Annotated in this window: 54 protein-coding genes (1 of these 54 cut by a window edge); 31 read left to right on the top strand and 23 right to left on the bottom strand. The window is 71.9% G+C overall.

Annotated features, from left to right (window positions below; translation table 11 throughout):
* Positions 1-562 carry the 5' portion of a TetR/AcrR family transcriptional regulator gene (locus EDF64_RS02080; protein ID WP_133518417.1) on the bottom strand. It extends 14 nt beyond the left edge of the window, so only the first 562 of its 576 coding nucleotides appear in the window; its start codon is at positions 560-562; its stop codon lies beyond the left edge, outside the window.
* A gap of 96 nt (positions 563-658) precedes the next feature.
* Between EDF64_RS02080 and EDF64_RS02075 the strand changes: the two genes are divergently transcribed.
* Positions 659-1,540, top strand: a complete 882-nt coding sequence (locus tag EDF64_RS02075) for an NAD-dependent epimerase/dehydratase family protein (protein ID WP_133518416.1) — start codon at positions 659-661, stop codon at positions 1,538-1,540.
* A 470-nt stretch (positions 1,541-2,010) separates the two neighbouring features.
* Positions 2,011-3,012, top strand: a complete 1,002-nt coding sequence (locus EDF64_RS02070) for a glycoside hydrolase family 16 protein (protein WP_133518415.1) — start codon at positions 2,011-2,013, stop codon at positions 3,010-3,012.
* A gap of 78 nt (positions 3,013-3,090) precedes the next feature.
* Here the strand turns inward: EDF64_RS02070 and EDF64_RS02065 are convergent, their stop codons facing one another.
* Together EDF64_RS02065 and EDF64_RS02060 are read right to left on the bottom strand one after the other, a co-directional pair.
* A complete protein-coding gene (locus EDF64_RS02065) occupies positions 3,091-3,969 on the bottom strand; it encodes a DUF808 domain-containing protein (protein WP_133518414.1) in 879 nt (292 codons plus the stop codon).
* 139 nt (positions 3,970-4,108) lie between these two features.
* The gene (locus EDF64_RS02060; protein ID WP_133518413.1) at positions 4,109-4,693 is read right to left on the bottom strand and encodes a GNAT family N-acetyltransferase; all 585 of its coding nucleotides are present in this window, start codon (positions 4,691-4,693) and stop codon (positions 4,109-4,111) included.
* A 128-nt stretch (positions 4,694-4,821) separates the two neighbouring features.
* Between EDF64_RS02060 and EDF64_RS02055 the strand changes: the two genes are divergently transcribed.
* Positions 4,822-5,775 (top strand): manganese catalase family protein, encoded by a 954-nt coding sequence (locus tag EDF64_RS02055; RefSeq protein WP_133518412.1) that lies wholly within the window; start codon positions 4,822-4,824, stop codon positions 5,773-5,775.
* Positions 5,776-5,781: 6 nt separating this feature from the next.
* On the opposite strand, the gene EDF64_RS02050 is transcribed toward EDF64_RS02055, so the two are convergent.
* A complete protein-coding gene (locus tag EDF64_RS02050) occupies positions 5,782-6,228 on the bottom strand; it encodes a VOC family protein (RefSeq protein ID WP_133518411.1) in 447 nt (148 codons plus the stop codon).
* Between the two features lie 51 nt (positions 6,229-6,279).
* Here EDF64_RS02050 and EDF64_RS02045 point away from each other — a divergent pair, with 51 nt between their 5' ends.
* The gene (locus tag EDF64_RS02045; protein ID WP_071294042.1) at positions 6,280-6,549 is read left to right on the top strand and encodes a hypothetical protein; all 270 of its coding nucleotides are present in this window, start codon (positions 6,280-6,282) and stop codon (positions 6,547-6,549) included.
* A gap of 69 nt (positions 6,550-6,618) precedes the next feature.
* Here the strand turns inward: EDF64_RS02045 and EDF64_RS02040 are convergent, their stop codons facing one another.
* Positions 6,619-7,032, bottom strand: coding sequence for a VOC family protein (locus EDF64_RS02040; RefSeq protein ID WP_133518410.1), 414 nt, complete (start codon positions 7,030-7,032; stop codon positions 6,619-6,621).
* 43 nt (positions 7,033-7,075) lie between these two features.
* Positions 7,076-7,654, bottom strand: coding sequence for a TetR family transcriptional regulator (locus EDF64_RS02035; protein ID WP_133518409.1), 579 nt, complete (start codon positions 7,652-7,654; stop codon positions 7,076-7,078).
* Between the two features lie 68 nt (positions 7,655-7,722).
* Here EDF64_RS02035 and EDF64_RS02030 point away from each other — a divergent pair, with 68 nt between their 5' ends.
* Entirely contained in the window at positions 7,723-8,487 is a 765-nt protein-coding gene (locus EDF64_RS02030) for an SDR family NAD(P)-dependent oxidoreductase (RefSeq protein WP_133518408.1), read from the top strand.
* A 76-nt stretch (positions 8,488-8,563) separates the two neighbouring features.
* On the opposite strand, the gene EDF64_RS02025 is transcribed toward EDF64_RS02030, so the two are convergent.
* A complete protein-coding gene (locus tag EDF64_RS02025) occupies positions 8,564-9,238 on the bottom strand; it encodes a TetR family transcriptional regulator (RefSeq protein ID WP_133518573.1) in 675 nt (224 codons plus the stop codon).
* 94 nt (positions 9,239-9,332) lie between these two features.
* Between EDF64_RS02025 and EDF64_RS02020 the strand changes: the two genes are divergently transcribed.
* Positions 9,333-10,193, top strand: coding sequence for an SDR family NAD(P)-dependent oxidoreductase (locus EDF64_RS02020; protein ID WP_133518407.1), 861 nt, complete (start codon positions 9,333-9,335; stop codon positions 10,191-10,193).
* Between the two features lie 210 nt (positions 10,194-10,403).
* On the opposite strand, the gene EDF64_RS18385 is transcribed toward EDF64_RS02020, so the two are convergent.
* From EDF64_RS18385 to EDF64_RS02005, 3 genes are all read right to left on the bottom strand, one after another.
* Positions 10,404-11,855: a hypothetical protein gene (locus EDF64_RS18385; protein ID WP_208108805.1), complete on the bottom strand. Its 1,452-nt coding sequence runs from the start codon at positions 11,853-11,855 to the stop codon at positions 10,404-10,406.
* Positions 11,856-12,281: 426 nt separating this feature from the next.
* Positions 12,282-12,872, bottom strand: coding sequence for a TetR/AcrR family transcriptional regulator (locus EDF64_RS02010; RefSeq protein ID WP_133518406.1), 591 nt, complete (start codon positions 12,870-12,872; stop codon positions 12,282-12,284).
* A gap of 79 nt (positions 12,873-12,951) precedes the next feature.
* Entirely contained in the window at positions 12,952-15,129 is a 2,178-nt protein-coding gene (locus EDF64_RS02005) for an MDR family MFS transporter (protein WP_133518405.1), read from the bottom strand.
* 96 nt (positions 15,130-15,225) lie between these two features.
* On the opposite strand from EDF64_RS02005, the gene EDF64_RS18060 reads away from it, so the two are divergent.
* The 3 genes from EDF64_RS18060 to EDF64_RS01990 all read left to right on the top strand — a co-directional run bounded on the left by EDF64_RS18060 (position 15,226) and on the right by EDF64_RS01990 (position 19,104).
* The gene (locus tag EDF64_RS18060; RefSeq protein ID WP_166645561.1) at positions 15,226-15,702 is read left to right on the top strand and encodes a MarR family winged helix-turn-helix transcriptional regulator; all 477 of its coding nucleotides are present in this window, start codon (positions 15,226-15,228) and stop codon (positions 15,700-15,702) included.
* Between the two features lie 47 nt (positions 15,703-15,749).
* Complete coding sequence (locus tag EDF64_RS01995) at positions 15,750-17,555, top strand: DEAD/DEAH box helicase (RefSeq protein ID WP_071294033.1); 1,806 nt, start codon at positions 15,750-15,752, stop codon at positions 17,553-17,555.
* 226 nt (positions 17,556-17,781) lie between these two features.
* Positions 17,782-19,104, top strand: a complete 1,323-nt coding sequence (locus EDF64_RS01990; protein WP_166645560.1) for a fibronectin type III domain-containing protein — start codon at positions 17,782-17,784, stop codon at positions 19,102-19,104.
* A gap of 56 nt (positions 19,105-19,160) precedes the next feature.
* On the opposite strand, the gene EDF64_RS01985 is transcribed toward EDF64_RS01990, so the two are convergent.
* Complete coding sequence (locus tag EDF64_RS01985) at positions 19,161-20,090, bottom strand: NAD-dependent epimerase/dehydratase family protein (RefSeq protein ID WP_133518402.1); 930 nt, start codon at positions 20,088-20,090, stop codon at positions 19,161-19,163.
* Positions 20,091-20,248: 158 nt separating this feature from the next.
* Between EDF64_RS01985 and EDF64_RS01980 the strand changes: the two genes are divergently transcribed.
* The 4 genes from EDF64_RS01980 to opgC all read left to right on the top strand — a co-directional run bounded on the left by EDF64_RS01980 (position 20,249) and on the right by opgC (position 26,331).
* Positions 20,249-21,058: a TetR/AcrR family transcriptional regulator gene (locus EDF64_RS01980; protein WP_133518401.1), complete on the top strand. Its 810-nt coding sequence runs from the start codon at positions 20,249-20,251 to the stop codon at positions 21,056-21,058.
* A gap of 280 nt (positions 21,059-21,338) precedes the next feature.
* A complete protein-coding gene (locus EDF64_RS01975) occupies positions 21,339-23,366 on the top strand; it encodes a glycosyltransferase (protein WP_432207007.1) in 2,028 nt (675 codons plus the stop codon).
* Positions 23,363-23,776, top strand: coding sequence for an ATP-binding protein (locus EDF64_RS01970; RefSeq protein ID WP_166645559.1), 414 nt, complete (start codon positions 23,363-23,365; stop codon positions 23,774-23,776). Before EDF64_RS01975 ends, EDF64_RS01970 begins: the two co-directional genes overlap by 4 nt.
* Positions 23,773-26,331, top strand: a complete 2,559-nt coding sequence (gene opgC, locus EDF64_RS01965; protein WP_133518399.1) for an OpgC domain-containing protein — start codon at positions 23,773-23,775, stop codon at positions 26,329-26,331. The genes EDF64_RS01970 and opgC overlap by 4 nt, the downstream gene beginning before the upstream one ends.
* 202 nt (positions 26,332-26,533) lie before the next feature.
* On the opposite strand, the gene EDF64_RS01960 is transcribed toward opgC, so the two are convergent.
* From EDF64_RS01960 to EDF64_RS01940, 5 genes are all read right to left on the bottom strand, one after another.
* Positions 26,534-27,640: a Gfo/Idh/MocA family protein gene (locus EDF64_RS01960; RefSeq protein WP_133518571.1), complete on the bottom strand. Its 1,107-nt coding sequence runs from the start codon at positions 27,638-27,640 to the stop codon at positions 26,534-26,536.
* Positions 27,641-27,645: 5 nt separating this feature from the next.
* Positions 27,646-28,440 carry a ThuA domain-containing protein gene (locus EDF64_RS01955; protein ID WP_133518398.1) on the bottom strand — a complete coding sequence of 265 codons (795 nt, stop codon included), beginning with the start codon at positions 28,438-28,440 and terminating at the stop codon, positions 27,646-27,648.
* A 47-nt stretch (positions 28,441-28,487) separates the two neighbouring features.
* The gene (locus EDF64_RS01950; protein WP_133518397.1) at positions 28,488-29,378 is read right to left on the bottom strand and encodes a carbohydrate ABC transporter permease; all 891 of its coding nucleotides are present in this window, start codon (positions 29,376-29,378) and stop codon (positions 28,488-28,490) included.
* The gene (locus tag EDF64_RS01945; RefSeq protein WP_133518396.1) at positions 29,375-30,235 is read right to left on the bottom strand and encodes a carbohydrate ABC transporter permease; all 861 of its coding nucleotides are present in this window, start codon (positions 30,233-30,235) and stop codon (positions 29,375-29,377) included. Before EDF64_RS01945 ends, EDF64_RS01950 begins: the two co-directional genes overlap by 4 nt.
* 159 nt (positions 30,236-30,394) lie before the next feature.
* Entirely contained in the window at positions 30,395-31,624 is a 1,230-nt protein-coding gene (locus EDF64_RS01940; RefSeq protein ID WP_133518395.1) for a sugar ABC transporter substrate-binding protein, read from the bottom strand.
* A gap of 164 nt (positions 31,625-31,788) precedes the next feature.
* Here EDF64_RS01940 and EDF64_RS01935 point away from each other — a divergent pair, with 164 nt between their 5' ends.
* The 8 genes from EDF64_RS01935 (at position 31,789) to EDF64_RS01900 (ending at position 40,679) form a co-directional block, all read left to right on the top strand.
* Positions 31,789-32,826 (top strand): LacI family DNA-binding transcriptional regulator, encoded by a 1,038-nt coding sequence (locus EDF64_RS01935; RefSeq protein ID WP_208108804.1) that lies wholly within the window; start codon positions 31,789-31,791, stop codon positions 32,824-32,826.
* Between the two features lie 708 nt (positions 32,827-33,534).
* Complete coding sequence (locus EDF64_RS01930; RefSeq protein ID WP_133518394.1) at positions 33,535-34,854, top strand: ABC transporter substrate-binding protein; 1,320 nt, start codon at positions 33,535-33,537, stop codon at positions 34,852-34,854.
* Positions 34,851-35,822 (top strand): carbohydrate ABC transporter permease, encoded by a 972-nt coding sequence (locus EDF64_RS01925; protein WP_208108803.1) that lies wholly within the window; start codon positions 34,851-34,853, stop codon positions 35,820-35,822. Before EDF64_RS01930 ends, EDF64_RS01925 begins: the two co-directional genes overlap by 4 nt.
* The gene (locus EDF64_RS01920; RefSeq protein WP_243736203.1) at positions 35,822-36,670 is read left to right on the top strand and encodes a carbohydrate ABC transporter permease; all 849 of its coding nucleotides are present in this window, start codon (positions 35,822-35,824) and stop codon (positions 36,668-36,670) included. Before EDF64_RS01925 ends, EDF64_RS01920 begins: the two co-directional genes overlap by 1 nt.
* Positions 36,671-36,795: 125 nt before the next feature.
* Positions 36,796-37,488 (top strand): acyl-CoA dehydrogenase, encoded by a 693-nt coding sequence (locus tag EDF64_RS01915; RefSeq protein WP_133518393.1) that lies wholly within the window; start codon positions 36,796-36,798, stop codon positions 37,486-37,488.
* Positions 37,489-37,495: 7 nt separating this feature from the next.
* Positions 37,496-38,053 (top strand): signal peptidase I, encoded by a 558-nt coding sequence (locus EDF64_RS01910; protein WP_133518392.1) that lies wholly within the window; start codon positions 37,496-37,498, stop codon positions 38,051-38,053.
* Positions 38,050-38,805 (top strand): hypothetical protein, encoded by a 756-nt coding sequence (locus EDF64_RS01905; protein ID WP_133518391.1) that lies wholly within the window; start codon positions 38,050-38,052, stop codon positions 38,803-38,805. Before EDF64_RS01910 ends, EDF64_RS01905 begins: the two co-directional genes overlap by 4 nt.
* A 53-nt stretch (positions 38,806-38,858) precedes the next feature.
* A complete protein-coding gene (locus tag EDF64_RS01900) occupies positions 38,859-40,679 on the top strand; it encodes a choice-of-anchor G family protein (protein ID WP_166645558.1) in 1,821 nt (606 codons plus the stop codon).
* Between the two features lie 31 nt (positions 40,680-40,710).
* On the opposite strand, the gene EDF64_RS18055 is transcribed toward EDF64_RS01900, so the two are convergent.
* A complete protein-coding gene (locus EDF64_RS18055) occupies positions 40,711-40,866 on the bottom strand; it encodes a hypothetical protein (protein ID WP_166645557.1) in 156 nt (51 codons plus the stop codon).
* 159 nt (positions 40,867-41,025) lie between these two features.
* On the bottom strand, positions 41,026-41,472 hold the full coding sequence (locus tag EDF64_RS01895; RefSeq protein WP_133518389.1) for a MarR family winged helix-turn-helix transcriptional regulator: 447 nt from the start codon (positions 41,470-41,472) through the stop codon (positions 41,026-41,028).
* A 152-nt stretch (positions 41,473-41,624) separates the two neighbouring features.
* On the opposite strand from EDF64_RS01895, the gene EDF64_RS01890 reads away from it, so the two are divergent.
* The gene (locus EDF64_RS01890; RefSeq protein WP_133518388.1) at positions 41,625-42,578 is read left to right on the top strand and encodes a helix-turn-helix transcriptional regulator; all 954 of its coding nucleotides are present in this window, start codon (positions 41,625-41,627) and stop codon (positions 42,576-42,578) included.
* 8 nt (positions 42,579-42,586) lie between these two features.
* On the opposite strand, the gene EDF64_RS01885 is transcribed toward EDF64_RS01890, so the two are convergent.
* Positions 42,587-43,624, bottom strand: coding sequence for a LacI family DNA-binding transcriptional regulator (locus tag EDF64_RS01885; protein WP_133518387.1), 1,038 nt, complete (start codon positions 43,622-43,624; stop codon positions 42,587-42,589).
* A gap of 147 nt (positions 43,625-43,771) precedes the next feature.
* Here EDF64_RS01885 and EDF64_RS01880 point away from each other — a divergent pair, with 147 nt between their 5' ends.
* The 7 genes from EDF64_RS01880 (at position 43,772) to EDF64_RS01850 (ending at position 51,942) form a co-directional block, all read left to right on the top strand.
* The gene (locus EDF64_RS01880) at positions 43,772-45,073 is read left to right on the top strand and encodes an ABC transporter substrate-binding protein (RefSeq protein WP_133518386.1); all 1,302 of its coding nucleotides are present in this window, start codon (positions 43,772-43,774) and stop codon (positions 45,071-45,073) included.
* Positions 45,074-45,080: 7 nt separating this feature from the next.
* Positions 45,081-46,109 carry a carbohydrate ABC transporter permease gene (locus EDF64_RS01875; RefSeq protein WP_071292593.1) on the top strand — a complete coding sequence of 343 codons (1,029 nt, stop codon included), beginning with the start codon at positions 45,081-45,083 and terminating at the stop codon, positions 46,107-46,109.
* Positions 46,106-46,990 (top strand): carbohydrate ABC transporter permease, encoded by an 885-nt coding sequence (locus tag EDF64_RS01870; RefSeq protein ID WP_133518385.1) that lies wholly within the window; start codon positions 46,106-46,108, stop codon positions 46,988-46,990. The genes EDF64_RS01875 and EDF64_RS01870 overlap by 4 nt, the downstream gene beginning before the upstream one ends.
* Positions 46,987-49,599 (top strand): glycoside hydrolase family 3 N-terminal domain-containing protein, encoded by a 2,613-nt coding sequence (locus tag EDF64_RS01865; RefSeq protein ID WP_208108802.1) that lies wholly within the window; start codon positions 46,987-46,989, stop codon positions 49,597-49,599. Before EDF64_RS01870 ends, EDF64_RS01865 begins: the two co-directional genes overlap by 4 nt.
* A gap of 63 nt (positions 49,600-49,662) precedes the next feature.
* Entirely contained in the window at positions 49,663-50,124 is a 462-nt protein-coding gene (locus EDF64_RS01860; protein WP_133518384.1) for a MarR family winged helix-turn-helix transcriptional regulator, read from the top strand.
* Positions 50,121-51,116 carry an NADPH:quinone reductase gene (locus EDF64_RS01855; RefSeq protein ID WP_133518383.1) on the top strand — a complete coding sequence of 332 codons (996 nt, stop codon included), beginning with the start codon at positions 50,121-50,123 and terminating at the stop codon, positions 51,114-51,116. The genes EDF64_RS01860 and EDF64_RS01855 overlap by 4 nt, the downstream gene beginning before the upstream one ends.
* Positions 51,117-51,213: 97 nt before the next feature.
* Entirely contained in the window at positions 51,214-51,942 is a 729-nt protein-coding gene (locus EDF64_RS01850) for a GAF and ANTAR domain-containing protein (RefSeq protein ID WP_133518382.1), read from the top strand.
* Here EDF64_RS01850 and EDF64_RS01845 read toward each other — a convergent pair.
* Complete coding sequence (locus EDF64_RS01845; protein WP_243736202.1) at positions 51,939-52,712, bottom strand: SDR family NAD(P)-dependent oxidoreductase; 774 nt, start codon at positions 52,710-52,712, stop codon at positions 51,939-51,941. The two genes, EDF64_RS01850 and EDF64_RS01845, sit on opposite strands and share 4 nt — an antisense overlap.
* Positions 52,713-52,830: 118 nt before the next feature.
* Between EDF64_RS01845 and EDF64_RS01840 the strand changes: the two genes are divergently transcribed.
* Positions 52,831-53,316 carry a MarR family winged helix-turn-helix transcriptional regulator gene (locus EDF64_RS01840; RefSeq protein WP_133518381.1) on the top strand — a complete coding sequence of 162 codons (486 nt, stop codon included), beginning with the start codon at positions 52,831-52,833 and terminating at the stop codon, positions 53,314-53,316.
* A 19-nt stretch (positions 53,317-53,335) separates the two neighbouring features.
* On the top strand, positions 53,336-53,614 hold the full coding sequence (locus EDF64_RS01835) for a hypothetical protein (protein WP_133518380.1): 279 nt from the start codon (positions 53,336-53,338) through the stop codon (positions 53,612-53,614).
* On the opposite strand, the gene EDF64_RS01830 is transcribed toward EDF64_RS01835, so the two are convergent.
* The 3 genes from EDF64_RS01830 to EDF64_RS01825 form a co-directional block, all read right to left on the bottom strand.
* On the bottom strand, positions 53,604-54,722 hold the full coding sequence (locus EDF64_RS01830; protein WP_133518379.1) for a VanZ family protein: 1,119 nt from the start codon (positions 54,720-54,722) through the stop codon (positions 53,604-53,606). The two genes, EDF64_RS01835 and EDF64_RS01830, sit on opposite strands and share 11 nt — an antisense overlap.
* Before the next feature lie 38 nt (positions 54,723-54,760).
* The gene (locus EDF64_RS18050) at positions 54,761-54,910 is read right to left on the bottom strand and encodes a hypothetical protein (protein WP_166645556.1); all 150 of its coding nucleotides are present in this window, start codon (positions 54,908-54,910) and stop codon (positions 54,761-54,763) included.
* A gap of 111 nt (positions 54,911-55,021) precedes the next feature.
* On the bottom strand, positions 55,022-56,008 hold the full coding sequence (locus tag EDF64_RS01825; protein WP_133518378.1) for an acetylxylan esterase: 987 nt from the start codon (positions 56,006-56,008) through the stop codon (positions 55,022-55,024).
* Between the last annotated feature and the right edge of the window lie 34 nt (positions 56,009-56,042).

The raw sequence follows: 56,042 nt of genomic DNA, 5'->3' as shown, positions 1-56,042 counted from the left end.
CCGCCGCGCGGAGTTCGTCGAGCGCGGCCAGGGCGTGTCCCGCGAGCGGGTCGTCGTCGGTCCGCCCAGAGCCGGACCACCGGTCGAAGCCCTGCTTGAACGCGAGCACGCCCATCTCGCTCGCGAGCCGTGCTGGTGCGACGGCGACGCCGCGCGCGAGGAGCGCCTCGGCCATCGCGGCCGCCATCCCCACGCTCTTCAGGGCGTCGCGCTCCTGCAGTTCGGCGCTCGCGGCGACCGCTGCCCGGAGTCGTGGGCCGAGTTCGCGGTTCACCGGACCCATCTCCTCCGACGCCCGGGCGAGCCCGGCGGCGACGGCGTCGAGCGGACCGCTGTCGGCCGGGGCCTCGGCGATCCCCTCGGCGAGGAGTCGGCTCAGCGTCTCCTGACCCGCCACGAGGAGTTCGCGCTTGTCGGGGAAGTGCCGGAAGAAGGTGCTCTTGGTCACGCCGGCGCGCTCCGCGATCTGCGTCACGGTGGTCACGTCGTAGCCCTGCTCGGAGAACAGGTCGACGGCCGCCAGGACGAGCCGTTCCCGGGCTCCGGGTTCCCATCGCGCCATGCCGCCATCCTATCGACGGGACAATTGTCCCATCGGGGGTGTACCGTGATGAGACAACAGTCCCATCACTCGTGATCGCACTCCTGAGGAGCACCCATGCACGTCTTCGTCACCGGTGGCACCGGCACGATCGGCACTGCCGTCGTCACCGAACTCGTCTCGTCCGGCCACACCGTCGCTGCATTGGCCCGGTCGGACCGTTCCGCAGCAGCCCTCACCGCCGCCGGGGCGACTCCCGTGCCCGGCTCGATCGCCGACCTCGACGTCCTCCGGGCCGGGGCGGCAGCAGCCGACGGCGTGGTCAGCCTCGCCTTCTCGAACGACTTCAGCTCGGCCGAGGCACTCGCCCGGGGCATCGCCGAGGAGTCCGCCGCCATGGCCGCCCTCGGCGAGGAGCTCGTGGGCTCCGACCGCCCCTTCGTCGTCGTCTCCGGGACGCCGTGGGTCCCCGGGCGGGCATCGGTCGAGACGGACCCGCTCCCGCTCGAGGGGCCGGTCGCCGGTCGCGCACGGTCCGTCCTCGCCGCCCTCGCCCTCGCCGACCGCGGCGTGCGCGTGTCCGCCGTCCGCCTGCCCCGCACGGTGCACGCGGACGGAGCCGGGGGCTTCGCCGGCATCCTCACCGAGACGGCGCGGGGCTCCGGGGTCGCCGGGTACCCGGGCACGGGTGAGCAGCGCTGGCCGGCCGTGCACGCGCGGGACGCCGCAGTGCTGTTCCGCCTGGCGCTCGAGGGCGCGCCCGCCGGCACGGCCTGGCACGCGGTGGCGGACGAGGGTGACCGGGTCCGTGACCTGGTGGCGGTCATCGGCCGCCGACTCGGCGTGCCGGTCGAGCGGGTCGCGGACGAGGTGTTCGGCGAGTTTGCGCCCATCTTCGCGATGGACCAGCCTGCCTCCGGTGCGCACACGCAGCGCTCGCTGGGGTGGCAGCCCCGGCACCCGAGCCTGCTCGCCGACCTCGAGAACGTCACCCCGTGACGGACTGGAGGCGCGGTGCCAGCCCGCACCGCGCCTCCCGTCTGCACGTGCGTACCGGGCGCGGGGCGCCCCTCGGACCGTGCGTAGGCTCCCTGGCAGCTCCGAGGCGAGCAGTGCACCTGCGAGTTCTCACAGGTTGTCTCCACAACATGTCCCCCGCGCACAGCGCTCCGCCATCTCGGCCCGGCGAGTCGCGGGCAGATCGTTGCCCGATCGTGGCCGATCCGCGGGGATTACCCGCAAACGAGGGGTAGACGACTCATTCCCGTGTCCATGCGGATCGCCGGGGGATAGGTCGCGGACCGACCCGGTTGAGCACGGCAGAAGACAGACACCTGTCGTCGATCTGTTGAGCAACAGTCGTTGTCAAGTGCGGAGGGGGTCGGGCTGGGCAGAACCTGGACAGGGTCGGCGATGTCGAGAAGGTACGGTTCCGCGTCCGTTCATGCTCGATCAGGAGGCAGTAACGCATGTGGAACCGAACAGCCGCCAGGGACTGGCGGCGGATCACCTCGATCGTGGTGGCCGCCGGCACCGTCGCGGCGAGCGCGCTCGGCATCAGCTCGGCGCACGACCACCATCACCACCACGCCGGCGGCTCGGGTTCGTCCCCGACGCAACCGGCCACCCCCACCCCGCCCACCCCCACCTCGGCCCCCACCGAGCCGACCCCGGAGCCGACCGCGTCGGCCCCCATCACCCCGGCCCCGGCACCCACCACGTCGGCACCGACCCCGTCGTCCCCGTCGAACCCGGCGGGCAGCACGACCACGATGCCGACCGGCAACGTGACCTCGAACGGCCGCACCTGGGTGCAGAGCTACGCGGAGGACTTCGACACCGCGGCTGCCAAGGGCTCCGTGCTGCAGAAGTACCCGAAGATGGCCGCGTACGACGGGTACAACGACACGAGCGGTCAGGGGCTCTACGCCCCGGACAAGGTCCTCAGCGTCGCGAACGGCAACCTGGACTTCGACCTGCACTCCGAGAACGGGCAGCCGCTCGTCGCGACGATCCTGCCGGACGGGTACTCCGCGCAGACCACCGGTCGCGTCTCGGTCCGCTACAAGACGACGAAGACCCCGGGCTACAAGTTCGTCGGCATGATGTGGCCGTCGAGTGACGACTGGAACCAGGGTGAGATCGACTGGCCCGAGGCCGACCTCGGCGGGGTGCCCCGTCCGGCGTCCGCGGTGCCGGGCACGTACTCGAACGGTGCGATGCACTTCGAGCCCGAGTCCGAGCAGTTCGCACCGACGGACACGACCGGGTACCACGTCGCCACGACCGAGTGGGACAAGACCGCGGTCCGGTTCTACTGGGACGGCACGCTCGTCGCCACCACGACGAAGGCCGTACCGACCACGCCGATGCGCGTGACCCTGCAGGCCGAGACGGCGATCGGCGAGGGCACCACGCCCGCGTCGAGCAAGGGCAGCGTGGACATCGACTGGATCTCCATCTGGAAGTGACCCCGCACCGCGGCGCCCGGACCACCACCGGTCCGGGCGCCGCGGCGTCCGGCAGGTCAGGGGCGTCCGGCTGCCGCGTCAGTGGTGCGTGCGACCGCGCAGCCGCCCGATGCCGAGCACGATCCCGACGATGAGCATCCCGAGCACGACGCCGAACACCGCCGAGACCGCGGTGTCGACGATCCACGTCACGACCGGTCCGGCCGCCTCGATCGCGTGCACGATCGCGTGGAGCAGGTCGTACGGTCCGTGCCAGAACGTCTCGGCCAGGTTCGCGATGACGAGGTGCCCACCGACCCACAGCATCGCGACGGTGCCGACGATGCTGATCACCCGGAAGACGGCCGGCATCGCCCGCACGATCCGGGCGCCGGTGCGCCGGGTCCGACGGACCGGGTGCTTCATCATCTGCAGGCCGATGTCGTCGACCTTCACGAGCAGCCCGACCGCGCCGTAGACCAGTGCGGTCATGCCGAGCCCGATCACCGCGAGGGCCCCGACCGTCGGCCAGAACCCGAGGTCCGTGTCGAGGCTCGCGAGCGCGATGAGCATGATCTCGGTGCTGAGGATGAGGTCGGTGCGGATCGCGCCGAACACGAGCTTCGGCTCGGTGGTGGGCTCCGCCGACTCGGCCTCGTGGTGCGTGCCGAACCACTCCAGGACCTTCTCGGCGCCCTCGAAGCACAGGTAGGCGCCACCGAGGACGAGGAGGTACGGCAGCACCCACGGCGCGAACGCGGTCAGCAGCAGCGCGAGCGGGATGATGATGACGAACTTGTTGAACAGGCTGCCGAGCGCGATCCGCCCGACCACCGGCAGCTCGCGCGCCGGCTCGAGCCCCTGCACGTACTGCGGCGTCACGGCGGCGTCGTCGATGACGACCCCCGCGGTCTTCGCGCTGGCCTTGAGGGCGGCGGCGAGGATGTCGTCCACGACCGCGAGCAACCCGACTGACATCCGTCCTCCACTCGTCGCCTGTCCGTCCGTTCAGACCAGCGGCTCACAGACTAGGGCCTGGAGGCGCGGTGCCAGGCCGCACCGCGCCTCCAGGCCCGCAGGTGGGCGCGACCCGACCGGAACGCGCCGACCGGCCGGGTCAGAGCTCGAGTCGGTTCCAGACCTGCTCGCCGCGGCCGTCGTCCGGTTCCGGGTGCGCCGCGGTCGCGGCGGGGTCGCGGACGAAGCCGAGCCGTCCGGCGACGGCGAACGACGGCGCGTTCCACGCGCGGATGGTCGCCCAGAGGCGGGTGTACCCGGCGGAGCGGGCGGCGGCGACCACGGCTCGGGCGGCCTCGGTGGCGTAGCCGTGGCCGTGTGCGGCCTCGAGGAACTCGTAGGCGAGTTCCGGCTCGGCGGCGGTGGACCGTCCGACGACCAGGCCGCAGTACCCGAGCGCCGTGCCCGTACCCGATCCCGTTTCCGCACCCGTTCCCGGCAGTCGCACCGGGTGGAGGGGCAGCGGCGTCCCCACCGTCGCGGCGAGCGAGCGGACCGAGGCTGTCGCGGCGTCGTGGCCCGGCCTGCCGGCCGTGCGCGGTGTCGGCGGCTCACCCCGCCGCGCTGCCGAGGCGCTCCGCTCGGCGACGAGGTCGGCGTACCAGCCGGCGTCCTCGTCGGTCCAGCCGCCGAGGACGAGTCGGGGCGTCCGGATCGTCGAGGGCAGGCGGGCCGGAGCGGACATGCACCGACCGTACCCGCGGGGGCGACACGGCCGCTCGTGCGCTTGGTGGCTGAACCGTGCGGGCTGCCAGTCGCTCGCGAGGACGGTGAGGTCAGCGGCGACCCCGTCGCTGGACAGCAGGAGGCTCCATGTACTTCCACGCACAGACCTGGATCAACGACATCGCTCCCGGCGACCCGGACCCCGCGGCCGCCAACGCGCTGCAGGAGGGGCTCGGCGGCCAGTTCGGCGAGATGCGCACGATGATGCAGTACCTGTTCCAGGCGATGAACTTCCGCGGCCCGGCTGCGAAGCCCTACCGCGACCTCATCCAGGGTGTCGGCACCGAGGAGATCAGCCACGTCGAGCTCATCGGCACCACGATCTCGCGGCTGCTCGACGGCGCCCCCGGGTACTCGGGCAAGGTCACCGACCCGGTCGACCAGCCCGGCGCGAAGGGTGCGACGCCCCTGTCGATCGCCCTCGACACCGGCAACATCCACCACTACCTCGTCGGTGCGCAGGGCGCGCTGCCGGTCGACTCGGCGGGCAACCCGTGGAGCGGCAGCTACGTCTACAACTCCGGCAACCTGCCGCTCGACCTGCTCTACAACCTCATGCTCGAGTCCACGGGGCGCCTGCAGAAGTGCCGCATCTACGAGATGACGGACAACCCGACCGCGCGTGCCACGGTGGCGTACCTGATCGTCCGCGACCAGGCGCACGAGAACGCCTACGCCAAGGCGCTCGAGACGCTCGGTGTGGAGTGGAAGTCGCTGCTGCCGATCCCGAAGACGAACGCCGAGCGGTTCCCCGAGGTCAAGGAGCTCGTCGACCTCGGCCTGCAGAGCAAGCAGTACAGCTTCGACCTCGACGGTGCGTCCGAGGCGGCCAAGATCTTCCGCGGCGCGTCACCGTCCGGCGACGGCACCGACCTCGACGCGTCCGAGCAGGCACCGACCGGCACGCCGTCGTTCATCGCGGAGGAGCGCCTCGAGGAGTTCGCACCGGGACTCGACGCCGACCTGCTGGAGCTCATCCAGCAGACCGCGGAGCTCGAGCTGGACCAGGCGGAGACGCCGCAGTACGGCCCGGTCGCCTGATCGGACTCAGTCGAGGCAGAACTCGTTGCCCTCGACGTCCTGCATGACGATGCACGACTCGTTCACCTCGTCGGCCGTCATCCGGCGGAACTGCGTGGCGCCGAGGGCGATCAGCCGGTCGCTCTCGGCGTCGAGCGCTGCGAGCCGTTCGGCGCCGACGAGGCCGGTGCCCACCCGAACGTCGAGGTGCACGCGGTTCTTCACGACCTTGCCCTCGGGGACACGCTGGAAGAACAGGCGCGGGCCGACGCCGTTCGGGTCCTGACACGCGAACGCCGAACCCCGGTGCTCCGGCGGGAGGGCCTGGTCGAACGCGTCCCACGAGTCGAAGCCGGGCGGTGGCGCGGGCACCACGTACCCGAGCACCTCGCACCAGAACCGTGCCACCCGCTCCGGGTCCGCACAGTCGAACGTCACCTGGACCTGCCGTACCTGCCGCTCCGTCGCCGCCATGGCGCCACCCTAGGCTGAACGTCGCCGTGGTGTCGTCCGTAGGCTCGTGGCATGGCTGACTTCACCGCCGCACAGGCCGCCGTCGTCCGGATCGAACGCGCCGAGGAAGGTCGTTGGGACCTCTCGGTGATCAGCGACTCCGGGGTCGCGATGGGGCACGGCGTGTACCTGTTCGACGCTGCGCACGACGACGCCGAGGACGAGCAGGCCGCTGCTGCCGACTTCGTGCAGCAGTACGGGTTCCGGTTCGAGCGCGAGGCCGTCGTCGCCGACGGGCCGGACGCCTACTGGGCGCCGCTGCTGCCGTCCGACGCGCAGTAGTATTCACAGCCGGCGCGTCGCTCGGCGCGTGCGCGCCGCAGTACTCGCAGCCGGCGCTTCGCCCGCGGGTCACTGCTGGGCTGATGCCTCGAAGCCGATCAGCCAGGTGACCCCGAAGGCATCGCGGACGATCCCGTCCCAGTCGCCCCACGGCCGCTGCTGCAGGGGATCGACGACGGTGCCGTCCGAGGCGAGGTCGTCGAACCACCGCCGCAGGACGTCGGGTTCGGCGGCGCCGAGCAGCGAGAACAGCAGGCCCGACGCCTGAAACGGGGTCTCGCCGGTGGCCGCATCGGCCGCGAAGAGCTGCAGCTCGCCGGTGAGCTGCCCGTGCGCGACCGCGTCGGCGGGGCCGTCGGTGCGGGAGAACTCGGCGAAGGTCGCCACACGGACCTCGCCCCCGAAGACGCCCTGCCAGCGCTCGAGCGCCTGGCGGGCCGTGCCGTCGAACTGGAAGTAGGGCGAGGGCCCGTTCACGTTCATGCCGGGACGATACCGCCGTGGCGGTGGTCGCACCAGGAGGTCGTCAGCCCAGCAGGTCGATCGCCCGGTCGACCGCGTCCGCCGGGCGACCCTCGCCGTGCGTCGCCCACCAGGTGAGCGCGGCGTTCGTCGCCGCCGCGAGCGTGCTCGCCCGGACGATCACGGCGAGGTCGTCGACCGAGCCGCCGTCCCGCTCCGCCACGAACCGCACGATCGCGTCGGTGAGCGACGTGATCGTCGCGTCCCCGCCCCGCTGCAGGGACGGGTTCGTGCGGATGACGCGGAGCCGGTGCCGGGTGACCTCGACGGTCTCGTCCGGGAACGACGCTCCCACGCGGTAGGCGGCGCGGAGGGCGGTCGCTGAGGGCTCGTCGGTGGGCCGTGCCCGGAGCGCGTCGGTGAAGCGGGTCGCGAACTCGTCGAGCCCGCCCCAGACGAGGGCGGCCTTGCTCGGGAACAGCCGGAACAGCGAGCGACGGCTGATCCCGGCGGCCGCGGCGACGTCGTCCATCGACACGGTGTCGAAGCCCTGCTCGTCGAAGAGCCGCAGTGCGACGAGGGACACCGCGTCGGGGTCGATCGTCCGCGGACGTCCGGTCGGCCGATCGCTCGTCGAGCTCATGCGTTCCTTTCGGCACTGAGTGCTATAACCAGGGTGGCGCAGCGAGCGCCTCTCAGTGAGGAGACGACATGACCGACACCACCGCCGGACGGTTCACCGGCAGGACCATCATCGTCACCGGAGCGGGTTCCGGCATCGGACGCGCCACGGCGACGCGCATCGCGAACGAGGGTGGCCGGGTCATCGCGACCGACGTGGTCGCCGAACGGCTGGAGGCCCTGCGCGGCGAACTCGCCGCACACGACGGGCGTCTCGAGACCGTCGTCGGCGACGTCGCCGCCACGGAGACCATCGACGCGCTGATCGCCGCCGCGGGGGAGCGGATCGACGGGCTCGCCAACGTCGCCGGCATCATGGACGCCTTCCTGCCGCCGAGCGAGGTGGACGACGCCACCTGGGACCGGGTGTTCAGCGTGAACGTGACCGGCCCGATGCGGCTCACCCGCGCCGTCCTGCCCGTGATGATCGCGGCGGGTCGCGGCGCGGTCGTCAACGTCGCGTCCGAGGCCGCGCTCCGGGCCTCGGCGGCCGGCGCCGCGTACACGGCGTCGAAGCACGCGATCGCCGGGTTCACGAAGAGCGTGGCGTTCTTCCACGGGCCGCAGGGCATCCGCGCGAACGCCGTCGCGCCGGGAGCGGTCGCGACGAACATCGAGGCGCCGATGCGGAGCGAGTACGCCGCCGGTCGTGTCGGCCCGATCATGCAGGTCGCGATCCCGCCGGTCGCGCAGCCCGAGCAACTCGCCGCCGCGATCACCTGGTTGCTCAGCGACGACTCCACCAACGTCAACGGCGCGGTGCTGCCGAGCGACGGTGGGTGGTCCGTCGTCTGACGCGGTGGCGGTTCCTTCCCATCGCACTCGGAGTGGCAAGCGGAATCGGGCGTCGGAGGTCGAAACTCTCGACCTCCTACGCCCGATTCCGCCGAGTATGCGCGGAACGACCTCCCACGCCATCTCCCACGTCACCTCCCACGCCATCTCCCACGTCACCTCCCACGCCGACTCCCCGCGCGGCCTCCGCGCGCACGACGGCGTCCACCGCGGCCACCACGACGGCACGGCGCCGAGCCGCTCCGACCTCGTCGGTGAGTCGGGCGTACTCCGGGGTCGCCCCGCTCCAGAGTGCGGCGGTGTGGATCACGATGCCGAGGAGCTCCGCCGCGGTGAAGGTCGCGGGCAGCCGTCCGGCATCCTGGGCATCCTCGATCGCCCGGAGCTTCGCCGCGTTGCTCCGCACGACCGCGTCGATCGGCTGCTCGGCGTCCCCGCGCTCGAGCCGGTACCAGGTGGCAAGACGCTGCACCCAGGGCCGCCGGGCGTACGAGTCGTGCAGGCGTCCGGCGTACTCGGGCAGGTCGTCGGCGTCGATCGTGACCTCGTCGAGGGTCTCCGCAACCATCGCGTCGAACACCGCGTCGAACAGGCCGTCCTTGCTGCCGAAGTAGTGGTAGATCTGCGCCTTGTTGCTGGCGGCGGCCGCGGCGATCCGGTCGACCCGGGCGCCGGCGATCCCGACCGCGGCGAACTCGTCGCGGGCGGCGGTGAGGAGTCGGGCGCGGGTGGCATCGGCGTCGCGGGGCATGGGCACCTCCCGATGCTATCAACTGGATGGTTGACAACCGTGGACGCCGGGTGTTCCATGACTGGTGTCAACCAACCGTTCAGTTAGGATCACCATGTCCGTCTTCCTCGTCACCGGTGCCTCCCGTGGCCTCGGCCGCTCGATCGTCACCACCGCCCTCGCCGCCGGCCACCAGGTCGTCGCCGGCGTCCGCGACCTCCACGCACTCGACGACGTCACGGTGCCCGAGGGAGCCGCGCTCGTGCCGGTCGCCCTCGACGTGACCGACCCCGAGGCCGCACGCGCCGCGGTCCGCACCGCCGTCGAGCGCTTCGGCCGGCTCGACGTGCTCGTCAACAACGCCGGGTACGCGAACCTCGCGGCCATCGAGGACGCCGACCCCGACGACTTCCGCGCGCAGGTCGAGACCAACCTGTTCGGCGTCGTCACGCTCAGCCGCGAAGCCGTGCACGTCATGCGGGAGCAGGGCTCGGGGCACATCGTGCAGGTGTCGTCGGTCGGCGGCCGCATGGCGACGCCGGGCCTCGGCGCCTACCAGACCGCGAAGTGGGCCGTCGGTGGGTTCTCCTCGGTCCTCGCCAGGGAGGTCGCCCCCTTCGGCGTCCACGTCACCGTCCTCGAACCGGGTGGCATGCGGACCGACTGGGCCGGGTCGTCGATGCGCGTCGCCCTGGTGCGGCCGGAGTACGCGTCCACCGTCGGGGTCTCCGCGCAGATGCACGGCGGGACGGCGATCGGGGCGAGCGACCCCGACCTCGTCGCCGGTCTCGTCCTGCGCATCGTCGCGATGGAGGAGCCGCCGCTCCGCCTGCTCGTCGGCCCGGACGCGTTCGAACACGGCACCGCTGCGGGTCGTGCGCTCCTGGCCGAGGACGAGCGGAACGAGGCGCTCAGCCGTTCGACACAGGCCGCGGACGCGACCCCGGAGCAGTTGGACCCGCTCGCCCACGTCTGAGCACGTCCGGTGCGCGGTGCCGTTCCTTCCCATCACGCCCGGAGTGGAAAGCGGAATCGGGCGTAGGAGGTCGAAACTTCCGACCTCCTACGCCCGATTCCACCGGGTACGCGCGAAACGACCGAGTACGCGCGGAACGACTGGGTACGCGCGGAACGACCGGGTACGTGCGTGTCGCGGTGCGCGCCGTTGCGCACCGCGACACGGGTCTCAGCCGCGGTGGCGGCGTCGGACGGTCCGGATCCCGCGGAACCCGAGGAGCGCCGCGCCGGCCGCGAGGAGCCCGACGGCCCAACCGATCGGCGTGGAGGTCTCCGCGCCGGTGTAGGCCAGGTGGTCAGCCGTCGCGACGGGGGTCGCGGTGGCCACCGGGTCGACCACGCCGGAGGCGATCGGCGTGGCCTGGACGACCACCGGGATCGCCACCACGTCGGTGACCGGCTCGGCCGGGTCGTCGACCGGCGTCGTCGGGGGCTCCGGCGTGGTCGGAGTGGTCGGCGTGGTGGGCGTCGTCGGCGTGGTCGGCGTGGTCGGCGTGGTCGGCGTCGTCGACGCGGGGATCACCTCGACCGTGAACTCGGTGCAGACGCCGTCGACCGTCACGGAGATGACGTGCGACGAGGCGTGCGGGAACGTGATCGTGAAGCCGGAGTCGCCGTGCACGACGACGTCCGAGTCGATGCTCGACCAGACCTCGGCGGTCGCCGACGCGTTGGTGGCGTTGCCGTACTCGTCGCTGGTCCACGGCACGAGGGTGATCGAGCCGCCCTCGTTCACGCGGATCGGTCCGGGCGAGGTCGAGCCGTCGGGTGCGACCCAGGTGTACGAGCCGTCGGAGGCCGCGGGGACGTCGTGGACGACGACTCCGAGCTGCAGCGACGCCGCCGGGGTGACGGTCATCCGCACCCACTGGCTCGCGGTCCCGCAGTCGTTCGTGGCCGTCACGAGCGCCGTGAAGGTGCCCGCGTAGGTCGGGGTGCCACCGAGGACGCCGTCGTGGAACCACAGCCCCTCGGGGAGCGAGACGGAACCACCCTCGACGGTGGTCAGGGTGTAGGTCGCCCCGTACGCGTGGTCGGCGCGGAGGTCGGCGCTGAACTCCTCGCCGGCCCGCACGGACGGCAGGGTGACGGGCGAGGACTGCGACGACTGCGAGGAGTACGTCGGCATCTGGTGCTCGTCGTGGCCGTGGCCGTGGCCGTGTGCGCCGGGCTTGCTCGGCTTCGCGGCCGTGCCGGTCGACGGTGCGGTGGGCTGCCGGCCCGACGTGGCCGCCGGGGTCGTCTCGGCGGGTGCCGGGGCGGAGGCAGCGGGGGCGGGGTCGACGGCGGGAGCGGGTTCGGCCGACGGGGTCGCTGCCGGCGTCACTGCCGGGGCGGGGGCCGTCGACGCGGCGGGGGCCGGAGCCTCCGGTGCTGCCGCAGCCGGCGCCGGTGCCGGTGCAGCCGCGGCCGGCGACGGTGCCGGAGCTGCCGGTGCGGCCACCTGCGGAGCGGCCGCGGCGGTGCTCGAGGCGGTGTCGGCAGCGGCCACGGAGGTGGACGTCGCCGGTGCCGCGGTGGTGGCCATCGCGGGGACGATGCCGAACGCGCTCGACACCAGGACGGTGCCGGTGGCGGCGGTGATGAGTGCTGCGGTACGACAGCTCGGACGGTGCTTCATCGGGTGGGGCTCCTCGGCGTGCGTACCGGTCGTCATGACCGGAAACCAGCCGTCGGGTACGGCCGATGTCCGGAGCGTAGGCATGCTTCGACGTCCGCGAGAGGAGTCCTGCGGGATGCCGAACGCGACCTGTGGGTCCGCGCAGCCCCGGGGTTTCCCGCAATCCCGCACCGCTGTCCGCAGGCGGCGTTGCGGGGCCGTGACGTGCCTCCAGGCCGGGGTGGGGGTGCGCCGGACCCGCGCCGGCTCCGTCGACCCGGAACGACACCGTCGTCGTCGCACGACAGCGACCTCGTCGTTCCCGCGCGCGGACAACGGGCCGCGTCCGCGCCGGACGACATGGTCGACGTCGTACGACGTCGACCATGTCGTTCCGAGTCAGCGACGCGCCGGCCCCGCACCCGGGGCCGGGACGGCGCTGGGGCGTCAGGCGGAGGCGAGCGCGCCCATCTCCCGCACCACGGCGCGGAGCCGCGTGGCGAGCTCCTCGGCGCCCCGGACGGTCTCGCGGTGCGCGACCTCGCTGAGTGCCGACATCACCAGGGCGACCGCGGTGCGTGCGGTCTGCTCGTCCGTGCGGGTGCCGACCGTGCTGAGCAGCGACTGCCGTGACTCGGCCATCCACTGCATGACCATCGGGGTCATCTCCGGCCGGAGCACGAGGAGCTCCTTCATCCGGCGGCGGTCCTGCGACAGCGGGACGGTGCGCGCGACGAGGCCGCACAGGTCGTCGACGAGCCGGCCGTCGGCGACGGCGAACCACTCCGCCGCGGCCTCGGGGACCTCGACGGTGTCCAGGCCGATCGCGGCGTGCGCCTTCGAGGTGAAGTAGTTGAAGAAGGTCCGCGGCGAGACGTCGGCGTCCGCGCAGATCTGCTCCACGGTGACCCCGTCGAGGCCGTGCGCCGAGACGAGTGTCAGGGCGGCGTCGTGCAGCGCCTGCCGGGTCTGCTGCTTCTTCCGTTCGCGCAGCGTGCACGGCTCCGTCGCCGCGGTCGCTGCCGGTGTGGTGGTCACGAGGACTCCCTGTCTGCGGATGGTGCTGGTGGGTGGGGCGCCCGCCCGGAAAGGGGGCACGGACGGACGCCCCGGTCGGTCACCGACGCTGGGTCGGCGTGGAGCCGGTCATCGGACCGGTGAAGGAACCCGCCTCGGCGGCCGCCATGCCGGCGGACGCCTCGAGCTGCGCCTCGGCGTCGGGTCCGGCGGAATCGGCGGCGTCGGCGCGCTCCTGCAGGGCGGAGCGCTGGCGGAGCGGCGGCACCCGGAAGAACCAGGTGAGGACGAACGCCAGCAGGATGACGCCGAGACCGACCCAGTAGATCGTCACGGACGAGGCGTTGAAGCCCGCCATGAACGGCCGGGTCAGGCGGCTGTCGGCACCGGTCAGGAACGAGGTGTCGTTCGTGCTGGTGGCGCTGTCGTTCTGCGTGCTGCCGTCGTCGACCTTCTTCGCGAGCTCCGGGGTCAGCTGCTCCACCCAGTACGAGCGCTGCGTGGCGTCGGACCAGTCGACGGACACGGTGTCGCCCTGCACGGAGGCGTGCGCCTTCGAGGCGACGGCGTCACGTGCGGCGGCCTCGGCCGCCGGGGTGGCGGCGGCGACCTGCTGGTCGATCACGGACTGCGCGGTGGCTGCCGGCACGGCGCCCGCGGCGACCTGCTGCTGCACGGCCGCGGTGACCTGCTCGGTGACCTGTGCGACGGCGGTCTGGTCGGCGGTCGCCACGGCGGCGTCGAGCTGCGACTGCACGGTCTTCGTCAGCGGCGTGACGATCGGCGTCCAGATCTTGTCCATCGCGCCACGGTTCGCCTTCGCGCTCGCGACGGTCGGGTTCAGCGCGGCGTCGAGCGCCGGACCGAGGTCCTTCTGGTTCGCGGTGGCGTGCAGGATGTTCGCCGGCATCACCGAGAACAGGATGGACAGGAGCACGGCGGTGCCGAGCGTTCCACCGATCTGGCGGAAGAACGTGGCCGACGACGTGGCGACGCCCATGTCCCGGGCCTCGACGGAGCCCTGCGAGGCGAGGGTCAGCGACTGCATGACCGAGCCGAGGCCGAGGCCGATGAGGAACATGCCGATCATGAGGAACCAGAGCGGCTTGTCGATCGTCATGAACGTCAGGACGACGTAGCCGCACGAGACCAGCGCCGTGCCGATCACCGGGAAGATCCGGTAGCGGCCGACCCGGGCGACGATCTGGCCCGAGGTGATCGAGGCGATCATCAGGCCGCCAACGAGGGGGAGCGTCGCGAAGCCGGACTCCGTCGGGGTGAGGCCGACGACGATCTGCAGGTAGAGCGGGATGGTCAGCATGGCGCCGAACATCGCGAAGCCCACGAGGAAGCCGATGACGGTCGCCATCGAGAACGTGCCCGAGCGGAAGAGCTTGAGCGGGATGATCGCCGCGTCGCCCATCTTCGACTCGACGAGGAGCAGCCCGATCAGGCCGGCGACGCCGATGACGTAGCAGGCGATGGCGGCCGGGGAACCCCAGCCCCAGGTCCGGCCCTGCTCGGCGACGAGCAGCAGCGGCACGAGGGTGACGATGACGGCGGTCGCGCCCCACCAGTCGACCTTCGGCTTCGCGGCGTCCGCACCGTGCACCTTCGGCAGGTGCAGGAAGACGATGACCATGATGAGCGCGGCGACGCCGATCGGGACGTTGATGAGGAGCACCCAGCGCCACCCGGTGATCCACAGGATCTCGGAGGTTCCGGCGAGGAGACCGCCGATGAGCGGGCCGATGACACTCGAGATGCCGAACACGGCGAGGAAGTAGCCCTGGTACTTGGCACGCTCGCGCGGAGCGAGGATGTCGCCCATGATCGCGAGCGGCAGCGACATCAGCGCACCGGCGCCGATGCCCTGCACGGCGCGGAAGCCGGCGAGCATGAGCATGGACGTGGACATCGAGGACAGCACGGCGCCGAGGATGAACACGACGATGCCGAAGATGTACAGCGGGCGACGGCCGAAGATGTCCGAGAGCTTGCCGTAGATCGGTGTCGCGATGGTCGAGGTGATGAGGTACGCCGTGGTGACCCAGGCCTGCTGGTCGAGGCCGTGCAGGTCGTCACCGATCGTCCGGATCGCCGTGCCGAACACCGTCTGCCCGAGGGACGACAGGAACATCCCCGCCATCAGCCCGTAGATCACGAGCAGGATCTGGCGGTGGGTCATCAGCGGCTGCTGGCCGGGGGCGCCGGAGGCAACGGGGGCCTCGGACGAGTGCCGGCCGTGCTGCACCGGAACGGGTGCGGTGGCGGTCATCGAACTCCTTTTTCGTGCTGTGTAACTTTGCAGACCGCGCAACGCTACATCTATTGCTTCCAGCAAGCAACTAAATCTGCCCAGTACGCTGACGGCGTGACCGACGACCGGGACGACGCCGAACGGCTCCTCCGCGCCCAGCTCGACCGCCTGTGGGTGCGGCAGACCCTTCGGTCGTCGCTCATCGAGTCCCGCGGTGGCCTCGACCCCACGGCACGGGTGATCCTTCGCGCGGTCGACCACTTCGGCGCGGTGCGCTCGATGGCCATCGCCGACGCCACGGGGCTCTCCCGTCCGGTGATCAGCCGCCGGGTGGCGTCGCTCGTAGAGTCCGGGTACCTCGGCACCGAGCCGGACCCTGCCGACGGCCGCGCCAGCCTGGTGTCGATCGCACCCGCGGGCCGGAAGCTGCTCGACACGCTCGACGTCGCCGGTGCCGAGGTGTTCGACGACCTCACCCAGGCCTTCGCGACGGCGGAACTGCACACCCTCGCCGGTCTCCTCGCCCGCCTCAACGACCGCGCCGACACCGTGCTCGGCATCGGTGCCGCGGCCCGGGGCGAGTCGGCCTGAGGACCCGACCGTCACTGCTGACGGCGTATTCGAGATACCGTTTGCGCATGAGCACGGACACCGTTACCACCACCGAGACCGCCGACGAGGGGCCCGTGGTGACCTTCGCCGACCTCGGCCTGAGCGACGCGGTGCTCAAGGCCGTCAAGGACATCGGCTACGAGACGCCCTCCGCCATCCAGGAGGCGACCATCCCGACGCTGCTCGAGGGGCGCGACGTCGTCGGCCTCGCGCAGACCGGAACGGGCAAGACCGCGGCCTTCGCGCTGCCCATCCTGTCCCGCATGGAGGCCGGCGCCAAGGTGCCGCAGGCCCTCGTGCTGTCCCCGACCCGCGAGCTCGCGCTGCAGGTCTGCGAGGCGTTCGAGCAGTTCGCCTCCCACATGAAGCACGTGCACGTGCTGCCCGTCTACGGCGGCCAGGCCTACGGCGTGCAGCTGTCCGCCCTCCGCCGTGGCGTCGACGTCGTGGTCGGTACCCCCGGTCGCATCATGGACCACATCGCCAAGGGCACCCTCGACCTGTCGCAGCTGAAGTACCTCGTGCTCGACGAGGCCGACGAGATGCTCAAGATGGGCTTCGCCGAGGACGTCGAGACGATCCTCGCCGAGACGCCGGACGACAAGCAGGTCGCGCTGTTCTCGGCGACGATGCCCGCGCAGATCCGCCGCATCTCGCAGCAGTACCTCAACGACCCGGCCGAGATCACCGTCAAGACCAAGACGAAGACCGCCGCGAACATCACGCAGCGCTACCTCATGGTGTCGTACCCGCAGAAGGTCGACGCGCTCACCCGCATCCTCGAGGTCGAGGACTTCGAGGGCATGATCATCTTCGTCCGCACGAAGAGCGAGACCGAGACCCTCGCCGAGAAGCTCCGCGCCCGCGGGTACGCCGCCGCCGCGATCTCCGGTGACGTCGCCCAGGCCCAGCGCGAGCGCACCGTGAACCAGCTGAAGTCCGGCAAGCTCGACATCCTCGTCGCCACCGATGTCGCGGCCCGCGGTCTCGACGTCGACCGGATCACGCACGTCGTGAACTACGACATCCCCGTCGACATCGAGTCCTACGTGCACCGCATCGGCCGCACCGGCCGCGCCGGCCGCTCGGGCGACTCGATCAGCTTCGTCACCCCGCGTGAGCGCCGCCTGCTGTCCGCGATCGAGCGGCACACCAAGCAGCCGCTCACGCAGATGCAGCTGCCGACGATCGAGGACGTCAACGAGACCCGCCTGACGCGCTTCGACGACGCCATCACCGCGGCGCTCGAGCAGCAGGACCGGATCACCGCGTTCCGCGACATCATCGCGCACTACGTCGACCACCACGACGTGCCGGCCGACGACGTCGCCGCCGCGCTGGCGGTCGTTGCGCAGGGCGCAGACCCGCTGCTGCTCGACCCGAAGGCCGACGAGCTGCGGAACCGCGTCGACCGCGACGGACGCAGCAGCGACCGCCGTGACCGCGACGACGACCGTGGCGGACGCTCCGACCGCGGCGACCGACCGGACCGTGGCCCGCGCCGCTCGCAGCCGATGACCGCGTACCGCATCGAGGTCGGCCGTCGGCACCGCGTGGAGCCGCGCCAGATCGTCGGCGCGCTCGCGAACGAGGGCGGCCTGCGCCGCGACGACTTCGGCGCGATCCGCATCCAGCCGGACTTCTCGATCGTGGAGCTGCCGGCCGACATGGACGGCGGCGTGCTCGACCGCCTGACGGACACCCGGATCAGCGGCAAGCTCATCGAGATCAAGCCGGACCGCCGGGGCGGTGGCGGCGGTGGGCGTCGCTTCGACCGCGACGACCGTGACCGTGACCGAGACGACCGTCCGGAGCGCAAGCCCCGCCGCTGACGCGAACTCACGCGAGCAAGCTCACGCGAACTCACCCGAGCAAGCTGACGCGAACGACGACCGACGGGAGGCACGGTGCCAGCTGGCACCGTGCCTCCCGTCCGTCGTTGCGGGATGGCGCACGGTGGACCGCACGATCGGTGTCGGGGCCCCTGCGGGGACACCATCGGTGGTGGGATACCCGGAGCCGCGACGCCCGAGCCGCGGGAACGAACAGGGGACGCACGTGTACAGAGCCTTGGTCACCGCCGCAGCCGCGGTGGCGCTCGTCATCGGGGGAGTGTCGCCGGCCGTGGCGGCTCCCTCTTCGTCGGTGCCCGGCGCACCGACCTCCGTCACGGTCACCGGAGCCGCCGACAGCGCGACCGTGACCTGGGCCGCACCGAAGTCGGGTGCGAAGGTCACCGGGTGGCGTGTCACCGTCACACCGGCCGAGCGACAGCCGGACCAGGGTGTCGACCGCCTGCCCGCGCCGGCCCGCTCCGACCGGTTCGGCGCGCTGACGCCGAGCACGCGCTACACGTTCAGCGTCCGTGCCGTCGGCGCACGGGGCAACGGCCCCGCCGTCGCGGTGCGGTACACCGCCCCGACCTCGGTGCGGACGGTCCAGTCCCTGTTCGCCCTCGACGGCAGCGGCGCCGTCGTGCGGTACCCGACGACCGGCACCGGGACCCCGAAGACGGTCGCCCCGAACGGCGCCGGCTACACGGCGGACGACGTGGGCGACGTGTTCGTGCCCTCGGCCGACCGCACCTCGATCGTGATGTACCCGGCAGACGGCAGCGCCTCCCGGACGATCGCGACCGGCCTGCACCTCTCCGTTGATCTGCGCTCCGACGTCGCCGGCAACCTGTACTGGGTCGACTCGGTGTCCGGTGCGGTCACGAAGCTCCCGGTCGCTGGTGGCGCCCCCGTGGCGATCATCCCCTCAGCGGGCACGGCGTGGGCGGTCGGCCGTGACGGCACCGTCTCGGCCTTCACCGCTGCGGCCCCGATGCAGACGGCCGCCACGGTCGTGAGCGTGGCGCCGAACGGTACGAAGACGACCCGCACCGTCCAGCAGCCCGCGTACGCGACGTTCGCTGCGCTGCTGGCCGACGGTTCCGGCACCCTGTACTTCGACTACTGGTCCACGGGCGCGTCCGGTGCGTCGTACTGGCAGGCGCTGCCGGCCGGCACGTCGACCCTGGTCGACGGGGTCACGCGTCTCGCGTTCGAGTACGCGGCGACGAACGACCAGTCGTTCCTGCTCGCCCAGTCCGAGGGGTGGTGCGCGGCACCCGCCGACGCCAGCCCGACGGGCTGCCAGGCCGACAAGACGGTCCGGCACCTGTTCTCGCGGGCGCTCGACGGCACGATCGTGGACCGGACGACGAGCGGCGTCACCAGTGAGGGCCGCGGCACGCACGTCGGCGCCGCCGACGCCGCCGGCGACGTGTTCATCGACGTCGCCTCCGGCGCGACCCCCGGGCTCTGGCGCCTGCCGGCCGCCGGTGGCGTCGCGCAGCAGCTCAGCACCGGACAGTTCACGCGCCTGCTGGTGATCTGACCGGACCACGGGCGGACGGGAGGCACGGTGCGGGCCCGCACCGTGCCTCCCGTCCGTCACACGGCCAGTCCGGCGACCGTGCGTCGGCAGACCTCGTCCCACGGCGTCGGCTCGATGCCGAACCGCGCTCGGCTCTCGCGGTCGTCGACGACGTACGGCGCCGTCCACTGGTAGCCCATCTCGGCGAGTTCGCGCGGCATCGGTGCGACCAGGCCGAGCGCCCGGAGCGCGCCGACGGGCAGGCGCCGGACGGTGACCGGCGGCCGGCCGGCGGTGGCGAGCATCTCCGTCACCGCCTGCCGCTGCGACCGCGGCTCGTTGCTCGGCACGATCCAGGTGCGCCCGTGCGACCCCTGGTCGTCGGCGGCCGCGACGAGCGTGCGGGCGACGTCGAGCACGTCCGTGAAGCTGTGCGGGAGGTCGGTCCGGCCGATCATCGTCACCGCCTTGCCCCGCAGCGCGGCGGGGAGCACGCGGGTGACGTGGCCGTTGTCGCCGATGCCGGGTCCGACGTAGTCGGCCGCGCGGACCTCGACGGCGCGGAGGCGGCCGGCCTCGTGGGCGGCGCGGGCGTCGGCCCAGAGGCGTGCTCGGAGGACTCCCTTGTGGTCGGTCGCGGCGTCCGGCAGCCCTGGGTGCATCGGACCGTCGACGGGGCCGTACGGGTAGAGGTTGCCGGTGATGGCGTAGGTGGCGCCGGTGCGCTCGGCGGTGGTGAGGAGCGCGTCCGCCAGCGGTGGCCAGACCCGCTCCCACTGCGTGTAGTCGCCGGGGTTCGCGCAGTTGTGCAGGACCGCGGCGCTCTCCGTGACCCGGGTGAGCGCCGTCGCGTCGGAGGCGTCCAGTGCGACGTGCTGCACGCCGGGCAGGCCGGTGTCACGGCCGGACCGGGTGACGACGGTGACGCGGTCGCCGCGCTCGGTGAGGAGGGCGGCGACGTGCCGGCCCACCGGACCGGCGCCGACGATGACGTGGTGCTGGGACATGGGTTCCTGCTTCCTCGGACTGGTCGCGTCCTGGTCGTGGTCGTGTTTTCCTCTCAGAGAGCAGTGCTCTCTGCAGTGAGCATGCACCGGTTGTGTCGCATCCGCAAGAGCACTGCTCGCATTTGTGTGCAGTGCTCTCTCGTGGCAGGGTGGACGTCATGGCACCGACGGCTCGCGAGCTCGCACGACGCACCGTGCAGGACGGCATCCTCGCCGCCGCACGCGCACGGCTGACGGCCGAGGGGCCCTCCCAGCTCAGCCTGCGCGCGGTCGCCCGCGACGTCGGGCTGGTGTCCTCGGCCGTGTACCGGTACTTCCCGAGCCGCGACGACCTGCTCACCGCGCTCCTCGTCGCCGACTACGACGAGCTGGGGGCGGCGGTCGAGGCCGCCGACGCCGCCGCCGGACCGGAACCCGGTCGACGCTGGGTCGCGGTGTGCCGCGCGATCCGGACGTGGTCGATCACACACCCGGGCGACTTCGCGCTGCTGTTCGGCTCGCCCGTGCCGGGGTACGTCGCGCCGCGCGAGACGGTCGAGCCGGCGACGCGCACCACGCTGGCGATCGTCCGGGTCGTCGCGGACGCGGTCGCGGCGGCGCGGACGGACGTGGAGGCGCGCTCGGACGTGGAGGCACGCGCGGACGTGGACGCGCGCTCGGTCGCGGACGCACGCTCGGTCGCGCATCCGTTTGCCGGGAGGCACGGATCACCGTCCGCGCCGACGGCGGCACCCGGGGCGGTCGGCTCGGCCGTCGCCGACGGGGTCGCCACCCTGCGCGCGCTCGGCCTCGACCTGCCGGAGGAGGTCCTCGTCCGGACCCTGATGGCGTGGACGACGGTGTTCGGGACGATCTCGTTCGAGCTGTTCGGACACTTCGTCGGGTCGGTCTCGGACGGCGCGGCCTACTTCGACGAGGTCGTCGCCCGGCTCGCGTCCGACGCCGGCTTCACCGCGACGTTCGACTGAGCGGGAGCGCGCCGGGTCGGGCCGGGCCGGGCCGGGCCGCGCCGTACGCCTGACTCGCCGCAGAGCGCGCTGCCTGACGAGCGGGGCCGACGTGCGGTAGACAGGTCGGGACGCCCTGGCCGACCCGACGACCCGAGCGCACGACCGACGCGTCCGCACCCCGGAGCCGACGCCCGGACGGAACCAACCCCTCGGGCGCGCGCGGTGGCCGGGGGCCCGGTGATCAGGAGGCACGCTTGCGACGCAGCACGTTCGGCGACCCCGCGGCCGGAGCCGCCCGGTGACCGCCGTCGACCTCAGCCGCCGCGACCAGCGCCGTCTCACCACCGGGACGTCCCGGCGGCGGCTCGTGACGGTGCGGACCGTCGCGCTGCTCGCCTCGCTCGCCGGCGTGAACTACGTCGTGTGGCGGTGGGCCGCCTCGGTGAACTGGCACTCGTGGTGGATCGCGGTGCCGCTCATCCTCGCCGAGACGTACAGCGTCATCGACTCCCTGCTCTTCGCGTTCGGCGCGTGGCGGCTCCGGGAGCGCGGTGAGCCGCCGACGAAGCCGTCGCCGGACGTCACGGTCGACGTCTTCATCACGACCTACAACGAGCCCGTCGAGCTGGTCGTCCGGACCGCGCGCGCGGCGAAGGCGATCTCGCACCCGCACGAGACGTGGATCCTCGACGACGGCGACCGTCCCGAGATGCGGGCCGCGGCGGAGTCGCTCGGCATCGGGGTCATCACCCGCGGCGCGGACTGGGTCGATCGGCCCCGGCACGCGAAGGCTGGCAACCTCAACAACGCGCTGCTCGCGACCCAGGGGGAGTTCCTGCTCATCCTCGACGCCGACCAGGTGCCGGACCGGTCGATCCTCGACCGGACGCTCGGGTACTTCAAGGACCCCCGGATGGCGCTCGTGCAGACACCGCAGTGGTTCGAGAACGTGCCGGACGCCGACCTCCTCGGCAGCCAGGCGCCGCTCTTCTACGGGCCGATCCAGCAGTCGAAGGACGGCTGGAACGCCGCGTTCTTCTGCGGGTCGAACGCCGTCCTCCGGCGCGAGGCGCTCATGCAGCTCGGCGTCACCCGCTACGTGCGCGAGGTCGAGGCCTCGGTGGCCCGGACCATCAAGACCTCGCGGAAGCTCCTCGCCCGGGCCCGCGAGACCGAGACCGACCCGCGGGTGCTCGGTGCCCTGGACGAGGCCGAGGCGGTCGTCGACCGGGCACGCGACCAGGTGCAGCGCGGCGAACCGCTCGGTGACGTCACGTACGGGTTCCAGCGCGGCATCGACGCGATCGCGTTCCGGTTCGCCGCGTCCGACCTCGAGTCGGTGCGGAACGACCTGCAGGAGCTCGCGGCCATGTCGACCGAGGCGGACACGTTCGCCGGGCTCGACGACGCGGCGCTCGACGTGCTCGGTCGCCGCGAGGCCTCACCGGTCGCCGCGATCGAGTCCATCGCGGTCCTCGCCCGGGCCCTCGACGTCAACCGCGACGACGAGGCCCAGCCGATCATGCCGCTGGCGACGATCTCGGTCACCGAGGACATGGCGACCGCCATGCGCCTGCACGGCCTCGGGTGGCGGTCCGCGTACCACGACGAGATCCTCGCGAAGGGCCTGGCACCGGAGGACCTGCCGACCATGCTCGTGCAGCGGCTCCGCTGGGCGCAGGGGACCATGCAGGTGTTCTTCCGCGAGAACCCGCTCGTGCAGAAGGGCCTGTCGTGGGGGCAGCGGCTCATGTACTTCTCGACGATGTGGAGCTACCTGTCCGGGTTCGCCGCGATCGTCTACATCGCGGCCCCGGTCCTCTGCCTGTCGTTCGGCGTCGTCCCGGTGCAGGCCTACAGTGTCGACTTCTTCGCCCGACTCATCCCGTTCCTCGTCCTCAACCAGCTGCTGTTCTGGGTCGTCGCCGCCGGTCGGCCGACGTGGCGCGGGCAGCAGTACTCGCTCGCGCTCTTCCCGGTCTGGATCGAGTCGGTGACGAGCGCGTTCGAGAACGTGTTCCGCGGCAAGCCCCTCGGCTTCCGGGTCACGCCGAAGGTCCGTGACGAGTCCGAGCAGCGGCCGCGGTGGGACCTCGTCAAGCCGCAGCTGTACGCGATGGGTGCTCTCGTCGCCGCGCTCGTCCTCATCGGCATCCGGTACCTCACGGGGCAGGCGTCGGGCATCGCCCCGCTGGTGAACACCGCGTGGGTGGTGTTCGACCTGTTCATCTTCAGCATCGTCGTCCGCGCGGTCCTGTACCGCGGCCCCGGACCGGGCACCGTGCAGTCCGAGCACGAGTCGAGCACGGTCGGGGGTCCGCTGTGAGCCAGGCACGCACCACGTTCGACGTGCCGGCGACCGTGGAGTCCCTCGACCTCGTGCAGGACCGGTTCGGCGCGTGGTGGGACACCCTGGGGATCGAGGACGTCCGGCTCCGGTTCGGCCTCGAGACGGCGGTCACCGAGATCGCCGGGAACATCGTCGAGCACACCCGACGCACCGACCAGGAAGCAGGCAGGCGCTACACCGTGGAACTCGACGCGACCGACCGCGAGCTCGTCGCCGTGCTCACCGACAACGGGCTGCCCGCCGACGTGGACCTCGCCGCGGTCACGATGGCCGACCCCGACCAGGAGGGCGGCCGTGGCCTCGCCCTCGCGATCGCGGCGCTCGACCGACTCGAGCACCGGCACGAGGGCGGACGGAACATCTGGACGCTGGCGTGCTCGCGGTGAGGCGACAGGCGGCCCGGGTCGTCGCGTTCCTCGTCGTGGTCGGCACGCTGCTGCTCGGCGGAGCCCTGCCCGCATCGGCCGTCCAGGCCGCCGCCGCGTCCGCCGCGACCGGCTCCGCCACCGCCGGAACGACCGCCTCGACCGGCCCCGCTGCGTCCGTCACGCCGCCCGCGGGGAAGACCTGGTTCGGCCCCGACATCGACTGGGGCGACGACGCCCCGGACGGGTACGCCGGACGACTCGGCGCGACCCCCTCGATGTACGGCGTCGAGATCGAGTACCCCCTCGACCGCAGCGCCCGGAAGGAGTTCCTCCGCGCGACCCGGGCGGCGGCGACGCAGGGCGCGGTCCTCGTCGTGAGCCTCGAGCCCGACCGGTCGCTCCGCTCCCTCAGTGCGGCCGACGCCCGCGCGGCGAACACCCTGTTCGAGCAGGTCCACGACCAGTACGACACCCAGGTGCTCGTCCGGTTCGCCCCGCAGATGAACGGCACGTGGGTGCGCTGGGGACAGCAGCCGACGCAGTTCGTCTCGGCCTTCCGGACCCTGGCGACCGCGGTGCACGACGGCGACTCGGACGCCCTGATGGTGTGGTCGCCCTCGTACGGTGCCGGCTACCCGTTCGGCGAGTCCGCCGGGAGGCTGCGGGACCTGTCGGCGACCGACGTCGCGAAGCTCGACACGAACGGCGACGGACAGCTCACCGCCGCCGACGACCCGTACGAGCCGTACTGGCCGGGCGACTCGTCCGTCGACTGGGTCGGGCTGTCGATGTACTCGTTCGGCAAGGGGAAGGCGACCGAGGCCGCCGGGCGGGACGTCCCGCTCACCCGGAACGACGTGCCCGATGCCGGCGAGGTCGCCGGGCGCATCGACGAGACCTGGGGCTACGAGCAACCGCAGCCCGGCACCTTCTACGACCGCTTCGCCGCGGCCGACGACCGGCCGATGCTGCTCGACACCGGCGCCCTGTACGACCACTCGCTCCGTGGTGCCGACGAGCTCGCGGTGAAGCAGGGCTGGTGGCGGCAGGTGATCGCCGCCGTGCAGGACCGTCCGCTCGTCCGGGGCGTGACGTTCCTCGAGACGAACCGCCGTGAACCCGAGGCCGCGGGCCGCGTCGCCGACTGGCGGGACACGGCCGCGCCGGGGATCGCCGGGTCGTTCCGGACCGACCTCGAACGCGCCGACCACTTCGTGTTCGGACCGGTCACCGAGCGCGTGACGCCGCAGGACGGAGCCGCCGCGACCGACCAGCAGTACGACACCGGCGGCGACCAGATGGCGTGGATCGTCTGGTGCGCGGTCGGGCTCGCCGTCGTGTTCCTGCTGAGCGGGCTGTTCGGCCGGCTGCTGCCGAGCTGGCGGTACCCGGACGACGGCAAGCCGGGGCGCGACCTCCGGCTCGACCTGTTCCGCGGGTTCATCATCCTCGCGGTGGTGATCACCCACATCGAGATCGGTGGCCCGTACTCGTACATCACGTTGCACGCCGTGGGGGCGATCACCGGCGCGGAGATGTTCGTGTTCCTGTCCGGCATGGTCCTCGGCATGACGTACCCGTTCGCCATCAAGAAGTTCGGCGAGTGGGTCGCCGCGGTCGGTGCCTGGAAGCGTGCGCGGAAGCAGTACCTCGTCACGCTCGCGGTGATCCTGGTCGTCTTCGCGCTGAGCTTCGTGCCGTTCCTGAACACCGACGCGATCACCACCTTCACGGACCGGGGGACCGGCACCGGTGGCGTCGGGGCCGAGGGGCGCGTCTACGACCTGTACCCGAACGCGATGCAGCTCCTCGCCTACCCGCCGCCCTGGTACGCGATCCGGCAGTTCCTGCTGCTCGAGATGGGTCCCTGGCCGTTCAACATCATGGGCCTCTTCGTGGTGCTCAGCCTGTTCATCCCGGCGTTCCTCTGGGTGATCCGCCGCGGATTCTGGTGGGCGCTGCTCATCGTGAGCTGGGCGCTGTACGTGTTCCAGGCGCTCAACCCGGACTTCCGGCCGCTGAACTCGCAGTTCGAGTCGGTGTTCCCGCTGCTCACCTGGCAGGTCGTCTTCACACACGGGCTCGTGCTCGGGTACTACCGACGGCAGATCATCGGCGCACTGACCGGCCGGCTCGGGAAGGTCCTCGTCGGGGTCGGCATCGGCGGGTACGCGCTCTTCCTGGCGTACGTCTGGGCCGCGAACCAGTACGGCTTCACGCCCGTGCCGTTCCCGGCGTCGATGTACGACCAGCTGTACAACACGGCGTACCAGCGGGTGGACCTGCAGTGGGGCCGCCTGGTCGACATCGCGTTCTTCGCGATCGTGTCGTACGCGATCCTCACGGTGTTCTGGAAGCCGATCGCGGCCGTCATCGGCTGGCTGTGGATCCCGATCGGGCAGGCGAGCCTCTACGTCTTCGTCTGGCAGGTGTTCTTCGCCCTGGCGATCGCGTCCATCCCGGGCGTCGACTGGTACAACGCCTGGATCGGCTTCGCCGTGCACTCGGCGCTCATCCTGCTGGTCTGGTACATGATCCGGCGGCGGTTCCTGTTCTCGGTCATCCCGCGCTGATCGCGCGACCCGCGCCGTGACGGACGGGAGGCGCGGTGCCAGCTGGCACCGCGCCTCCCGTCCGTCAGCCGGTCGCGTCGTGACGTTCCTGCCCATCGCACGCGTCCTGGAAAGCCGAATCGCGCGTAGTGGGCAAGAACTTCCTGCTCCCTACGCGCGAAACGTCTTCCCATGCGCGGAACGACCTTCGCCGCGCGGAACGTCAGCTGACCGTGGCCGCGTCCGGTGACCCCGTCGCGAGCGCGCCGCGGACCGACGCCCACGACGTGAGCCGCTCGCGGATCGCCGGGTCCTGCTCGTCCGCGATCGCGGTGGCGTGCGCCTGCTCCAGCACCTCGTCGATCACGATGCGCCGCCCCGACCGGGCCGAGGCGATCGCCGCGTCCACCATCGTCAGGCTCATCACGTTGCCGTGCACCTCGCCGTCCGGGGTGTCGCCGGAGCGGACCGCCCGCACGAACGAGGCGAGCGACCCGGCGATCTCGCTCCCCACGCTCGGGGCTGCCGCAGGGGTGCCCGGCACGCCGTCGAGGTCGCTCCACGGGTCGTGGTCACCGTCCCACAGCGCGGTGCCGGACGCGCCGGACGCGCGCCAGTCGCCGTTCCACGACGTCTCCGCGCCGGGCGCGCACCACGAGCCGTCGTAGACGTACCGGACGTCGTCCTCGAACGCGAAGACCGCCGCGGCCGCCGCGTCGCCGCGGTACCAGGACCACGACGGGTTCCACGACTCGCAGTACACCGAGACCGGGTCGCGTTCGAGCACGTACCGCGCGGAGTCGAACGCGTGGATCGCCATGTCGAGCAGGAGGACGTCGTCCATCTCCTCGCGGAAGCCACCGAAGTGCGGGGCCTTCGCGAAGCGCGTGCTCAGGCCGCCGATGTCCCCGAGGTCGCGGACGTGCTGCCGGAACGCGACGAGCTGGTCGTTGTAGCGGCGCGACTGCGACACCATGAACAGCTTGCCGGTGGCCTCGGCCGCGGCCGCCAGCGAGAGTGCCTCGGCGACCGTCTGCGCGGCGGGCTTCTCGCCGAGGACGGGCAGCCCGGCGCGGAGGGCCTCGAGCGTCACCGGGTGGTGCGCGACCGGCACCGTGATGTCGAGGACGGCCTCGGCACCGGTGTCGGCGATGAGTGCCGACAGGTCCGTACTGACCGGGATCGACGGGTCGCCCGCGACGACGGCGCCTGCTCGGGCTGCGTCGAGGTCGAGGTCGACGATGCCGACGAGCTCGACGTCCGGGTCGGCGGCGACGGTGCCGAGCCAGGCCCGGCCCATCCCGCCGGCACCGACCTGGACGACGCGCAACGCCGTCACGCCTGCGCCCCCTCGGCCACCGGAGCGTCGTCGAACGGGCCGCGGTAGTGCTGGCCGTCGAAGTACTCGCCGAGGTCGTAGCGGCGGAGCGTCGGGATCTCCCGCTCGCGCTCCGGTCGTGCCCACTCGGTGGCGTTCGCGATCACCCGGCGGACGTCCTTGTGGTGGTACACGGGGAAGTCCTGGTCGCCGGGGGAGAAGTAGAAGATCTTCCCGAGGCCGCGGCGGTACGTCATGCCGCTCCGGAACACCTCGCCGCCGGTGAAGCCAGAGATGAACACGAGCTCGTCGGGGGTGGGGACGTCGAAGTACTCGCCGTACATCTCCTGCTCGGGGATGACGATCGGGTTCGGGACGCCGCGGGTGATCGGGTGCTGCGGGTTCACGGTCCAGACGAGTTCCTGGTCGTGCTCGCTGCGCCAGCGGAGCGTGCAGGTGGTGCCCATCAGCTTGCCGAAGATCTTCGACCAGTGGCCGGAGTGCAGCACGACGAGCCCCATGCCGGACAGCACGTGCTTGTGCACGCGGTCCACGACGGCGTCGTCGACGTCCTGGTGGGCGGCGTGCCCCCACCAGGTCAGGACGTCCGTCTCGGCGAGGACCGCGTCGGTCAGGCCGTGCTCGGGCTCCTGCATGGTGGCGGTGCGGACGACGGCGTCCGGCAGGTTCTCGCGGATGCCGTCCGCGATCGCGCCGTGCATGCCGTCGGGGTAGCGCTCCGCGACGTGCTGCTCGACCTGCTCGTGGACGTTCTCGCCCCAGACGGTGATGCGCAGCGGGGTGGTGGTCATGATGTGCCTTTCAGACGGTGGTGCTTGGTGAAGTCGGTCCGGGGCCGTCACTTGACGGCACCGCCGAGGGCACCAGCGGAGATGTACTTCTGCGCGAAGACCAGCAGGACGGCAGCCGGCAGGGACGCCAGCACCGAGGTCGCCATGACGGGCCCCCAGTCGGTGACGTTCGTGCCGATGTAGTTGTAGATGCCGAGCGTGATCGGTCGGACGGCCGGGGTCGACGTCAGGGTGAGCGCGATGAGGAAGTCGCCCCACGCGCCGAGGAACGTGAACAGTGCCGCGGTGACGATCGCGTTCCGGCTGATCGGGACGACGATCGACACGAACGCCCGGAAGTCGCTGGCGCCGTCGACGAGGGCCGCCTCGACCAGGCTCGGGGGGATCGACTCCATGAACGCGCGCATGAGCAGGATCGCGAAGGGCACCTGCACCGCGCTGTCCGCCAGGATCAGCCCGATGTAGCTGTTGAGCAGCCCGACGTTGTTGAACAGGGTGTACAGCGCGTTCGCGATCACGATCGCCGGGATCATCTGGGTGATGAGCAGCACGAGCAGGAACACCCGCGTGCCGCGCATCCGGAACCGGGCGAGCCCGTAGGCGGCCGGTGTCGCCACGGCGAGCGTGAGCACCACCGTCCCGAGCCCGATGATCATGCTCGAGACGAAGTTCTGCCCCTGCTGCTGGAACGCCGCCTGGTACCCGGCGAACGTCGGGCTCCACGGGAACCAGGTCGCGGTCGCGGCACCGGACGTGGCCTGCAGGCTCGTGTTCACCATCCAGTACACGGGGAACACCATGATCGCCAGGAACACGATGCCGAGGATCGTGAGGGGGATGCCCTTCACGGTGCCGCGTGGTCGCCGTGGCCGTGCGGTCCGGTCGGTCGTGATCGCGCGGGTGGCGGTCACGGTCTGGTTCGCGATTCCGACGCTCATTCGTCGACCGCCTTCCGGGAGATCGCGATGTAGACCATCGCGAAGACGAACGAGACGACGATGAGCACGTTGCTCACCGCGGCTCCGATGCCGAACTGGAAGTTGACGAACGACTGGTGGTACGCGTTCGTGGCGAGGGTCTGGGTCGAGTTCGCCGGGCCGCCGCCGGTCAGGCCGAGGATGATGTCCACGACCTTCAACGTGTAGACGACCCCGAGCACGATCACGACGCTGACCACCGACCGGATGCTCGGCCAGGTGATGTACCAGAACGCCTTGAACCCGGTGGCGCCGTCGAGCGAACCGGCTTCGTAGAGCTCCGGCGGCACGGACTGCAGCCCGCTGTACAGGATCGTGGTGTTGAACGGGATGCCGAGCCACACGTTGACGCCGATCACCGCGATGAGCGCGAGGCTCGGGCTGACGAGCCACGGCACCGGGGCGATGCCGACGAGCCCGAGCAGCTGGTTCAGGGCGCCGCTGTCCTGGTCGAGCAGCCACTTCCACACCGCGCTCGAGGCGATGAGGGGCAGCAGCCACGGCAGGAGCAGCAGCCCGCGCAGGAAGCCCGACAGCGGGAAGTGCCGCCGGAAGAACAGCGCGAGGCTCAGCCCGATGACGAACTGCAGGACGATCGAGCCCAGGGTGAACAGGGCGGTGTTCACGAGGCTCGTCGTGAAGACCGAGCTCTGGAACACCGAGATGTAGTTGCCGAGACCCACCCAGGGGGCCTCGCCCGTGAAGAACGTCGCCGTCGTGTAGTCCTGGAAGGACATGATGACGTTCTTCACGACGGGGTAGCCGAAGAAGACGGCGACGAAGATCGCGGCCGGCACCACGAAGAGCCATCGGGTCATGCCGGATCGGAACCGGGCGCGTCGCTGCCCGGGTCGGGGTGTCGTCACGGGCAGGGTCGTCCGTGGTCGTGTCTGTGTCGAGGCGCTCACGCCGGGGTCCTTTCCTCCACGCGGGTGGGAGCCGACCGGACGGCCGGCTCCCCACTGCTCGTGCGCTGACTACTGCTCTTGCGACTGCGCCTGCTTGAGCGCTGCCTCGGGGCTGGCCTTGCCGGTGAGGGCGAGCTGGACGGCGGTGTAGATCTTCGTGGCGGCCTTGGGCCAGTCCGGTCCGAGCTCACCGGTGCGGGCGCGGGCGGTCTGCACCGTGGTCACGAAGGAGGCGACCTGCGGGTGGTCCTTCGCCCAGGCTGCGCCGGCCTCGAGGTTGGTCGGCACGTTGCCGCTCACCTCGGAGAGGGCCTTCTGCATCTTCTGCGTGTGGAGGCAGCCGACGAACTTGCCGGCGAGCTGCATCTTGTCCTTGTCGCCGGTCTGCGGGACGGTGAACGCCTCGCCGCCGAGCGGAGCGACCGTGGCCTCGCCGGTGCGCGTCGGGATCGGGACGCTGTCGAACTCGAGGCTCTTCTTCTCGTTGAGCGCCGGCAGCTGCCAGGGACCGTTGATCATCATCGCGGCCTTGCCGGCCAGGAACTGGTTGTTGACGTCGGCCTGGGCCCAGTTGATCGAGCTCTTCGACATCGAGCCGTCGTCCTGCAGGTCCTCGACGAGCTGCAGCGCCTGGGTCGCCTCGGGGGTGGCGATGTTCTTCTCGTCACCGCCGTTCGACCAGAAGAACGGCAGGAACTGCCAGGTGCCCTCGTACGTGTTGATGTTGCTCATCGCGAAGCCGTAGGTCGAGCCCTTGGTGAGCGTCTTCGCGGCGGCCTTGAGCTCGTCCCACGTCTTGGGCGGCTGGACGCCGGCGTCCGCCAGCAGCTTCTTGTTGTAGTAGAGCGCGATGGAGTTCGTGTTCGACTGCAGACCGTAGAGCTTGCCCTTGTAGGTGCTCGCGGCCTTCACGCCGGGGACGTCGCCGTCGGCGTTCAGGCCGTACGCCGACAGGTCGGACAGGGCGCCGGACGAGGCGATCTGCTGGACGTCCGGGTTGTCGAGCATGAGCACGTCGGGCAGCGTCTTCGACGATGCCTGCTGCAGCACCTTCGCGATGAGGCCGGCGCCGGCGACGTGGTTGATGTCGAGCTTCGCGCCGATGGTGGCGGCGCACTGCTTGTAGACCGGGTTGTAGTTCGCGTCGTAGTAGTCCTCGATCGTGAGGGTCTTCGAGTCGGTCGAGGCAGAACCGGAGCCGGAGCAACCGGCCAGGACCAGGGGGATCGTGGCGACGACGGCGACGGCGCCGACGAGTGCACGCGTCCGACGCGACGGGGAAGTGAACTTGTGCTTCATTGCAGAGCTCTTCTCTTGACGGATGCTGGGACAGGCACGCATCGACGAGGCCGCTGACGTCATCGTCGCTGTGCTCTTGAGGCGAGAAGCTAACAGAAAAGCGCTTCACCTGTAAAGCGCTTTTCTCGCACACTGGACGCCCGCTGGAAGCTAGGCTGACCCGCATGGCCACGATGCAGCAGGTCGCCGACCGAGCGGGCGTCTCGATCGCCACGGTGTCCTTCGTCGTGAACGGCACGAAGTACGTCACCCCGGCGACGACGGCCCGGGTCACCGCGGCCATGCGTGAGCTCAAGTTCCGCGGCAACGTCGTCGCGCGGGCACTGGCGAGCCGGCGGACCCGGATCATCGCGCTGCTCTTCCCGACCACCGGCAACCGCTTCAGCCCGACCACCTCGCAGTTCTTCATGAGCGCGGCCAAGCGTGCGTCGGAGCGCGGGTACCACCTCGTGCTCTGGCCCGTGGACCCGGCGGGCGACGACCTCGACGACCTCGTCTCGGGCGGCCTCGTGGACGGCGTCATCCTGATGGAGGTGCGGATGGACGACCCCCGCGTCGCCGTCCTGACCGACCTCGGCGTCCCCTTCACGCTCATCGGGCGCACCCGCGACAGCAGTGGGCTGCCGTACGTCGACATCGACTTCGAGACCACGATCGAGGACAGCCTCGACCACCTCGAGGGGCTCGGGCACCGCCGGTTCGGCCTCGTCCTCGAGGACCTCGAGGGCACCCCGATGGCCGGCTACGCGCCCCACCTCCGCGTCCACGACACCTTCCGGCAGGCGATGCTCGACCGCGGGGCCACCGGCACCGTGGTCACCGCTGGCCCGGGCAGCGACGGCGGTCGGAACGCGGCGAGCGACCTGCTCGAGGCGGACCCGAGCGTCAGCGCGGTGCTCGTCATGAAGGACGACTCCGCGGCCGGGCTGCTCGTCGGCCTGCACGCGGCCGGACTCCGGGTACCGGAGGACGTCTCGGTGCTCAGCATCGCGTCGTCCGAGGCGAACGCCGACCAGCACTCCCCGCGCCTGTCGACGATGGTCGCGCCCGGCCCGGAGCTCGGCACGCGGGCCGCCGACGCGCTCATCGAGCAGCTCGACGGCACGTCCGACGACCTGCCGCACTTCCTCCTGCCCTGCACGCTCCGGACCGCCGAGTCGACGGGCCCTGCCCCGACCCCCCTGACGGCCCCGACCCCCTGACGGACTGGAGGCGCGTGGCGGCCCCGCCCCGCGCCTCCCGTCCGCCCGCCCCCGCCCACTTGCCCTGCCCACTCGCCCTGCCCACTCGCCCTGCCCGTCTCGCCCTGCCCACTCGCCCTGCCCGTCTCGCGAAAGCGACAGATGGCCGCGAACTCTTGGCGGCCATCTGTCGCTTTCGCGGCCTGGACTCGCCGCCAGGGGCGGGTGCTGTCGCCATCGCGCCCATCTGTCGGCCTGGAGGCGCGGGTCGACCCCGTCCCGCGCCTCCCGTCCGCCCGTCCCGGCCGTTTCGCGAACGCGACAGATCGCCGCGAACTTATGGCGGCCATCTGTCGCTTTTGCGGCCCGGACCCGCCCCGAGGGCGGGATCTGTCGCTTTCGCGGCCCGGACCCGCCCCGAGGGCGGGATCTGTCGCTTTCGCGACGGCGCCAGCCCCAGCGCGCCAGCCGCCGCGCGCCGACGCGCTCGCCGGCGGCGCCGCCCGCCCCGCCCGCCCCGTTTCGGGCTGAGCGACAGTTCACGGGCCCGCAAGCCCGTGAACTGTCGCTCAGCGCGAACACCGCGGCGCACTGCGCGCCCGCGCCTGCGCCCGCCCGCGCCCGCGGCGCGCCCGCGCCCGCGGCGCGCCCGCGGCACTGCGCGCCCTCCCAGGGAGCGTTGGTTGTGTGGATGCACAGGATCGCAGCTCCACACGTCGAGGAGGACGGATGGCAATCGACCGCAGGCTCTTCCTGCTCGGAGGCGCGGGGGTGCTGCTGCTCGCCGGCTGCTCCACCCGCCCGGATCGCACCACGGTGGAGAACTGGCCGACGGACCCACCAGAGGGCGAGGTCACGATCAGCTGGTGGGCCGGCCAGGTCGCCTCGAAGGACGGCGGGGACCTGCGGCGGAAGCTCATCGCCGAGTTCCAGAAGGAGCACCCGAACATCCGCGTGCGCATCGTGAGCGCCCCGAGCGACACCGACACGAACCGCACGAGCCTGACGACCCAGATCGCCGCGGGCAGCAGCACCCCGGACGTGTACCTCGGCGACGTCGCGTGGCCCGGCCAGTTCGCGAAGAACAAGCTCGCGACCCCGGTGAACCAGCTGGTGGGGGAGGACTTCTTCGAGCAGTTCCCCGAGGGTCTCCGGCAGGCGGCGAGCGTCGACGGGACGTACTACATGTTCCCGCTCTACATCGACGAGTCGTTCTTCCTGTACCGCAAGGACCTGCTCGCGAAGCACTCCCTGCAGGTGCCGAAGTCGTGGGAGGAAGTGCGCGAGACCGCCGCGAAGCTCGTCGACACCGGAGACGTGTCGTACGGGTTCGCGTTCCAGGGTGACGTCTACGAGGGCCTCACCTGCAACGTGACCGAGTTCGTCGCGGACGCCGGCGGCTCGCTCCTCAACGACGACCTGACGAAGCCCGAGACGACCAGCTCGGAGACGAAGCGGGCGTTCGAGTTCATGCGCTCGCTCATCACCGACGGCGCGAGCCCGCGGGCCACCCTGACCTACCAGGAGCAGGACACGAACGACGCGTTCTCCGGCGGCCGGGCGGCGTTCCTCCGGAACTGGTCGTACGCGTGGGGGATCGCGAACGGCCCGGACAGCCGGGTGGCCGGCAAGGTCGGGCTCGCAGCGCGACCGACGTTCGACGGCATGGACGAGCACCACTCGACGATCGGCGGGTGGGGGAACTACATCAACCCGCACACGCAGGAGCCGGCAGCGGCGCTGACCTTCGCGAGCTGGATGTCGAGCGAGACCGCGCAGCAGTTCCTCACCCGCGAGGGCGGGGTCCTGCCGGCCCGGTCGGCGAGCCTCGTCAGCGCGGACGCGAAGTCGCAGAAGCGCCCGACGTACGACACCGCGGCCGGCATCACGCTCGTGCCCCGCCCGACGTCGACGGCGTACTACCCGAAGGTCTCGCAGGGGGTCTACCAGAACGGCAACAGCATCCTCGGTGGGCAGGCCACCGTGGACGGCGGCACGAGCACGATGGCCTCCGCCATCGCGCTCGCCCTGCAGGGTGAGGCACTGTGAGCGCCGGCACCGCGACGCGGCAGCAGACCAGGCCTGGAGGCACGGGTCGGGTCGATCCGCCGCCTCGCCTGACCGGGCGGTCGCGGCTCGACCGCATCCGCGCGCGGGGTGCGTGGGGCTTCGCGGCCCCGGCGCTCCTGGTCGTGGCGGCGGTCACGATCTTCCCGGTGGTGTACTCGATCGTCCTGAGCTTCGCGGACGTCGAGGTCGGCTACGAGGGCTTCACGATCCAGTCGTTCGGGCTCGGCAACTACGCGGCCCTGCTGCAGAGCGCCGACTGGTACCGGGCGCTCGGCTTCACGGTGCTCTACACGGTCGTGACGGTCTCGGTCGAGCTCGTGCTCGGCATGCTCGTCGCCCTCGTGCTCGAGCGGCTCGGGGCCACCCGCGGCTGGATGCTCGCGCTCATGCTCATCCCGTGGTCGCTCGTGACGATCGTGAACGCGCAGCTGTGGAAGTACATCTACGACTCCACCTACGGCGTCGCGACGTGGTTCTTCGGCCTGTTCGGGGACGCCCCGGTGATCCTCGGCGAACCGGTCCCCGCGATCACCGGTCTGATGGTCGCGGACATCTGGAAGACGACGCCGTTCGTCGCGATCATCCTGCTCGCCGGGCTCGTGCAGATCTCCGAGGACCACTACGAGGCCGCCGAGCTCGACGGCGCCAGCACCTGGCAGACGTTCTGGCGCGTGGTGCTGCCGCAGCTCACCCCGACGCTGACGATCGCGGTGCTGTTCCGCATCCTGCAGGCGTTCGGCGTCTTCGACCTGCCGTTCGTGCTGACGAACGGCGGTCCGGGCACCGCGACCCAGTCGCTCGCGATCATGGGCTACAAGGTGCTCTTCCAGGACATCAACATCGGCCCGGGCGCCGCGATCGCGACCTCCACCGCGGTCATCGTCGCGGCCGGGTGTCTGCTGTTCCTCCGGGCGTTCCGGAACCAGGCGAAGGGAGGGGACGACTGATGCCCCGTCAACGCGTGCGCAAGGGCTGGCGCAAGTGGGTCAACACCGTCAACGTCAGCGGTGTCGTCATCGCGGTGCTCACGGCGCTGCCGCTGTACTGGCTCCTCTCGACGTCACTCAAGCCGGCGTCCGAGATCGGCCAGTCGCCGCCGACGGCGTGGCCGCAGTCGTTCACCCTCGAGAACTTCGTGGTGGCCTTCCGCGACAACGCGCTCGGCCAGTACATGGTGAACAGCGTCATCGTGTCGGTGTCGACGACGGTGATCGTGCTCGCGCTGGCGTTCCTCGCCGGGTACGCGCTGGCCGGCCGGTGGATCAGGGGCCGCACGGCGATCATGACGTCGCTGCTCATGCTCTCGGTGTTCCCGGCGATCGCGGTGCTGACGCCGCTGTACCTGCTCGAGCGCAACCTCGGGCTGCTCAACTCGTACCCGGGCCTGATCGTGCCGTACGTGGCGTTCAACCTGCCGTTCGCCATCTGGATCATGCGGAACTACCTGGTCGGGATCCCCTCGACCATCGAGGAGGCCTCCGAGATCGACGGCGCGGGCGCCTGGCGGACGGTGCTGTCGGTGATCCTGCCGATGGCGAAGCCCGGACTGTTCACGGTCGGGGTGTTCACCTTCACCGCGTCGTGGAGCGAGTTCCTGATGGCGCTGACGTTCAACAGCGAGAACTCGTTCCGGACGATCCCGGTCGGCATCGCGCTGTTCGGCACGCAGTTCACGGTGCCCTTCGCGCAGATCTTCGCCGCGAGCGTGGCCGCCACCGTGCCGATCGTGATCCTGGTGCTCGTGTTCCGCCGCTCGATCGTGTCGGGCCTCACGTCGGGTGCCGTCAAGGGGTGAATCCCTTGTTGATTCCTCAGGATTGATCGGCCAGGATCGGGGGAACGTCGCACGCGGACGGTCCGGGACCAACCACCCCGGACCGTCCGTCCACCAGGCGGCGGCACGGATCAGGAGACTCGTCGATGGCCGACACCAGGACAGTCGTGCGCGCCCGGCGGCGCACGAAGGCATTCGCACTCGCAGCAGGAGGCGCCCTCGTCGTGGGCGGCCTCGGCTACACGCTCGCATCGTGGACGGACACCGAGTGGGTGTTCGGCGGCGACGGCTCCGGCGGGGGAGGCGTCGGCACCTCGGGCTTCGAGGTCGAGCAGAACGTGACCGCCCCGTTCGCCGCGGCCGGGTTCACGTCGGACGAGACGAACCCGGGTCAGGCGCTCCGGTTCACGGTCGACGCCCTCGCGCTCTCGCCGGGCACCGCGGCCTACGCGCCCGTCGCCCTGCGGACCGCGGCCGACTCGATCGCGGGCGACGTGGCCCTCCGTGCGGCCGTGCCGGCGGACGGCGTCACCGTGACCGATGCCGACGAGGCGCTCTGGGACGCGCTCCGGGTGCGGGTCACCACCGTGACCGGCACGACGGCGGCGTGCGACGCGACCGCGTTCGCCACCCCGGCCGCCGTCATCGCCGACGGGCCGCTCGGCAGCACGGCCGCGACGGCGACCCAGCGGCTGGCCGCCGGCGGGACGTCCACGCAGCTGTACTGCTTCGAGGTGTCGCTGCCGACGTCGCCGACGCTGCCGGCGGGCACCACGGTCGACGTGTTGCAGGGGCGGACGGCGGCTCCCGCGTGGCAGTTCGCCGCCGAGTCCGACTGAGCCCGGGGTGCCCGGCACCACGGCGTCGGCGTCCGGGTCACCGGACGCGGCGCCTCCCCGTCGTCTCGTCGACCGTGTCCGCACGGTCGTCGTGACCGTCGCGGGCGCGATCGGGCTCGCGTGCCTGCTCGGGTGGGTGGCGATCGCGCTCACCGGGCTGTCGTTCGTCGTGGTCACGACCGGCTCGATGGCGCCGACGATCCCGGCCGGCGGGCTCGCGATCACGCACGAGGTCCCCGCGGCCGACGTCCGCACGGGCGACGTCGTCACGGTGCCCCGCCCGGGGTCGCCGCTGCCGGTCACGCACCGCGTCGTCGCCGTCGACCGGGTCGCCGGTGACGCCGGTGCCCGATCGCTCACCCTCCGCGGGGACGACAACGCGACGGACGACCGCGACCCGTACGTCGTCCGGAGCGCTGGCCTCGTCCTCGCGCACGCCCCCGGGCTCGGCTCGGTGCTCGTGGCGTCGACGAGCCCCGTCGCGCGCGGCCTCGGGTTCGCCGTCGTCGGTGGACTCGTGGTCTGGGCGTTCTGGCCCGAGCGTCGTCGGCAGGACGCGTCGTGACCCGCCGGCTCGCAGTGCTCGCCGGCGTCGCCGCGTTGGTGGCGGCGTGCGCCGGCCTCGGCACGACCGCGGTGGCGGTGGCGGCGACCGACTGGAGGCCCGTGCCCGAGACCGGCGCACCGGGTCGCCTCGTGCTGCACACCGGTCCGGAGCCGCTCTCCCTGCCCGGGGCCGCCGGCGTCACCGAGACGGTGTGGCAGGTCCGGACCGACGTCGAGACCGCGGAGCACGGGCGCCCCGAGCCGGTCACGCTCGACCTGGAGGTCCGGAAGGACGGCGCCCTCGCCCGGGTGCCAGGCGGGCTCCGGGTCGCGGTGTCGTCCTGTGACCGCGAGTGGACGGCCGGGGCCGGCGGACCCGTGTGCCCGGCCGGTGCCGTGGAGCTGGTGTCGCCGGGTCCGGCGGACGACTGGTCGGTAGCGAGCCCGGTCGTGCGGATCCCGGACGCGGACGGCGACGGCACCGCGTACCTGCTCGTCCGGTCGACCCTGGCGGACCCGGGTGCGGTCGGTCCCGCCGGCGCGGTCGGCCCCGACGGTCGGCTCGACGGTCGGCTCGACGGCCGGCTCGGCGTCGGCGTCACGGCGCGGAGTCACGGTCCCGCCGTGCTCCCGAGTCAGGCGTCGGTGCTGCCCCCGGTGCTGGCATGGACCGGCGGCGGGTTCGCCGGGCCGGTGCTCGTCGGGCTCGCCGCGGTGCTCGCCGGTGCGGCCCTGCGACTGCGACGGAACGACCGGGAGGGCAGCGCGTGACGTCGCGGTCGCGGTCGTGGTGGTGGTCGCGGTCTCGGTCACGGGTCGCCGTCGTGGCGGGCATCGGGCTCGCCGTGGTGCTCGTCGCGCCCATCGCCGTGCCGAGCACCGCGTCGTGGTCCGACCGCGAGTTCGTCACCGGGGACCTCGGGACGTCGTCCTTCGACTGCGGCACCGACGCCGGGTACACCGCGACGGCGTCGAGCCGGTTCCTCGGCGGCAGCCTGGCCGGCGTCGATCTCGACACGCTCGCCACCGTGCGCGGGGTCGACGTCGCCAAGACCGGATCGGCACCCGCCGCGGTCGAGCCGGCCGGCGCTCCCGAGCTCGGTACCGTCCAGCCGTACGCCCAGGCGTTCGGCAACCCGCTCGACGTCGGGCTGCTCGGCGACCTGGTCGGCATCGACCTGACCGGGCTCGGCGTCGGACTGCCGGCGGGCTCCGCTGGGGCCGTCAACCAGGTCGCCACGGTCGCGGGGACCGGAGACGCCGTGGCGGCCTCTGGGCTCGTCGCCGACTCCGGCGGGGTGCTCGTCACCGATGCGACCCCGACGAGCGAGCTGCCCGACCCGGCGTCGATCACCCTCGGTCGTGCGCTGCCGGGGATCGCGGACGTCACCGACGTCGGGCTCGAGGTCGGTGCCGTCGGGGCGAACGCTCGGCTGGCCGGCTGCGACGCCCTGCAGGAGGACGTCTGGGGCGGCGTCGTGCAGCAGACGCTCCGGACGAACCTCCGGGCCGCGGTGCAGCGGGCGGTCGCCGTCGCCGATGCCGATGCCGACGCCGATGCCGTCGCCGATGCCGGGGCCACGGGCGTCGAGCGCGACTACGGGATCGCGAGCCTCGACCTGCGCGTCGACAGTCCGCTGGTCGGTGCGCTCGTCACCGCGGTCGACGACACGGTGACCCAGCTCGACGCCGCCGTGGACGCCCTCGGCGGCAGCGACGGCGTGCTCGCGAAGACGATCGGCCAGGGGGTCCTCGGCGTGCTCGGTGGCCTCACCGGCAGCCTCGGGCTCGGCACGGTGGGCGGCACGGTCGTCCTCACCGGTCCCGACCTCGCCGGAGCGGTGTCGCCGCTCCTGGCCGATCCGCTGCAGGACCCGGGCGGGACGCTCGCCCTCGACCTCGCCGCGGGCACGATCCGTGTCGACCTGGCGCACCTGCTCGGGGACGACGAGCAGGGGCTCAACGACCTGCCGGCGAACCACGAGGTCGTGCTCGACGCCGTCACCCTGAATGCGATCGCGGACCGCCTCGGGCAGGTCGTCGACGCATGGTCGACCCGGGTCACGACCGCGCTCACCACGGCGCTCGGCACGATCCAGCTCCGGATCGCGCTCGCGGCCGACCTCAGCGCTCCGCTGCTCGGCGTCCGGGTCCCGATCGCGAAGCTGTCGGTGGCGGTCGACACCGGCGTCGCCGCGCTCATGGCCGGCCGGACGACGCTGTCCGTCGGGGTCGACCTGCTCGGGCTGCCGCTCGGCGGCCTGCTCGGGGTCGTCACGGGACTCGCGACGTCACTCGTCAACCCGCTGACGCAAGCGGTGGTGGGGACTCTGACGACGCGGCTGTTCGCCGTGGTCGGGACGCTCGGCACGACGATCACGACGACCGTGGTTCGACCGCTGCTGACCGCCCTGGCGACCGTCCTCGGTGGTCTGCCGGGCGTGCTGTCCCTGCGGGTCAACGTGCAGGAGGACACCGCCCCCGGTCGGATCGCCGATGGCCGCGCGACCACGGGCCGGTACACCGAGACGGCGCTCCGCCTGACGATCGCCGACGGGCTGGTGCCCGGCGGACTGGCGCGGGTCGACCTCGCCACGGCGACCGTGGGGCCGAACTCGGTGTCCCTGGTGCCGCAGCGGACGTGACGGACGTGCGCCGTGCCTCCAGGCTGTCCGATCAGAGTCGACGCGGGTCGCGGTCCGTGTCCGTGAAGAAGTCCTCGTACAGGCCGGCGCCGTCCTGCAGCTCGCCGAACTTCCAGCGCTTCCGCATCCGGCGGAACGTCTCGATGCGGACCGGGTCGACGCCCTGCTGGGATTCGTAGTTGCCCATGATTCCTCCTCGTCGTCCTGGTGCCCCCGATCGGGGGCCTCCGGAGGAGAACGTACGGACGAGTGAGCGGTCCGTCCGGCAAGATAGGTAGGGAAGTTACCTAACTGCGCTTGTTGGACAAACGGTCCGGAAAGCGTCCGAGCCGCCCGTAGCCTGCCGTCAGGGAGTCGGAGCGCCGTGCTCGAGCGCTGTCACGACGCGGTCGATCACCTTGACGTACTTGGCGGTCTCGCGATCAGAGAAGGAGGACAGGAGCTCGTGCAGGTGTTCGTTCGTGCTGTCCATCGCCGAGGCGTACGCGCGCTGGGTCTCCGGCGTCAGCTCGATGAAGCGGCTCCGTCCGTCGTCCGGGTTCGGGACTCGGGACAGGTGGCCGGCCTGTTCCAGACGGTCGACCGTCCCCGTCACCGCCGGGCCGCTCAGACCCAGGTGCGACGCGAGGTCCTTCACGCGGACCTTCCGCTCGGCCGCCTCGGCGCGCGCGACGAACTGCAGGACCGTCAGGTCCGTACCGGACACCCCGAGTCGCTCGCGCAGCCGACCGCGCAGGGCCCCCATCGCCGCCTCCAAGCGGGTGATGGCGGCCGTCAGGTCGATCTCGCTCACGTGGTCGCTCCCTCGGTGCGGATCGGTTCCGCGCAACGATACGCCGCGCTCACTCCGCCAGCGTATCCAGATAACGAGGGGGATGTCGTGATCCGGACATCCGGCACCGATCGGCGATCCCCGCGGTGGCCCCGGTGATCGAGGACGCGGACGTGTCCGGAGCGCCGGCGACGGTCCGGTTCGAGGTGTCCGGGAGTCATCCGGAGGACGCCGTGCGGGACCTCAACGGCCTGTACGGCGGCGACGACTGGGCGGCGCAGCCCACCGACGGTGCCTTCGACTACCGCTACACCGCGCTCGGCGACACCGAGGTGACGATCCGTCGCGCCCAGTTCCACGGGTCGCTGCACGGCACCGTCCCGCCCGGCGGCGACTACGTGGTCGCCTGGATCGGCGCGGGCTCCGCCGAGGTCGAGCGCCTGGGGGAGCGGTACCCGCTGCCGCTCGAGACGCCCGTGCTCCTGCCGCCCGACCACGAGTACACGTTCCGGACGGCCGACCACGACCACCGGCTCGTGCACCTCGACCGCGGCTTCGTCGGACGCGTCGCCGCGGCCCGGCTCGAAGCCGTCGCGCAGCCCCTGCGGTTCGACGACCGCCGGGTCCCCGACGCCGACGCCGCACGGCGTTGGCAGGGCGTCCTCACCGCCCTGGCCCGGGCGCTGCGCGTCGGCGGCCCGGAGTCGCCCGCCTGGCACAGCGCGAAGACGATGGCCGTGGAGGTCTTCCTCGACGCGTTCCCACCCCGTTCCGACGAACTGCCCGCCGTGCTCGGCCACCCGCGGAACGCCCGGCTCCGCGCGGCCGTGCAGTACGTCCACGACCACGCTGCCGAACCGGTGACCGTCGCCGAGCTGTCCGAGGCGTCCGGGCTGAGCATCCGGTCCGTGCAGGAGTCCTTCCGGCGGGTGTTCGACGTGTCGCCGCTGACCTACCTGCGGCACGTCCGGCTCGACCGCGTCCGCGCGGAGCTGCTCGAGCTCGACCCGCAGGTCGGCGCCGTCGGGGACGTCGCGCGGCGGTGGGGGTTCGCGCACCTCGGACGGTTCTCGGCGTCGTACGCCGAGCGGTTCGGCGAGTACCCGAAGCAGACGTTGCGGCGCTGACCGTCGCGTCAGGCTGCGGGCGGGGGCACCGGGCCCGTGCTCTGCCGCACCCGCAGGGTGGTCGGCAGGCGGACGTGGGCCGAGGCGGGTTCGCCGCGGAGCATCGTCAGGAGCATGTCGACCGCGTGCCGGCCGAGCTCGACGAGCGGCTGCGCGACGGTCGTCAGCGGTGGCGTGGTGGTCGCGGCCTGGGGGACGTCGTCGAAGCCGACGACGGAGAGGTCCTCCGGGACGCGCAGGCCGAGGGCCGCCGCGGATCGCAGGACACCGACGGCCGAGGAGTCGTTGGCGGCGAACACGGCGGTCGGGCGGTCGGGGCCGGACAGCAGGTCGAGGGCGACCTCGGCGGACCGGTCCTCCTGGTAGCCGCCGTCGCGCACGATGTCCTCGTCCACGGTCAGCCCCGCGGCGACGAGTGCACGGCGGTAGCCCGCTTCGCGGAGCTGTGCCGAGGCCAGGTCGGGGCGGCCACGGAGGTGTGCGATCCGGGTGTGCCCGAGCGCCACGAGGTGCTCGACCGCCTGGACGGCCCCGCCCTCGTTGTCGGAGTCGACGGTGGCGTGCCCCTCCGGACCCGTGTGCGGGTCGATCGCGACGACCGGGATCGACGAGCTCGACAGCGCGGTGCTCGGCGTGACGACGATCGCACCGTCGATGAGCGTGCCGGAGAGCCGCGAGAGCGACCGGCGTTCCCAGCCCTTCTGCTCGGCGCCGGTGACGAGACCGGCGTAGGCCAGCAGCTCGTAGCCCGTGCCCGCCGTCGCGCCGGACACCCCGCGCAGCAACTCGGTGGAGAACGGTTCGAACTCGGTCACGAGGATGCCGACCACGCCGGTGCGCGAGCTCCGGAGGCTCCGTGCGACGAGCGAGGTCTCGTAGCCGAGCTCCTCGACGACGTGCTGCACACGGATGATCGTCGCCGGTGCGACCCCGTCCCGCTGGTTGATGACCTTCGACACCGTCGGGATCGAGACGCCGGCAGCTCGTGCGACGTCCGCGATCGTCACCCGGCCCGCTCCGGGGCGCGCGCCGATGGCCGTGTCCATCCGCACACCGTACCGCGGTGTCTGCGACACGATTGGTAAAGAAAACGTTATCGATATCGATTGACACGCCTATCGACCACCTGGCACGCTCTCCGCAGCGGCACCCGATGTCGCCCGATGTCAACGACGACAACCAGGAGTTCCACGATGACGAGGAAGATCCGTGCCACGGCAGCCATCGCGCTGATCGGGGCGACAGCACTGCTGGCCACCGGCTGTTCCGCAGGGGGCAACGCCTCCAGCGGTGGCAGCGACGGGAAGGTCTCGATGACCTTCTGGAACAACTCGACCACCGGCCCGGGCAAGGCGTTCTGGCAGGACACGGTCAAGGCCTTCGAGGCGAAGAACCCGAACGTGACCATCAAGATCCAGGCGATCCAGAACGAGGACCTGGACGGCAAGCTCCAGACCGCGCTCAACTCGAACTCCGCTCCGGACGTCTTCTCGCAGCGCGGCGGCGGCAAGATGGCCGCGATGGTCAACGCCGGCCAGCTGCTGGACATCTCCGACTCGATCGGCTCGGGCGCGAAGAGCGGGATCAGCGAAGGATCGTTCAAGGCCTTCGACCTGAACGGCAAGACCTGGGCGATGCCCACGAACGTCGACCCCGAGGGCATCTGGTACAGCCAGGACCTGTTCAAGAAGGCCGGCATCGAGGGCACGCCCACGACGATGGACGAGCTGAACGCCGACATCGCCAAGCTCAAGGCCGCGGGCATTCAGCCGGTGGCCGTGGGGGCGAAGGACGCCTGGCCGGCCGCGCACTGGTACTACAACTTCGCCCTGCGGGCCTGCTCGGCGGACACGCTCAACAAGACCGCGCAGGACCTCAAGTTCACGAACTCCTGCTGGAAGGCGGCGGGCGAGGACACGAAGTCGTTCTTCGACACCGAGCCCTTCAACGACGGCTACCTCACCACCTCCGCCCAGCAGGGTGCGGGCAGTTCGGCCGGTCTCATCGCGAACCACAAGGCAGCGATGGAACTCATGGGCGCGTGGGACCCGGGCGTGATCTCGTCGCTCACCCCGGACGCCAAGCCGCTGTCCGACCTCGGCTTCTTCCCGTTCCCGGAGGTCTCCGGCGGCAAGGGTGCACCCGGTTCGATGATGGGCGCCGTCGGCGGGCTCTCCTGTTCGGCGAAGGCCCCGAAGAAGGAGTGCACCGACTTCCTCAACTTCGTCACCACGAAGGACGTGCAGGAGAACTACTACAAGGCGTTCAACTCCATCCCCGCGAACAAGTCCGCGCAGTCGGTCGTCACCGAGCCGTACCTGACCACCGTGCTCAAGGCCTACAACGACGCCCCGTTCGTCTCGAACTACCTCGACACGCTCTACGGCCAGAACGTCGGCAACGCGCTCAACACCAGTGTCGTCAACCTGCTCGCCGGCAAGGGGTCCGTCTCGGACATCGTGTCGACGGTCAACCAGGCCGCAGCGAAGGGCTGAGTCACCCATGACCACCTCCGTCACCAGCCCCTCCTCGGCACAGCGTGAGGCGGGACGGTCCGGGACGGGGCGTCGCACGGGCGGGGCCGACGGTTCGCCGTCGGCCCCGGCCCGCCGGGCCCGCACGGGCACCGACGTCCGCACCCGGGTCGAGATCGCGGTCCTCGCCGGGCCGGCGGTCATCATGTTCGTCGGGTTCGTCATCCTGCCCGTCGCACTCGCCGCCTACTACGGCTTCTACAAGTGGCAGGGCTACGGCGCCCCCGTCGACTTCGTCGGCCTGCAGAACTACACGGTGATCTTCACCGACCCGGACTTCCGCGCCGTGCTCTGGCACAACCTCTTCATCGTCATCGGGTCGCTCCTCGTGCAGGGCCCGATCGCGATCATCCTCGCGCTGCTGCTCAACCAGCGCATCCGGGGCCGCGGGCTCATCCGTGTCCTGATCTTCCTGCCCTACGTCATCTCCGAGGTCATCGTCGGCACCGGGTGGAGCCTCATGCTCCAGTCGAGCGGGGCCCTGAACGACCTGCTGCAGTCGCTCGGCCTCGGTGCCCTCCGGAACGACTGGCTCTCGAACCCCGACATCGCCCTGTGGACCCTGCTCGGGATCATCTCGTGGAAGTACATCGGCTTCGCGGTGATCCTCTTCCTCGCCGGCCTGCAGAGCATCCCCGAGGAACTGTTCGAGGCCGCGCAACTGGACGGCGCGAGCTACTGGCAGATCCAGCGCCGCATCACGCTGCCGCTCCTCGGCCCGACCCTGCGCATCTGGGCGTTCCTGTCGATCATCGGGTCCCTCCAGCTGTTCGACCTCGTCTACATCATCTGGGGGCAGTACATCGCCTCCACCGCGGGCACCTCGACGATGGCGACCTACATGGTCGGCAACGGTCGGCTGTCCGGCAACTACGGGTACGGCAACGCCGTCGCCGTGGTGATCTTCCTCATCTCGCTGGTCGTCGCCCTCGTCTACCAGCGGTACGTCCTGCGCCGCGACACCGCCGGCGCCCTCACCGAGAAGGCCACCCGATGACCGCCACCGCATCGATCGTCGCCCCGGGCCGCCGCGGCGGGAAGCGCCCGAACGACGGCCCCGTCCGTCGCGAACGGAACCTCGGCACGTACTTCATCGCGTTGCTCTTCATCGCGGTGTGCATCGGTCCCGTCGCCTACATCGTGCTCGGCGGCTTCCGCACCAACTCGCAGATCACCGCGAGCCCGGCCGGACTGCCGAGCCCGTGGCAGGTCAGCAACTACGTGTCGGTCCTGACGAGCGGGGTGTTCTGGCAGCAGCTCGGCAACTCGGTGATCGCCGGAGTCACCACGACGGTCGGCGTCGTCGTGCTCGGCCTGATGGTGAGCTTCGTCCTCGCCCGGTACCGGTTCCGGGGGAGTGGCGCGCTCTACTCGCTGTTCGCCGCCGGCCTGATGTTCCCGATCACCGTGGCGATCACGCCGCTGTACATCCTCGTGAAGGACCTCGGGCTGACGAACAACCTCGCCGGCGTGATCCTGCCGCAGATCGCGTTCGCCCTGCCGACGACGGTCATCATCCTGGTGCCGTTCCTCCGAGCGATCCCGGACGAGCTCGAGGAGGCTGCGGCCATCGACGGCGCGAGCAAGCTCGGCTTCTTCTTCCGGATGGTCGTCCCGCTGTCGCTGCCCGGCGTCGTCACGGTCGGCATCCTCGCGTTCATCGGCAGCTGGAACAGCTACCTCCTGCCGCTGTTCATCCTCAACGACGCGTCGACCTACACGCTGCCGCTCGGTGTCCAGGCGTTCGCGTCGCAGTACTCGGTCGACACCGCGCGGGTGCTCGCGTTCACGTCGCTCTCGATGATCCCGGCCCTGGTGTTCTTCGCGATCTTCCAGAAGCGCATCGTCGGCGGCCTGACCGGGGCGGTCAAGGGATGACGGCCCTCGACGGGCCGCAGGCGCACCTCGCGTCGGCGCCCGCGCCGACGGTCGACGCCACGACGGTCGGACTGGAGGCGCGTGGCGGCCCCGCACCGCGCCTCCAGTCCGACACCGGTCGCGTCCCCGACCACGACGCGACGGACCGTGCGTCCGCGCTGCTCGCCGAGATGACGCTCGAGGAGAAGACGGCGCAGCTCGTCGGCTACTGGCTCGACCAGAACGGCGTCGTCGCCCCCATGCAGGGCGAGATGGCGTCGCAACAGGACGCCGACGCGGGCCGCACCCTCGCCGACATCACCCACCACGGCATCGGCCAGTTCACCCGCGTCTACGGCACCCGACCCGTCGAACCCGACGAGCGCGCCGCCTGGCTGTGGGCGGAACAGCGCCGCCTGCAGCGCGAGACCCGGCTCGGGATCCCCGCGCTCGTCCACGAGGAGTGCCTCACCGGGCTCGCCGCGTGGAAGGCCGCGACGTTCCCGACGCCACTCGCGTGGGGTGCCGCCTTCGACCCCGAGCTGGTGGAGCAGGTCGGCGCCGCCATCGGGTCCTCGATGCGGCAGCTCGGCGTGCACCAGGGGCTCGCGCCCGTGCTCGACGTCATCCGCGACCCGCGCTGGGGCCGGGTGGACGAGTGCATCGGCGAGGACCCGTACCTGGTCGGCACCGTCGGCACCGCGTACGTCCGCGGGCTGCAGAGCGCCGGGGTCGACGCGACGCTGAAGCACTTCCTCGGGTACTCGGCATCGCAGGCGGGACGGAACCACGCTCCCGTGCACGCCGGACCCCGCGAGGTCGCCGACACCTTCCTGCCGCCGTTCGAGATGGCCATCCGCGACGGTGGCGCGCGCAGCGTGATGAACTCCTACGCGGAGATCGACGGGGTGCCCGTCGCCGCGAACGGGGCGCTCCTCACCGACCTGCTCCGGGACACGCTGGGGTTCGAGGGCACGGTCGTCGCCGACTACTTCTCGGTCGCGTTCCTCGAGGTCATGCACGGCATCGCCGCCGACCGAGGCGAAGCCGCTGCGCTGGCGCTCGGGGCCGGCATCGACGTCGAGCTGCCCACCGGCGACGCGTACCTCGCGCCGCTGATCGACCGGGTCCGAGCGGGGCTGGTCGACGAGGCCCTGGTGGACCGGGCCGTGCTCCGCGTGCTCCGGCAGAAGGAGCGCCTCGGGCTGCTCGACCCGGACGCGTTCGCCGACGAGGCCCCCACCGGGATCGACCTCGACACGCCTCGGCACCGGGAACTCGCCCAGCGGCTCGCGGCGCGGTCGCTCGTGCTGCTGTCGAACGAGCCGATCGGCGCGGGGGCGGACACCGGCGCGGCAGTGGCACCGGCACCGGCGGCGACGCCCGCGCCCGTCCTGCCCCTCGCGCCCGGCACCTCCGTCGCCCTGATCGGCCCGAACGCCGACCGCGCCGAGGCCCTGCAGGGCTGCTACTCCTTCGCGAACCACGTCCTCGCCTCGTACCCGGACCTGCCCCTCGGCTTCGCGATCCCCACCATCCGCGAGGCCCTCGCGGAGTCCCTCGGCACCGCAGCCGTCCGGTTCGCCGCGGGCTGCGCCGTCAGCGGGACCGATCGCTCGGGCATCGACGAGGCGGTGGCCGTCGCCCGCGCGTCGGACGTCGCCGTCGTCGTCGTCGGCGACCAGGCCGGACTGTTCGGCCGGGGGACCGTCGGTGAGGGCAACGACACCGCGTCGCTCGACCTGCCCGGCGTGCAGCGCGAACTCGTCGAGGCGGTCGTCGCCACCGGCACACCGACCGTCATGGTGCTGCTGACCGGCCGACCGTACGCGATCGGCTGGGCGCTGGACGACGCTGCCGCCGGCTCCGAGGACGGCGCTCGCGACGGTTCCGAGGACGACGCTCGCCGTCGTCCGGCCGCCGTCGTGCAGGCCTTCTTCCCCGGTGAGGGCGGGGGCCTCGCCATCGCCGACCTCCTCACCGGCGCCGCGGCACCGTCCGGCCGTCTGCCCGTCTCCCTGCCGCGTGCGGCCGGTGCGCAGCCGTACACGTACCTCCACCCGCGGCTCGGCGGTCCGTCCGACGTCACCGCTGCCGACTCGACCCCGGTCCGGCCGTTCGGGTTCGGGCTCGGGTACACGTCGTTCGCGTACACGGACCTCGTGGTCGACGAGACGGTCGGCACGGCGGACGCGTTCACGGCGACCGTCACCGTCACGAACACCGGGGACCGGCCCGGCGAGGACGTCGTCCAGCTCTACGGGCACGACGTGGTCGGTTCGGTCACACGGCCGCTCGTGCAGCTCCTCGGCTACGCGCGCGTCGCGCTCGCCGCGGGGGAGTCGACGCGGGTGCGGTTCGACGTGCCGGTCCAGCGCTTCGCGTTCAGCGGCCGCGACCTGCGCCGCGTGGTCGAGCCCGGTGACGTCGAGGTGTGGGTCGCGTCCCACGCGGCGGCGTCACGGCCTGGAGGCGCGCTGGACTCCGGCGGCATCGTCGCCCACGGCACGGGGTCCGGTCCAGAGCCCGTGCCCGGCTCCGCCACGGACCGCGCGGTGCTCCGCGTCACCGGTCCGGTCCGCGAGGTCGCGCCCACCGACCGACGCATCGTCACGTGGGAGTGCGTCTGACGGGGTGACCGGGATCCGTGCGACGGGTTGCAATGTGGTTTCCATGGAAACTACATTGGTCGCATGGCTCCCGGTCCGTCACTCCTGCACGCGGCCTTCGACGCGCTCATCCGCGTCGAGACCGAGGTCTGGTCGGACATCGACACCGCCGTGACGGCGGCGTGCGGGATGCCCTTGAGTCGCTTCGAGACGATGTCGGTGATGGGGTCCACCCCGGACTGCCGTGTGGCGGACATCGCGGACGCCCTGTCGATCACGCGCGGTGGCGCCAGCAAGATCGTCGAGCGGATCCGTGCCGACGGACTGTGCGAACGGACCGCGAACCCGGACGACGGGCGCTCGGCGTTCTTCGTCCTGACCCCCGCCGGTGCCGCCGCCCTCGACCGTGCCCGGTCGGCGTTCGACGACGCACTCCGCCGTCGGGTCGGCGGGCGGCTCGACGACGCGGCACTGCACCAGCTCGTGGGACTGCTGGAGGCGCTCCGACGGGTGCCGTCGGACGAACGAGAGGAACCGACCCGATGAAGGCAGCCTGGTACGACGAGCAGGGAGCAGCGGCGGACGTCCTCCGCGTCGGCGAGGTCGCTGACCCGGTGCCCGAGGCGGGCGAGGTGCGGGTCCGTCTCACCCGGTCCGGCGTGAACCCCGGTGACACCAAGAAGCGCGAGGGGTGGCTCGGATCGGGGATGCCGACGCCACGGGTCATCCCGCACAGCGACGGCGCCGGCGTGGTCGACCAGGTCGGGGCGGACGTCACGCCGGACCTCCTCGGCCGGCGCGTGGCGGTGTACGGCGCGCAGTCCTACCGACCGTTCGGCACGGCCGCCGAGTACGTCGTCGTCCCCGAGCGCCTCGCCGTCCCGCTGCCGGACAGCGTCGACGACGACGTCGCGGCCTCGCTCGGGATCCCGGGCGTCACAGCGCACCGGGCGGTGTTCGCGGACGGACCGGTCCGCGGCCGGACCGTGCTCGTGCAGGGCGTCCGCGGGGCGGTGGGCTCGATCGCCGCGCAGCTCGCCGTCGCCGACGGTGCCACGGTGATCGGCACCGTCCGGCACAGCGGCGACCTCACGACCAGCGCCGTACCGGGCGTGCGGCTGGTGGCGCTCGACGCCGATCCGGTCGCGGCGGTCCGGGCGATCGCTCCCGACGGGGTCGATCGTGTCATCGAGGTCGCGCTCGACGCCAACGCCGACCTCGACGCCGCCGTCATCGCGAACGACGGCGTCATCGCGACCTACTTCGCGCGCGGCGACCGCGTCGACCTGCCGTTCCCGCCGCTCCTCTTCGCCAACGTGCTCGTCCGGTTCCTCGGCAGCGACGACTTCGCGGCGGACGTGAAGCGCTCCGCGATGGAGGCCCTGGTCGCGGCCGCGTCGGACCGCACCCTCGCCGTCACCGTCGGGGCGGTGCTGCCGCTCGCCGAGATCGCGGCCGCACACGAGCTCGTCGACGCGGGCCGCGGCGGCCGGGTCCTCCTCGACACCACCCGCTGGACACCGCACTCCGGGGTGTGACCCCGGCGCGCGGCGGCCGTCGAGGACGCGCTGGCAGGAGACGCGGGCGAATGCGGTCCTCGGACAGAGCCCGGGGTGCCGTCGTACCGTCGAGCGCATGGCGACGAACGAGGCAGACGACGGCCACGACCGGTTCGACCACCTGACCCGGGCACTCGGTGCCGTCCTCGACCCGTCGCTCGACGTCATCGACGCGATGGACCGCGTGGTCGACGCCGTCGTCCGGTTCACGTCGGCGACGGAGGCGGGGATCGTCCTGGCGGACGCCGACGGCACCCTGCACGTGATCGCGTCGACGAGCGAGCGGAGCAGTGACGTCGAGGAGGCGCAGCTCGGCGCCGGGCAGGGCTCCGGCATCGACTGCCACCGGAGCGGCACGACCGTCGACGTGCCGGACGTCGCGTCGCACGAGGCCGAGTGGCCCGCGTTCGTGCGCACCATGCGGGAGCGCGGTCTCACCGGGACCTTCGCGGAGCCGATCCGGCTGCGCGCCGCGACGATCGGGTCGCTCTGCGTCTTCGCCGACCACGACCGGGGGCACGACGACCGCGACGTGGTGCTCCTGCAGCTCCTCGCCGACGCCGGTTCCGCGGCGCTCGCCCGGCAGTGCGGCACCGGACCGCTCCGGACGCTCGACGAGCAGGTCGCGGACGCGATCGACGCGCGCGTGACGGTCGAGCAGGCGAAGGGAGCGCTCGCCCACCGCCGGGGCGTGCGGATCGACGAGGCCTTCCAGCTGATCCGTCGCGCCGGGCAGGGTGCCGGCCGCGGGATCCGGGAGGTCGCCGAGGACGTCGTCCGACGGGGCGCCGACCTCCGGTTCTAGAGGATGCCCGTGAGCACGCCGCCGTCCGCCCGGAGTGCCGCGCCGTTTGTCGCCGACGACCGCGGGCTCGCGAGCCAGGTGACGAGGTCGGCGATCTCGGACGGCTCGATGAACCGCTCGAGCAGCGTGGTGCGGTTCTGCTCGACGACGGCGTCGCGCACGGCGCTCGCGGGGACCGACTGCGCCGCGGCGATCGACTCGATCGTCGCTGCGACACCGTCCGAGTACGTCGGGCCGCCGAGGACGGTGTTGACCGTGACCGCCGTGCCACGGGTGCGCTTCGCGAGGCCGTTCGCGAGCGCGAGCTGCGCGGCCTTCGTCACGCCGTAGTGCACCATGTCCGCCGGCACGTTCACACCGGACTCGCTGCTGACGAACACGATGCGTCCCCATCCGCGTTCGAGCATCGGGGCGAGGAGGTGCCGTGACAACCGGACCCCGCTCATCAGGTTCACGTCGAGGTACCGCGCCCAGTCGGCGTCGGTGACGGACTCGAAGTCGGCGAGCCCGAACAGCCCGACGTTGTTCACCAGGACGTCGACCGCGACCCCGTCCTCGTCGAGGCGGGTGAGGAGCCGCTCGACCTCGTCCGGCGCGCCGAAGTCCGCCGCGATCCCGGACACGTCCGCGCCCGGGCGCTCGCGCCGGAGCCGGTCGACCGCCCCCTCGACGCGCGCTCGGTCCCATCCGTTCAGCACCACCCGGACGCCCTCGGCGACGAGGCACGCCGCGATCGCGTACCCGATCCCCTGCGTCGACCCGCTGATCAACGCCGTCCTGCCCTGCAGTCCCAGTTCTACGGTCGCTCCTCGTCCTCGTGACTTGCCCAGGCAAGTGACCGTAGACGGTTTCACTTGCCTGAGCAAGTCACCCTGGTACGCTCGAACCGTGACGGACCCCGGCGGACTCAGCGACGAGCAGCTCGAAGTCTGGGCGGCGGTCGCCACCCTGCTCGAACGCCTGCCGACGGCACTCGACGCCCAGCTCCAACGGGACAGCGGGTTGACCCACTTCGAACACGGCGTGCTCTTCGCCCTCGACCGTGCGCCGAAGCGGACGCTGCGGATGAGCGTGCTCGCCGGGTACGCCAGCTGCACGCTCTCGCGGCCGTCCCGGGCGGTCACCCGGCTCGAGGCGAAGGGGTGGGTGCGACGCGTCGTCGACCCGGCGGACGGTCGCTTCACCCTGGCCGTCCTCACCGACGCCGGACACGAGCAGGTCGAGGAGTCCACCCCGGCACACCACGCCCTCGTCCGCCGCCTGGTCTTCGACTCGCTGACCGCGGCGCAGGCCCGTCAGCTCGGCGCCGCCAGCCGACGCGTCGCCGAGGCCGTCAGCGACACCCCGGTCTGGACGCCGCCGGTCTCCCGCTGACCGCCACGATGATGGTGGCATGGGTGCGGACACGACACCGACGACCGTCGGCGACCTCTTCGAACGACCACCGATGCAGTTCGGGTTCCGAGGCGATCCCTGGCTGTGGGCGGCGCTCCGCGAGCGGCTCGCGCAGACGAGCCTGCCGATCGGTGGGCGGCGGTCACCGGAGCCCGGTGACGGGCGCTGCGCGCGGGAGGAGCCCCGGCGGACGCGGCCGGTGCCCTGGTCCGCACCGCTCGCGGGCCCGGAGGCGCGTGGCGGGCTGGCACCGCGCCTCCAGGCCGTCAGCTGGTGACGTCGGCCGCGCCCACGGTCCGCACCGTCTCGTCCGGCGCGCGCTCGTCCTGCACACCCAACCGTGCCACCGCGTTCGCGAACCCACGGCGGTCACGGGTCGCGACCAGACCGATGAGCGCCGCGACGGCGAGTGCGAAGGCGAGCAGACCGGACAGGGGGAAGGCGGCGGCGGAGACCGTGGCCCACCCGCCGGAGCCGGCCGCCCACCGCACCAGACGCTGCCACCCGGACGGACGCGGTTCCGGGCGCAGCCGGACGACGGCTTCGCCGAGGGTGCGTCCGGTCGTCAGCACGAGGACCAGCTGGAGGGCCGGCGCGACGAACGGCAGCGTCGCGAGCAGGACCCTCGCGAGCGTCGAGCGCAGGTCGTGCCCGGCCAGCGCGAAGGCGAGACTCGTGACGGAGACCAGCGCGCCGGAGGTCAGCGTGACCGCCAGCAGGTCGCAGAACATGCCGAAGCCCCGCCGCCACACCGTCACCGGCCGGGGCACGCCCGCCGTCGACTCCCCACGGTGCCGGGTCAGGATCCACAGCACCGGCGAGACGAGGGTGCCGACCAGCGCACCGAGCGTGTTCGCGAAGAGGTCGTCGACGTCGAACAACCGGTAGGCGCAGGGGTAGAGGAACCAGTCGCCGGTGAGCTGCGTGCACTCGATGAGCAGGGAGACCGCGAAGCCGGCGACCGTGCCGACGACCACCCCGGCGACGAACCGTCCGTGCAGGAAGACGTGCCGGACGAGCATCCCGAGGGGCACGAACAGGACGACGTTGAAGACCACCTGGGCCGCGGCCGGGTTGCCGAGCAGCGACCGTGGGCCGCTCAGGCCGCCCTCCTTCGCGATGTCCCCGACGAAGGCGAACGGGGTGAGCTGCGGGCCCGACGCCGACCGGCAGACGGCGGCGACCTCGCTCGTGTCCGGCAGGGGGAGCAGCGTGTACGTCACCAGGGCGAGGCCGTAGACCACCGCGAGGAAGGCGAGGACCGCGTTGCCGATGCCCAGGGTCCCGCGTCGCCGGTACTGCAGTGCCGCCCACGGCACCAGGCCGGCGATCGCGATCGCCGAACCGACGAGGAGTGCGAGCAGTGCCGGGGTGGCCGAGGTCATCCCTCGACCCTACGGACGGCCCGTCGTGCTCGTTCCGGTCAGGACCCCAGGCGCTGCAGACACTGCACGCACATCGGCCAGCCGTGGGTGCCGCGCACGCGCTTGCAGCCCTCCGGCAGGTCGGTGCAGTCGTCGAACACGTGGTGCACGCCCGGCGTCGCATCGGTGTGGAACGGTCGCACCTGCATCGGACGCTCCTCCCGCGACGGTGGGCTCCCCGACGAGCCCGTGCACCATCCCTACGCGCCCGACCTGCGATCTCGCGCAACTCGGTCCCGTCCGCGCGGGACGGTGCCCCGTCAGCCGCGCTCGCGGAGGAACGCCACCTGCCGCTCCCAGTGCCGGAACGCCCCGCCCTCGTGCCCGTTGTACGGGTAGACCTCGATCGCCTTGTCCGTCGACCCGAGCACGTTGTAGGCCGCGAACGTCGTCCGGGGCGGCACCACGTCGTCCATCAGCGCGACCGAGAACAGCGCCGGTGCGGTGATGCCCGCGGCGTGGTTCACCCCGTCGAAGTACGCGGCGGTGTCCCAGACGGTCTCGGCGGCGTCGCGGTGCACGGACAGGTAGGTCGCCAGCTCGCGGTACGGCCCGCCGACCGCCACGGCGGTGCCGGACTCCCACGCGCAGAGGAACGCGACGTCGGGCAGCACCGCGGTGATCGGGCCGACGTGCGCCTCGACGAGCGCGGCGGCGGCGATCGCGATCCCGCCGCCCTGGCTGCCACCGGTCAGGGCGATGCGTGCGGGGTCGACGCCGGGCAGGGTGCGGACGGCGTCGACCAGGCGGACGGCGTCGGTGAAGACGCGGCGGTAGTAGTGGTCGGCAGGGTCGGTGATGCCGTTGGTCATCCAGCCGCCGACGTGCGGGGCGGAGCCGTGCGGGTCCGGGGTGTCACCGCCGGTGCCCCACCCGCTGCCCTGGCCGCGGGTGTCCATCACGACGTGCACGTACCCGGCGAGGGCCCACGAGACGCGCTCACCGGGCAGGCCACGGCCGCCGTTGTACCCGAGGAACTCGACGACGACCGGCAGGTCACCGGTGGCGCCGACCGGGCGCGCGACCCAGGCGCGGACCGGGTCGCCGGCGAAGCCCGGGAAGGTGAGGTCCTCGATGACGAGCCCGGTCACCGGGGTGTCGGCGGGCACCAGGGTCGGGGCGGTGTCCGCTCCGGCGGCGCGGGCGGACGCGATCGTGTCGGCCCAGAAGGCGTCGAAGTCGGCGGGGCGACGGACGTCCGCACGGTGGGTGCGGAGCGCGTCGAGGGGCAGGTCGGTGAACGGCATGGGTGTCCTCCGGGCGAGGTGGATTCGGGCGTAC

The sequence above is a fragment of the Curtobacterium flaccumfaciens genome, assembly GCF_004361695.1.
Lineage (GTDB): Bacteria > Actinomycetota > Actinomycetes > Actinomycetales > Microbacteriaceae > Curtobacterium > Curtobacterium flaccumfaciens_B.
This window is presented reverse-complemented; position numbering and strand designations above follow the sequence as displayed.

What these genes read in the sequence shown, in the direction of transcription:
- EDF64_RS02075 (WP_133518416.1), top strand. Translation starts at nt 659, where the DNA reads ATGCACGTCTTCGTCACCGGTGGCACCGGCACGATCGGCACTGCCGTC.
- EDF64_RS02070 (WP_133518415.1), top strand. Translation starts at nt 2,011, where the DNA reads ATGTGGAACCGAACAGCCGCCAGGGACTGGCGGCGGATCACCTCGATC.
- EDF64_RS02065 (WP_133518414.1), bottom strand. Translation starts at nt 3,969, where the DNA reads ATGTCAGTCGGGTTGCTCGCGGTCGTGGACGACATCCTCGCCGCCGCC.
- EDF64_RS02060 (WP_133518413.1), bottom strand. Translation starts at nt 4,693, where the DNA reads ATGTCCGCTCCGGCCCGCCTGCCCTCGACGATCCGGACGCCCCGACTC.
- EDF64_RS02055 (WP_133518412.1), top strand. Translation starts at nt 4,822, where the DNA reads ATGTACTTCCACGCACAGACCTGGATCAACGACATCGCTCCCGGCGAC.
- EDF64_RS02050 (WP_133518411.1), bottom strand. Translation starts at nt 6,228, where the DNA reads ATGGCGGCGACGGAGCGGCAGGTACGGCAGGTCCAGGTGACGTTCGAC.
- EDF64_RS02045 (WP_071294042.1), top strand. Translation starts at nt 6,280, where the DNA reads ATGGCTGACTTCACCGCCGCACAGGCCGCCGTCGTCCGGATCGAACGC.
- EDF64_RS02040 (WP_133518410.1), bottom strand. Translation starts at nt 7,032, where the DNA reads ATGAACGTGAACGGGCCCTCGCCCTACTTCCAGTTCGACGGCACGGCC.
- EDF64_RS02035 (WP_133518409.1), bottom strand. Translation starts at nt 7,654, where the DNA reads ATGAGCTCGACGAGCGATCGGCCGACCGGACGTCCGCGGACGATCGAC.
- EDF64_RS02030 (WP_133518408.1), top strand. Translation starts at nt 7,723, where the DNA reads ATGACCGACACCACCGCCGGACGGTTCACCGGCAGGACCATCATCGTC.
- EDF64_RS02025 (WP_133518573.1), bottom strand. Translation starts at nt 9,238, where the DNA reads ATGCCCCGCGACGCCGATGCCACCCGCGCCCGACTCCTCACCGCCGCC.
- EDF64_RS02020 (WP_133518407.1), top strand. Translation starts at nt 9,333, where the DNA reads ATGTCCGTCTTCCTCGTCACCGGTGCCTCCCGTGGCCTCGGCCGCTCG.
- EDF64_RS18385 (WP_208108805.1), bottom strand. Translation starts at nt 11,855, where the DNA reads ATGAAGCACCGTCCGAGCTGTCGTACCGCAGCACTCATCACCGCCGCC.
- EDF64_RS02005 (WP_133518405.1), bottom strand. Translation starts at nt 15,129, where the DNA reads ATGACCGCCACCGCACCCGTTCCGGTGCAGCACGGCCGGCACTCGTCC.
- EDF64_RS01995 (WP_071294033.1), top strand. Translation starts at nt 15,750, where the DNA reads ATGAGCACGGACACCGTTACCACCACCGAGACCGCCGACGAGGGGCCC.
- EDF64_RS01985 (WP_133518402.1), bottom strand. Translation starts at nt 20,090, where the DNA reads ATGTCCCAGCACCACGTCATCGTCGGCGCCGGTCCGGTGGGCCGGCAC.
- EDF64_RS01980 (WP_133518401.1), top strand. Translation starts at nt 20,249, where the DNA reads ATGGCACCGACGGCTCGCGAGCTCGCACGACGCACCGTGCAGGACGGC.
- EDF64_RS01955 (WP_133518398.1), bottom strand. Translation starts at nt 28,440, where the DNA reads ATGACCACCACCCCGCTGCGCATCACCGTCTGGGGCGAGAACGTCCAC.
- EDF64_RS01950 (WP_133518397.1), bottom strand. Translation starts at nt 29,378, where the DNA reads ATGAGCGTCGGAATCGCGAACCAGACCGTGACCGCCACCCGCGCGATC.
- EDF64_RS01945 (WP_133518396.1), bottom strand. Translation starts at nt 30,235, where the DNA reads ATGACCCGATGGCTCTTCGTGGTGCCGGCCGCGATCTTCGTCGCCGTC.
- EDF64_RS01940 (WP_133518395.1), bottom strand. Translation starts at nt 31,624, where the DNA reads ATGAAGCACAAGTTCACTTCCCCGTCGCGTCGGACGCGTGCACTCGTC.
- EDF64_RS01935 (WP_208108804.1), top strand. Translation starts at nt 31,789, where the DNA reads ATGGCCACGATGCAGCAGGTCGCCGACCGAGCGGGCGTCTCGATCGCC.
- EDF64_RS01930 (WP_133518394.1), top strand. Translation starts at nt 33,535, where the DNA reads ATGGCAATCGACCGCAGGCTCTTCCTGCTCGGAGGCGCGGGGGTGCTG.
- EDF64_RS01920 (WP_243736203.1), top strand. Translation starts at nt 35,822, where the DNA reads ATGCCCCGTCAACGCGTGCGCAAGGGCTGGCGCAAGTGGGTCAACACC.
- EDF64_RS01915 (WP_133518393.1), top strand. Translation starts at nt 36,796, where the DNA reads ATGGCCGACACCAGGACAGTCGTGCGCGCCCGGCGGCGCACGAAGGCA.
- EDF64_RS18055 (WP_166645557.1), bottom strand. Translation starts at nt 40,866, where the DNA reads ATGGGCAACTACGAATCCCAGCAGGGCGTCGACCCGGTCCGCATCGAG.
- EDF64_RS01885 (WP_133518387.1), bottom strand. Translation starts at nt 43,624, where the DNA reads ATGGACACGGCCATCGGCGCGCGCCCCGGAGCGGGCCGGGTGACGATC.
- EDF64_RS01880 (WP_133518386.1), top strand. Translation starts at nt 43,772, where the DNA reads ATGACGAGGAAGATCCGTGCCACGGCAGCCATCGCGCTGATCGGGGCG.
- EDF64_RS01875 (WP_071292593.1), top strand. Translation starts at nt 45,081, where the DNA reads ATGACCACCTCCGTCACCAGCCCCTCCTCGGCACAGCGTGAGGCGGGA.
- EDF64_RS01870 (WP_133518385.1), top strand. Translation starts at nt 46,106, where the DNA reads ATGACCGCCACCGCATCGATCGTCGCCCCGGGCCGCCGCGGCGGGAAG.
- EDF64_RS01865 (WP_208108802.1), top strand. Translation starts at nt 46,987, where the DNA reads ATGACGGCCCTCGACGGGCCGCAGGCGCACCTCGCGTCGGCGCCCGCG.
- EDF64_RS01860 (WP_133518384.1), top strand. Translation starts at nt 49,663, where the DNA reads ATGGCTCCCGGTCCGTCACTCCTGCACGCGGCCTTCGACGCGCTCATC.
- EDF64_RS01855 (WP_133518383.1), top strand. Translation starts at nt 50,121, where the DNA reads ATGAAGGCAGCCTGGTACGACGAGCAGGGAGCAGCGGCGGACGTCCTC.
- EDF64_RS01850 (WP_133518382.1), top strand. Translation starts at nt 51,214, where the DNA reads ATGGCGACGAACGAGGCAGACGACGGCCACGACCGGTTCGACCACCTG.
- EDF64_RS01835 (WP_133518380.1), top strand. Translation starts at nt 53,336, where the DNA reads ATGGGTGCGGACACGACACCGACGACCGTCGGCGACCTCTTCGAACGA.
- EDF64_RS01830 (WP_133518379.1), bottom strand. Translation starts at nt 54,722, where the DNA reads ATGACCTCGGCCACCCCGGCACTGCTCGCACTCCTCGTCGGTTCGGCG.
- EDF64_RS18050 (WP_166645556.1), bottom strand. Translation starts at nt 54,910, where the DNA reads ATGCAGGTGCGACCGTTCCACACCGATGCGACGCCGGGCGTGCACCAC.
- EDF64_RS01825 (WP_133518378.1), bottom strand. Translation starts at nt 56,008, where the DNA reads ATGCCGTTCACCGACCTGCCCCTCGACGCGCTCCGCACCCACCGTGCG.